Raw genomic sequence first — 56,239 nt, 5'->3', positions numbered from 1 at the left:
CAGCGGCGACGGAGACGCGGTATCCAGGCGGATATACAACAAAACACTGAAAACACTTGCAGCTCGTGATCAAGCTAAGCGAAATAGGCCCGACTCGCTGCCGGCCGCTTGAAGATGCTCAGTTCAGGGCCCATACGCCCTTCATGTCCTGAAGCAGTTCTTCCGGTACACCATTGGCGCTCCAGACTTGGCTTAGCGTCCGCGGGGCATAAGTAAGTCGCTCAAATATAGCGACGCTCTCCGGCTGGCTCACCAACAAGTACGTTCCAAGACTCGCCGGCGTGCTGCCGGGACCATACTCGCGATAGGCACTTTCGAGATCGGAACGCATCTCGGCCGCAAAGGCTGCGAGTCGACTTGAGTAGCTGGCTCGATCGGACTCGCGCACAGCCTGGAGCAGAACACCAGAAACCTTGCGAGTCAGCTCCACGTCGTAGTCGGCTGCGCAGAACGCGTAGAAGATGCGCTCTAGCTGCGACACCAGCAGATTCAGGTCTCGGTCCCGATCCTGCTCCATGGCGATCACCGCCCGCTCTACCTCGCTGTCGTACAACTCGACCAGCGCAAGTAGACGATACAGTGACCGCCTGACAACTTTCGGTAGCTTGGCAGAAGGCTTATATAGGTATAAATGAGACATTCGAGACCAGAGGTGGGAAGCCTCCGTCCTGATTTGCACTTCGAAGGTGGGTTTGCCCTCCGCTCCAGCAGACACATCTAGCGCGGGAGGTACTCCGACCTGAAGATGAAGCCGCGGATACCGCAACTGGTTCTCGGGAACATCAGACTGACGGTCATCCAGGACATGTACCGGCTCGCCGAACAACTCGCAGACCAGCTCACGAGCTACATCTAGGTCGAGCGTATGCCGGACAACTACCCTCAAACCGATCTTGTCATAGATTTCTTCCCAGGGATCGACGACGCTTTTGCTGCTCATAGCCTTCAGTACGTAGCTGCTAACATCCTTCGCTCGCCCTTCAACCGTGCAGTCCAAGTTCTTTTGAATTGCTCCGTGACGAATCTCCGTGACCAAGTTTTGCGCGGTCGCTTCGTAGCTTGATCGGACCTTCGCATAGCGTGACCTGGCAGCCTCAATCCGTGTGTCCATCAGTCTTGCTCTTCGGACGCGCTAGACCGCGACCTCGCACTTCGAGGTTTCGCCTCTTTAGCCTCCCCAATCAATGTTATCTGCGTTTGCCGATCATCGATTTCCTCGATATCTACGCTGCCATCCTCCAGCGCTGAAATCGGAAAATAGACGACCGCACCGCTAGTGAAGTTGAACTGCATTCGCTCTAAGCGACCAGCTATGAGACCTTTATCCTTAACAAAGATCTTCGGAACATCACGCGTCTCCAAAAAGCTCGCATAGCTATCAGCGTCGCCATCGGAATCCATATTGACCTCTGCGAAGCGATCCGTCGACATCTGGGCATTTTGGTTTTGCAGTTCCGCCATGACGGCAATAGCGTAGCGCCCCCGCGAGCTGGGATTTACGACACTCTGATTGATCCAATCGAAACTTGCATCGAAATACCGTTTGGTGATCTCGTCTGGCTCCTCGAGATGCCGGCATCCAAGGTAGTCTTCCAAAAAGAACGCAGCCACTTTCCCACTTGCGCCCTGCTTATCGGCAACCCAACCTCCAAGTACGCCATTACTGATGCCAGATCGAGAAAACAGTCCCACCTTGAAAACGCGAGATCGACTCGTCAGAAAGAGGTCGCGCAAATACTCCATATCGAATACGTTTTGGCCGTTATCCGTGGTCGGCTGAGCACGCATGCCGCGCTCCTGCTCAAACTTGACAATCAGCAGCGCGGGAGCTCCAGAAAGTTTGCAATCCGCGACGAGAAGCATGCCGCCGGAGTTGAGCCCCGTTTGGACCTCTCGCAAGGCGGTCGCGAGCTGTCTCGAGGTCGCAACGAAGTCCGCGCCGGCGGTCGTCAGAAAATTTCTGATAATTCCAGGGACCTTGGACTCGGTTGAAGAGTCCTCGCTTACTTGCCGCCCAGCCGACGAGAGCTGAAGACGCATTCGCGCCTGCAGCTCCTCCCGGACACCAGCTTGGAGCTTGCAAGCAGCGTCACTTAGCTGCAGCGGTTCTGCCGCGGCGTCGCCCTTCCTCGCCTTCGGGACGATATGCATAATCACTTGCAGGACTTCGAGCCGACGGAAGTTGGCGCTCATTCGGTAGCCTCACCAAACAAAAGAAGGCGACAATCGGGTCGCGGTGCTGTCCGAGCCGAGGATAAGAGGGTCCAATACAAGGCCGACGACGGTTCCAAAGTGTCGAGAATCTGACAGAATTGGGTCCCTACCTTCCGGCATTGTTCCAGGGTCACGTCCGACCAGGGAACATCGATGATCCATCGGTATCAAACGTTGCCGCTAGTAAGCCCCACGTCAAGCAAGCCCGGAACTCAGGCGTTCCGCCAGCACATGATGCATGTTCGGGCAGCGGACTATCAGCCGTGTCGATACTCGCAGCAATCCATCGAACTCGCTAGATTCAGCACAGGTGGGGGCCTAGGGGTTGATCCGGCCGCGCGTGAGCCATGGAAGACCCTCTAGCCGTCGGACACGCTACAAAGGAGTCGCGGCCATGCTGGACCTTATTCCGAACGTCGGTGCCGGCACGATCCTGGAGCGGGAACTCCTCGCCGACGAACGAGCCGTCAGGATCGGCGCGATTCAAACGCTTGACTACAACCGCGCGGTCGTGATCACCCACGACCGCTGGAAGTCTGAGACAGGCGGGATTCCTCAGTTCTCCTACTTAATTGCCACGGCTCGCGAGATAGGAAGCGGTGGCGGAGACGACGACGAAGTTCTTCTTCTCCGTGTTGAGGGAACGGCGCCTCTATCCCTGGAGCGCGACTTGCTGGAAGTCCGCGAAGAGGCGTTGCGGGACGCCCTTTCTCGGAACGACAACCCATCTCCTGGCGGAGTGCTCGACGTACACCTTGACCCATTCACGCGGAACAGAGTTGCCTTCACTGGCCTCAATTGCCGAATCCTGGGGACTTTTTACGAAGACGTCCGGAACGGTTCAGTGATTCTCGAGTTCGGCCACGACGTCGACAACTTCTACTCCAACTCGACATATCGCGTTTTCAAGCCAGTGGGCGCCGGACTGAGTTTTATCGCCTCCTATCTAAAGCCGACGTCTGATCCCGTCGAGAAGGTTCGAATCGGTGCCGTGCGCTATTCCTCTACTCGACGTCGAGCGATCGCATCCAAGCAAAATGGCGCCGCTGTCGAAGTCAACATCAATGATTTCATCGGTAGCAAGACCGGGATGTTCGGCATGACCCGCATGGGGAAGTCCAACACCATGAAGACCGTAGCGTCCCGTGTGTTCGTGGCTTCTGAGATGCGGAGGGCAGCCGGAAAATCGCCTGTAGGTCAGCTCGTCTTCGACCCTCAGGGCGAGTACGCGAACCCGAACACTCAAGACGGCACCGAGCTTGCTGCGATTGGCGAGCAGCACGTTGTGATCTACAAGTTCGGCGCGACCGAAGATCGCCCTAATGTTAAAGCGCTTGGATTCAACTTTTTTGATCCTGCTCAGGTCGAACCCGTAAAAGGCGTCATCGCATCCGCCCTGGCTGATGCCAACGCCGATTACGTGAGGGCCTTCGTGCAAGCAGACTTCCTCGGCAGCGCTATACCAGGCGAGAACGCACAAGAGTCCGCGCGCAGGAAGGCGCACGCCAGTCGAGGTCGCTTGCTTCTATACGGCGCGCTCGCCCAAGCCGATTTCCCGATTCCTCAGGTGCATTACACCCCGGACGGGAGGCAATGGCCGTGGAGGGCTTGGATGACGATGCGCAAAGAACTGGCAGAGGAGCTTGAACGGCAGCTCGGACCTAACCACATCGTGATTCCACAGAAATCTAATGGTCAGGTCGGAGTTGTCCGCGAGCATCTACGCGACGTCATCGACTGGCTTATTGAGCGCATAGAAGCCGACGACCTCAAAGGTCGAGCCAAAGAAGGCTTGGACTCGATCGCAGAAGGTGACGCGTGGAAGTCCGCGCTGCCGATCTACACCCAGGAAAATCAAGGAAGACCGGTTTCAGGATACACCAAACTTAAACCACTGCGCCCGTTTCACACGGCTTCGTCTCGCAACGAGTACCGGTCCGAGATTTACCGCAAGCTCGTCGAAGGCATGATTGTCATCGTCGACCTCCACCTTGGGCCAGATGTTGTAGTCCGCAGCTTGTCGGAAAATCTAGCCGCTTTTCTAATCGAGCGTCAGACAGAAATCTTTACGAGTGGAACTACTCCACCGGATGTTCAGGTAGTAATCGAAGAGGCGCACAATCTTTTCGCCTCCGACAAGTACAAAGACGATCTAGACGTATGGGTGAGGTTGGCGAAGGAAGGCAGCAAGCTAAAGATTGGTATGATCTACGCCACGCAGGAGGTAACGGGAGTTGCGCACCAAGTTTTGGCTAACACCAAGAATTGGGTCGTCGCCCACCTAAATAACACTCGGGAAGTCAATGAGCTCGCTCGGTTCTACGACTTCAAAGCCTTCGGTGACGCGATCATCAGCCACGAGGATCCGGGTTATGTGCGGCTCAAGACGCTCTCTTCCCCCTACATCATCCCCGTGCAGATCGACCGCTATGGCCTCGACCTCGTCAACGAGGCGCGAACTGCCGCCGGCGATCTACCTCTCGCACCGAAAGCGTAGGTGTTTTCGTTGCCGTACGACACTATTTCAGGAAATTTCGAGAGAGCGTCAAGGACCGGACACACAAACGCGATCGTTAAGGCGCTAGCCGATCGGTCGGATTTCTATGTACCCGCAGAGAAGATCGGCGACATTTCATGGCTCACAGCGAAGATTCGTTCGCGTTCGGTGGCAGGTACGCTGCCTGCCTCTGAGCGGCTCTCAAGCGTCATCGGCGTCGATGGATCACTAATGGTGGTCCCTGTGCGCGACGGACTGCCGTCGGTACGGTACGGCTACGCGCAGGCGGCGGCAATTTGGCTTGACCTCCTAGCGCTAGATTCTCAGCGGGATGAGCGATTCGTGGATCCAGTTGCGCTTAACCGAGCAGTCAACTCCGCACTGGTCTCGTACGACCTCCCGGCGGCCGGCGCCTATTTGCGTCAAGGCGTGTCGATTGCGGATTCCTGGCGTGAGGCGATATTCCAAATCTTTCGGAGCAAGAAGATCGAGGTTAATCGGCTCAATCAGAGCCTCCTGCAACTATTATTTCTCATACACGGGACTCCGGGAGCCGCTGCGCAAACGCTCGAAGTTCTCTGCCCGAATCGCGCCTGCAGCAACCGAGCCTTGACTGTTGGACCGGCTGCCATGGACTGTCCGGGATGCGGGACGGAGATATTCCCAACGGATGTTCTTCGGATCCATGAAGAGGTTCTCGAAGAGAGTTCGAACGAATCGCCACTCAGCCGGCTGATGCAGGTGGTGGAGCTGCTCGTTCTTGTCGGCTTGACTACGTTGTTGTGGGAGCAGTCAAGAGAAGACCTACTCCGTCAGACGTTGTTTATCATGGACGGTCCGATGGCTGTTTACGGTCCGCCAGCTAAGCTTAGGGCGAAAGCTCTCGAGTACTTCCAGTCGATGATTCAGACGACACCGGGTGATGGGCCGTTTCTGTGCGGAATCGAGAAGTCCGGGACTGTGCTTGACTATGCGCGCGCGCTGGTAAGGCACGATGCCCTTGGTCCAGGTGATCTCATGATGGTAGACGCCGACGTGATATCGAGGATTACAAACGTAAAGAACCCGTCTGCGTATGGTTCAGAAACGTATTGGGGCCGGAAGTTCGTTTACCAGTCTCTCGATAAGCGAGTCGTCGTCTTCACCGCGTTGCCCCGCGTCGGCGCCCCGTACGATGACCACGGTGGACAGCCTGACCCTGAGGCGTACCCGTCGTTGCCAGCGATCCTCGACGTAATCGATCGAACCGGGTCTTCAATGTATCGAGACGGTCTCATACCGGTAGCGCTGGCCCACTCGAAGGCTGCGTATCCTATAGGCGTTGGAACTGACGTTCTTCGGCTGGCGGCCCGCGTGAAGCTGGGACTGGAGAGCACCTCGGCTCAAGGGAATTGGTAACAACTCACGCTCATGAGTGACGTCCGTGCAGCTCAAGGTGGTAGATCGGCACGTTTGGTCGGCGCGACTGCCGCTCCGCCATGCATCGCCGAAACGCCGCAGCGTTTCGGCGAATTGGGCCCGCTCCCTGGCAAGCCAGGTCGCGACATGCGCTACCAGTCACCTCTTCGCTACCCTGGGGCAAAGTCAGGCTTAGTGCCACTCATAGCCGAAACTGTCACTGCTGCGTCGCAGTCACTTGGCCGCTTACGACTGCTGGTCGAGCCGTTCGCCGGCGGAGCATCTACGTCGCTCCGGGTGGCTTCCGCTGGCATCGTAGAACGTGTCCTACTTGCTGACGCCGATCCTCTTGTAGCGCGCTTCTGGCAAGTAGCTGCATCCGAAACCGACTGGCTGATTGGTCGCATGTGGGACGAGCCCGTCACCCTCGATCGATGGGATTACTGGCGGGCATGGATTCCGAAGAGGGATAATGATCGCGAGACGGCCGTTAAGTGCCTCTTCTTGAATCGCACAACGTTTTCGGGAATCCTTCATGGTCGCGCCGGGCCAATTGGAGGACGAGCACAATCCAGCGAGTATAAGATCGACTGCCGCTTTAATAAGTCTGCCCTCGAACAGAGGCTTCGGCTAATCGGCGATCTCTACACCGCAGGTCGAATTGCTGACGTCTGGTGCAAGGATTGGCAAGCAACACTCGCAGACGTCGCGGAGTGGTATCCTCAGCTTTTGCCCAACAAGGTTGTCGCTTACCTCGACCCGCCGTATCTAGAAAAGTCGGCCAAGCTTTATGGACGTTCCTTTGATCCCCATGGCGGCTACGGCAAGAATGCGGCGGCGTCCAGCATGAGCGCTTGGGGACGAGGACGCGAGCATTACCGCCTTGCGGAGTACCTGCGCAGGAAGGTTCAGTATCGCTGGATACTGTCGTATGACAATCACCCGTCCCTTCTTTGTGATCCTGCATTGTACGCATCTAGGCGAATGACACCGTCGCGCGACGACAAGGCCTCATTTGGCGTTAAGGAGTGGTCGATCAACCGCCGGCTGGTCAACTTGAATTATTCTGTTAGCGGCTCCGGCAAGTATCACAAAGCAGAAGAGCTGCTCATAACGACACTCCCTGCGAGCAGAATCCCTCAAGGACCACGAATGCGGCCGGTCTAGTTCGATTCCCACCGCTGGCGGTGGAGGCGGACCAGTTCGGCAGCGGGGTGGGTGTCCGGGCTGATCAGGATGGTAATCAGCCGGTAGTTGCCGGTGCGAGTGCCAGCCGCGGTGGTGAGGTGGATCTGCGAGCGCAAGGCGTTCATTTGACTCAAACGGAACTTGCTCGGACATCCTGGACGCGTAGAAATGACAGGACGTCTCCGCAGACATGGTCGCATCTCTCTGTTCGGGAACGCATCCTTTTCACGGCTGGTATCTAGGTTGCGGAAGCACTGGGACACCGGCTGCCTAAAGGCCTCGGCCGCGCGCTTGCCTAGTTCAGCGTGCGGTCGAGCTGCCACCTCCCGGATTGCCCATGGAGGAGCGTCTGTTCAGCCTGGCGCGAGTGTCACGGTTGTCCTGAGTCGTGTCATGCGCGGTGGCGTTTTTGTATCTTTTGCCTAGAAACGTCGAAGCCACACGGAGGCGAGTCACATGTCGCGGCATTTGATGGGTGCGACTGAGATAGGTCGGCGGCTCGGCGTATGTCGGCAACGCGTACATCAACTCACGCAACGCCTTGACTGGCCAGCGCCATACGAGCACTTGGCTCAAGGGCGTATATGGCGGTGTGAGGATGTCGAGACTTGGATCAATGAGCATCGGCCGTCGGCGGCCCGCACGCCCTCGGTCCCGGGGTCCTGACGTGTTTGGTGGCGCTCTTTCAGACCATCGTCTGCGCTCGTGAACGGCGTGGCGCCAGCCGCAGTGCAAACGACTCACCCGTCGAATGGGCTGCCCATCGCCCAGATCCGCTCGAAGGAGTCGAGGTAGGTGCGGGTCATGCACCCGTCGCCCCGTCGTCGCAGGTGGAAGACCGGCGCGTGCGCGGCGGGATGTCCGTAGACGTGGGCGTTGACCAGAAGGTCGTCGTCGGCGCGGTAGATCGAGTTGTAGAGCACGGTGTCGTGGAGGCGGACCTCGCCGCCTGCATCGGCGATCGAGGCGAACTGGACCAGGGCGGCGCGAATACGCGCCCTGTGCGCCTCGTCGATCCGCTCTTCGGCGCCCCGGTTCGCGATGTGCACGCCGTTCGGATCTCCAAGCGCGATCCGAACCCGTACGCCGGCTCTCGCCTTGTCGCAGATGATGGCTGTGCTGACGATGTCCTCCGCAAGGAACAAGGCGCTGTGGGCGAGGACGTCGATTTGATCGTGTGCGCCGGCGAACAGCCGTGTCCAGGTGTCGGCCTGTACGGCTGAGCGATGGGGATAGACGATCCGGATCTCGTCCGCCAGGGTGATCGGGTCCGCGATGCGAGGTAGCTCAGGCCACAGCGCGTGCTCGGGCCAACCGGTCAGTTTGGCCAAGGCTTCGCGATGCCTGGGGTACGGCTGGCGACCGGTCAGCCACCGGTCGACGGTCTTCGGGTCGACTCCAAGCCGCGCCGCGACGTCGATTGCGTTCATCCCGGCGCCCCGTAGGGCTCGTGCGAGAGGGTGGTTCACGCGACGACTCCGATCGTGGCGAGACCCCATCCTAGCCAAGAAGTCCCAAGACGTCCCGCGCCGTAGTTCAAAGTCCCTTACACAGCGCGAAGACTCAAGACGGAAGCGCACGGCGAGATCGAGTGGACGGGTGGCCCATGGCCAATGACGAGCACGCCGCGGAACCCTCTGCGCGGGAGGCGACAGATCGCCTGGCGCTCGCGCTCGAGGACGCCGGTTTCGACGTCGGGCGGGACTTTCCGGCCTTGAACGACGCGGTTGATCGTGACGGCTCTGCCGTCGTGCACTTGGGAGATGTCCGACCCGCCATCGCGGGCCGGCTCGCCGCGCTCATTCACGCAACAGCCCTGACCGCCGACCCGGTGGAGGAGGACCGCGACAAGTAGCGCGCTTGATCGCAACCGAGGGACGTTCGTAGGCTGCCCATGTGGAGCAGATCGAACGAGCCCGCGATCTCGCGCGTCTCCTGTTGGCCGGGTCGATCCCTCGTCGGTGGGCGCACAGTCAGGGCGTTGGACGTAAAGCCGAGTCGGTCGCGCACCTCGTTGCCGATGACGGACCGACGCTGGTGTCTGCTGCTTGGCTCCATGACATCGGCTACGCGCCAGACCTGGTCGTGACGGGCATGCATCAGCTCGACGGTGCGCGTTACCTACGCGACGTCGCACAGGCGGACGACCTCACCTGCCGACTCGTGGCGAACCATTCGTGCGCGCACATCGAGGGGCGGAACCGCGGATTGGGCGACGAACTCACCACAGAGTTCCCGCCGGTCGCCGGCTTGTTGTCGGACGCGATCACCTACGCGGACATGACCACTACCCCGGACGGCGAGCCCGTAGAAGTGGAAATGCGCCTCGCCGAAATCCTGGACCGGTACGGAGAGGGAGACCTCGTCGCCGATTCGATCCGCGAGGCGAGTCCCCTGATCATCCGTTCGGTGCAGACCATCAAGGCAGCGCTCGCCGACTGTTAAGACTCATTCCGCTCGGGACAGCGTGCCCTGCTCATCGCGGCTCCAGCGCCGCCCTGCGCTGTCGAGGAACTCGATCTGGATCGGTTCCGGCTCGACGTAGGACCGCAGCCAAGCGGCTGGAGCCGGCCGCCGGATCGTCTGGCCCGGTGGCACGAGGCCGACGAACTCTGTTGCGGGCACCTCATCGCCGCGAGCGGGCAATGGCAACTCGACCTCATAGATCGGCATGCCGCTCGCATTGTGAATGTGAAACGCCAGTTCACGGCCGCCTTCCGGCCTCAGAGTCAGTTCGACCCAGGCGCTGATTCGCTCAGCTTGCGCCCGGCGCTCGTCCTCAGCGCGGTCAGCCTCGCGAAGTTGTTCACGACGTAGGAGCAGAAACCCGAGTAGGAATGCGCCGACCGTGCCGATCGCCGAGAAGATGTCGGCGAACGCGCTGAGCCAGTCGCTATCCAAGGTGAACGTTCTGCGGCGCGGTGAGGTACTGGTCAACTCGCATCCGCATCGACCGGTCCATCGGGAGCGCGTCGATCTCGGTCGGCAGTACCCAGCGGACCTCGGTCGACTCTTCGCTGGGCGTCGGTGCCCCGCCGATCGGGCGGGCGGTGAACACCACCGAGAACTCCTGCCGCGCCTCGTTGTTGCTGGTGTAGAGGATGACGTGCCGCGGGTCGGTGTAGATGCCGACCAGGCCGGTGATCTCGACGTCGATCCCGGTCTCCTCGGCGGTCTCCCGCACACCCGTGTCCGGGAGCGACTCCCCCAGATCCATGCGCCACCAGGTAAGGCCCAGTTGTCGTTATCCGAGCGACGGATCAGCAGGATCGCGCCGTCTTCGTTGACCACGACGACGTTGGCCGAAGGGACGACGCTGTTCGCCTTCGGTGCGGCGGGATCGTCATAGAAGTCGATTCGTCGTCCCACATCTGCCTCATTCCAATGGTGTTGCTTCGCTCCATACGCGTTCGAAGCTGTCCACGTAGGTCGACACCATGCCGCCGCCCGCGACGCGTCGTAGATGGAACACCGGCGCCTGGGATGCGGGAGTGCCGTAGATGTGCGTGTTGACCAGGACCTGTTCATCGGCCCGGTAGATCGAGTTGTAGAGCACCGTGCGGTGCAACCTGAACTCGATGCCGTCGAGGCCGAACAGCGGCCGGTACATGACGATGGCGTTCTTGATCTTCCCCGCGAGGCTTTCGATGCCTTCGTCGGCGTTGCGTTGCTCGACCACCTCGGCGTTGGGGTCGCCGAGAAGGATGCGCACGCGGGCACCGGCATCCGCTTTCTCACGGAAGATCCGGTGGACGCCGGCGTCTTCGGAAAGGAAGAGCCCGCTGAACACCAGGACGCCGATCTCGTTTTCCGCGCTGGCAAAGAAGTTGCGCCAGAGTTCGGACGGGACGGCCCACCGGTGGGGGTAGATGTTGATGATCTCGCTCTCGCTGGCGCTGGCGACCTGGTCAGCGCCGATCGCGTCGGGCCAGAGATAGACCTCGTCTACTCCGAGGTGAGCGGCGACCGCGTATCGATGGCGCCGGTACGGCGTCCGTCCGCTGATCCAGCGCTCAACGCTCTTCGGGTCAACCTTGAGCGCTTCCGCGAGGCCGGCCGGGGTGATCCCGCGTTCCAGCATGGCGGTGCGTAGTCGCTCGTTCGGCATCGTCTTCCCGTCAGGACGTCCCGGCAGCCCGATAACCCTATGGGAGACGTCTCGGACACGTCCAGCCATGACCTGATCACGTCCCGTCCTCAGATCGCAATCTCAGTGGCGTCGATGCGATTCCCGCATCGCCAAACCGAGAGGAGATCGGCAATGGACATCCAGCACTTCACCTACGAGGCCCCGACTTGCCCGTGCGGCGCGCAGCTCGGGACGGGGCACCCGACCCTGTGCCGCAAGTGCGTGGCCTGGATGCGGTGGAACCGCCGGCACCAGGCGCGCGGCGGGCACGGCGGGCGCGGACCGGGCCATCCGTACCCGTCGGACGCGGCGCAACGGCAACCGCGACGGTGGTGACGCATGACGATCGCCGTCTCCGCCGTCATCCTGCTCGGCGTCTTCGTCTTCCTGCTCTGGCGCTACGCCCGGTTGCCGCTCTGGCAGGCCGCCATCTGCGCGGCGTTCGGCTACTACCTCGCCTCGTCGTCCGTCGGCCCGAATATCGGTGACGGACTGCGGGCTCTGGCTCGGTTCATCGCCCGGCTGGATCTCTGAGGTGGGCGAACAACCGAGGCGTCGTGACTGGTGGGTCATGGCCGGCATGACCACAGCGGCGATCTCCGCCGCGCTGGCCAGCTTCGCCGGCCTCCGCGGTCTGGCCGTCGTGGCCGGCTGGCCAGATCGGCTTGCCTGGCTCCTGCCGATCACCATCGACGCGTACGCGATGACGTCCGCTCGGGTCTGGCTCGCCGGAACCGTTGGTGGGCTTCGAGCGCGGAAGTTCGCCCGTGCCAACGCAATCGGCGCCATCGCGACAAGCATCATCGGCAACGCCGGCTATCACCTGATCGCCACCGGACTGATCAACATCTCCTGGCCGATTGTCGTCTTCGTCGGAGCCGTGCCGGCCGCCGTCCTCGGCCTGACCGCACACCTGCACGCGCTCCAAACGATCACGGCGTCGGAAGACCGTCCTCAAGCCCGGACCGCAGTCCGGACCCACCCGACGAAGCACCGTCGCACCGAGGAAGCGCTCCTGGCAGCTGCCCGCGAGGCCGACGCCAGACACCGCGCCGCGAACAACGGCCGCCCGATCAGCCGTGACGGATTGCGCTCAACGCTCCGGATCGCCGGACCCACGGCGACCGAACTGCGACGACGTCTCGCCGCAGAGAACACCGACCGAAAGGAGGCTTCGACTCACTCATGACCAACCAACCGCGCACACCGCGCCCGACCCTCGACACGGAGGCAGTTCTCTCCCACCTGCATGCCGCCCAGCAACGACCCACGCCGACGGCCGTTTGGACCGCTGTCGCCGACATTCCGGCCCTGCTCGCCGAAATCGACCGCCTCGCGCTGCTGCTCAGCCGCACGCGATGGGACCTCGCCGACCTGCTTGCCGCCGCCCGTGCCACCCTCGCCGCCGACCACGACGGCGAATCGGAACCTCTGGCCTACCTTCGCGACGCGGTCGCCGAGCACCGAGCATGGACCACGCCCAGCGACGACCAACTCGCCGAATGAGGGCCTACGGACGCCGGCATCGCCGATGGAGCCGACGCCACCCGCAACCGCTCCTGCTCGTGCCCGACGAACCGCTCCTCATCACCGCGTTGGCCGCGATCGGACGCGCACTCTTTCGGTACCGGTCGGAACTCGCCCCGATCAACGCCGGACTCACGCTCGCCGTCGCCGGGCTCCTGCTGCACCACACCCACCCGCACGCCTGGCCGATGGTCGCGGCCGCAACGGTCATCACGGCGCTGGTCGCCGGCCTGCGCGGGTGGCCTTGGGGCCTCAGCCGCTCCGGGGAGCGGATCTATGCCGCCACGACGACAGCCGTCGCAGGAGGCTGGCTCACTTCTGCCACCGCGTTCGGACCCGGACGCAGTCTGCTCCCAACCGTCCTGCTCGCGTCCGTCATTGCGCTCGGCGTGCCTTGGTGGCCGCACCGGCGCCGCCGAGCCCGCGTCCGGGTCGACCGCGTAATCCATGCGTGGCCCGATCTCGCGGACACCATCGGACTCGACGGGTCGCGGGTCATGTCGGCCGTCGTGGACACGTGGGGATGGCGCGCCCTGATGAAGCTGCGACCGGGCCAGAGCGTCGCCGACGTCGTGGCCAGGGTGCCGGCCATCGAGTCGGCCTTGGGCACGCGACCCGGCGCCGTCCGAGTCGAGCAGGACCCGGCGCACTCCGGCCGCTGCACGATGCGGGTTCTCGCCGTCGACCCGCACGCCGGCGCGATCCTGTGGCCCGGCCCGACCGCACGCTCGCTGGCCGACCCCATCGAACTCGGCGTATTCGAAGACGCGACGCGCGTCCGCGTGTCGTTCCTTCGACGGCATGGCCTGATCGGCGGCACCACGGACTCCGGCAAGAGCGACGTTCTGAACGTCGTCCTTGGCAACCTCGCCGCTTGCAACGACGTCGTCCTATGGGGCATCGACCTCAAGGGCGGGATGGAACTGCGACCGTGGGCACCGTGCCTTGCAAGGCTCGCTACCACGCCGGAAGAGGCAACCCGGCTGCTCGCCGACGCCGTCGCGGTGCTAGACGCGAGGGCAAATGCAGCCGGCCACGAAAACACCCGAGTCTGGGAACCTACGCCCGCGGCACCGGCCTTGGTCATCGTGATCGACGAGTACGCGGAACTCGCGGACACGGCGCCGGCCGCAGTTCCGTCCGCCGAATCCATCGCGCGTCGTGGGCGTGCGCTCGCCGTTGACCTGCTGGCCGCGACGCAACGGCCGACACAGAAGGCGATGGGTGGCGGGGCGCTGCGCTCGCAGATGAGCGTCCGCGTCTGCCTGAGAGTAAGGGAACGACGCGACGTCGACCTCATCCTCGACAAGGGCATGCTCGCCGACGGCTGGCACGCTCACACTCTCGACGCTCCCGGCAAGTTCTACGTCTTCGCCGATGGGCACAACCACCCGCGCCGAGCCCGCGCCTATCTCGTCGATGACGATCAGGTGCGGGAGACGGTCGCCCGATATGCCGACCACCGGCCCGGCCTGGATCCGTTGTCTCAAGCAGCAATCGACCATCATCCACGCGCTATCGAGCCGCCACCGAAGGCCGCCGACGAGGTGCTCTTGACCGCGTTGAACGAAGCGCCGAGCGACGGACTGACCATCCCGGAACTCATTAATGCGACCGGCATGCGACGCACTTGGATCTACGACCGGCTCCAAGCGCTCGCCACCGGCGGCAAAGCCCGGCAGGTCGCCCGCGGACGCTGGCGCGCCTGACCCAATCGTCCGCGCGGACGTCCGTCCGCTCGCGCGCGTCTGCGCATATCAGCGCGCGGACGGACAACGGACGGACGGCCACGCGGACTCTACCCACCGATCGAAAGGAGGCTCAACGATCACCGCTGAAGAGTCAGCCGACGAGAGGAGAAATCGCAGCATACGAACCCGCAAGACGCGGAAAGTCAAGAATGACCAGCTCAAGACGTCCCAAGACGTCCCGACGGCCAATCAGGCGAGAGGTCGCACGGTGGCGTGCCGCAAGACTCGCTCGCGACAATCGATGATTCGGCGTGAGCTGCACGTCGACGAAGATCTTCTCGCCCGCGCCCTGGCCATCATCGCGGCCGACCTGGTCGGAGATCGAGAGCAGAAGGAGCGACCAGATGCCTGAGCCGAAGGCCACCACTCGCCATCACGACCGGCCGGTCAAGCGCCGGAAGCGCGCCTTCATCTACCTCCGAGTCTCGTCGGCCGGCCAGGTCAACACCGACTACGACCCAGAGGGCATCTCGCTCCCCGCGCAACGTGCCGCTATCCTCCGCCGCGCGCTGGAACTGGACGCTGAGATCGCCGCCGAGTTCGTCGAACCGGGCCGCTCCGCAACCACGGTCGACGGCCGACCCGTGTTCCAAGAGATGATGGCTCGCCTCAAAGCGGAGCCCGACATTGACTACGTGATCGTCTACGCCCGTTCTCGGCTCCACCGCAACAGCATCGACGCCGCGATCACCAAACGCGATCTCCGCAGGGCCGGCGTCACGCTCATCTCGATCATGGATTACACCGAAGACAACGCGATCGGCGACCTGGTCGCGACGGTCCTCGACGGCGTCAACGAATACCAGTCACGCGCCGCCGGTGCCGACATCGCCTACAAGATGGGCCAGAAGATCGTTCGGGGCGGATCGGTCGGCCGGGCGCCCATCGGCTACCTCAACATCCGCGAGAAGTTCGAGGGCAGAGAGGTTCGTACGGTCGCTGTCGACCCTGTACGCGGTCCGTTGGTCCGGATGGCCTTCGAGCTGTACGCAAGCGGCTCGTACGGCTTCCACGCGCTCATCCAGGCGCTCACCGACGCCGGCCTCCGGACGAAACCGACCCGCCGCTACCCCACCGGCATGCCGATCTCCATCAACTCGCTCGGCAACCTCCTCCGCGACCGCTACTACCTCGGGCTAGTCGAATACCGAGGCATCGAGTACCAAGGCAGGCACGAGCCGCTGATCACGCCGGAGGTCTTCGACCGTGTGCAACAAATGCTGGAGTCGCGGCGCGCGGGCGGAGTCCGCGAGCGAACACACAACCACTACCTCAAGGGCACGGTTTGGTGCGCCCGATGCCAGCGCCGCCTCATGGTGATGCGAGGAAAGAGCAAGACCGGCGACTTGCATTTCTACTACTTCTGCCGGGGCAGGCAGCTCCACTCATGCGACCTCCCCTACCTGCCCATCGCCAAGGTCGAAACGGCCGTACTCGACAACTACGCCACGGTGGCGCTGCCCGCAGATCTCCGCGAGCGGATCGCCGCCACGGTCAAGGAGATGTTGATCGGGTCAGCCGAGACTCAGAAGGAGATCCGGGCCAGGGTTTCGGCACACCTCAAGGAGCTGAACGCGAAGGAAGATCGCTTCCTCGATCTGGTCGGCGAGCCGGATTGGCCACAAGACAAGATCGCTGCCCGGCTGAGGGACATCCGAGACGAGCGGGGCAGGCTGGCCCGTCAGCTCGACGAGGACGAGACGGAGAGGCTCGACGCAGCCCGAGAGACCCTCACGTACCTCCTGGAACTCCTGACCGACCCGCAGGAGTTGTACCGCCAGGCGAGCAAGCGCGGACGCCGCGCCCTGGATCAGACGTGCTTCGCGAAGCAGTACCTCGACGACGACGGAAACGGACCGTACGTCGCGGCGGACGAGCTTGCCGACCTGGTATCTCCCCTGGTCAACCACGCGAGAAACGAGAGCGGCGCCGCCCCGATGGGCGGCGCCGCTCTGGGTTCAAGTAAGAACCCCCTCGTGGAGGTGCCGGGAATCGAACCCGGGTCCTTCGTTGTTTCGTCAGGGCTTCTCCGAGCGCAGCTCACTATGCCTCTACTCGCCCCTACCGATCACATGAGCAAGTCGGTATGACGGGGCCAGTCGCGTTTAATCTCGCCGCATGGTCCTCGCAACTGGGACCGATTGGCCAGCCTCCTAGCTGATGCCGGTGATCCGGGACGGAGGCGCTCCCGGTCCGACAGACCCGCTACTCGCCTCAGGCGGCGAGAGCGAAGTCGCGCTGATTGTTATCGGCGCTTATAAGTTTCCGACGACCGATTCTCGAGACGACGTCGGCTTCCTCGGCTCGCTTCCCCTGTCTCCACGTACGAAGTCGAAACCAGTCACCCCCCTGTTGGTGCAACCTTGGAATCTTAGCTCACGCCGCACTTGCCGCCCACGACGGAGCAGCCGCTCGGTCGTCCGTTGCCGCGGCCGCTCTTGCTCACCTGGTAGCCGAAGGTGATGGAGGCGCCGGGGGCCAGCGGTCCGCCGGTGAAGGTCAGGTTGTCGCCGGACTGGCTGCCTCGCGCGTTCCAGGTGCCGGTGAGCCGGAGGTTGTCCTGGTTGCTGTGGGAAACGGTCACCGACCACGACTGCGAGCTGCCGCTGACATTCTTGATGCGCACCGCGGCCACGTACCCCTGCTCCCAGCTGGCGGGCACGCTCAGCGCGGCGGAGAAGACATCGCTGCGGGGCCGGGTCGTGGTGGGTGCCGCCGCCGGCGGCTTGGTGGTCGTTTTTTCCGGTACGGGGGTGTGCGACGACGGTCGCGCCGAGGTGCGGCTCGGGGTCGGTGACGACGACCGGGAGCGCGAGCGGGACGGCGACGGCGAGACGACCGAGTGGGTCGGCGTGGGCGTGGCGGACGTGGCGGGGGCCAGCGGCACCTGCGGCATGGACGGCAGAGCCACCGACGGCTGGCGGGCTGCCTCGGCCGGCCCGACCGCCCGGACGGCGACCCAGACAACCAGCATGACCAGGACCGCGGCGGCCGCGCTGAGGACGATTCGGGCGGGTCCGAGAGGGCGCGCGGAGTGCTTGGCGGGCAACGGGCCGTCCCTTCGTGGATCTAGGAGCGCCCGGCACTGTACCTCGTTATGACATGCCTTTGTTGCGCCGACCCATCGCCCGGGAAATTTCTCGTTGCGCGTCTTTGGACGCCAGGTCCTGGCGCTTGTCGTAGCTCTTCTTGCCCCGTGCCAGGGCGAGTTCGACCTTGGCGTACCCGTTCTGGAAGTAGACCTGGAGCGGCACCAGCGTGATGCCCTCGTCGCGCAGTTTGCCCTGGATCTTCCGAATCTCATCCTTGTGCAGCAGCAGCTTGCGGATGCGCCGCGGCTCGTGGTTGGTCCAGGTGCCCTGCGTGTACTCCGGGATGTGCAGGCCGTGCAGGAAGATCTCGCCGGAGCTCTCGTGACCGAACGCGTCGACCAGTGATGCCCGGCCGGCCCGCAGCGACTTGACCTCGGTGCCGGTCAGCGCCATGCCCGCCTCGTAGGTGTCGAGGATGGCGTAGTCGTGGTGGGCCTTGCGGTTGGAGGAGACGACCTTGCGCCCCTGTTCGCGTGGCATGAACTCCCCAAAAAGACCAATGCTACTAGGGGATTCAGCAGAGACAGGACGGCAGGTAGCTGAGCGGATTCTTCGGTACGCCGTTGAAGCGCGTCTCGAAGTGCAGGTGGTAACCGGTCGACGCGCCGGTGGTGCCGACCCGCCCGATCACCTCGCCCCGCCGGACGTATTCGCCCTCGTGCACGAGGATGCGCGACTGGTGCCCATAACAGGTCTGGAAGCCGGCGCCGTCCAACCGTCCGTGGTTGATGCAGGTGTAGTTGCCGTAGCCGTTGGACCAGCCGGCCCGGATCACCCGCCCCGCCGCGGCCGCGTGGATCGGTGTCCCGCCGGGTGCCGCGATGTCGGTGCCGGCGTGCAACTGCCAGACCCGATAGTACGGGTCGTACCGGTTGCCGAAGTCGCTGCTCTTCCACCCGCGGACCGGCATGAGCAGCCGTCCGCCCTGGTAGCGCCCGTCGTTGCCGGACTTGATCGCCCAGCCGCGCAGCGCCGTCCGGATGCGCTGCTCCGAAGCGACCGCCTCCCGGTACTGGGCGAGCACGCTGGCCCGCTGGGCGTTCGCGACGCGCAGCGCGGCCTGCCGGGTGGCGGCCAGCCGGATCAGGGCTTTCTGCGCGGTGACGGCCGCGACCTGGGCGTCCTTGGCCGCGGTGAGCTTGCCCCGGGCCAGCGCCTCGGCCTCCTCGGCCTCGCGTTTGGCCAGTCCGGCCCGGTCCTGGGCGGTGCGCGCCGCGGCTCGGGTGTGGATCAGCCGCTCGACGTCCTGCTGCTGGGTGCGCATGAGCTGGTCGACGAGGCTGAGCCGGTCCATCATGTCGGCCGGCCCGGTGGCATCGACCAGCACGTTGATCCGGGAGAACGAGCTGCCCATGTAGGTCGCCTGGGCGATCTGATCGACGCGCTCGCGGGCGTCGGCGAACTCCCCCTGCGCCTTTTCGTAGTGCCCGGCGATTTTCGCGTACGCGGCCCGGGCCGCGTTGGCGCGGCGGCCGGCGCTGTTGGCGGCGGCGATCGCGGCGGCGACGGCACCGCGGGACATGGCGACTCGCCGCTGCGCGGCCGGCATCGCCCGGGTGGCGGCCTCGAGGCGAAGTGCGGCGGTGCGCGCTTGTGAGGTGGCGCTTTCCAGTACGGCCTCGGCCCGGTCGACCTCGCTCGAAGCACGTCCGGAGCCGGTGTCGGCCAGCGCCGGTGCCGAGGTCGCCAGGCTGACAAGGCACGCGGTTATTGCCAGAAGGGGCGATACCCGGCTATGTCGACATTTTGACCACACAGCGACCCACCGTACTCCGCCTAACCCCCAGCAAAGGTCCAAATCGCCCAACGGCCGCGTTCCTGTCGGAACGCGGCCGTAGTGGTGATCCGTAAAAGTCAGACCTTGAGGTAGAAGCGCAGCGTGACCCAGGCGGTGACCGCGCTGACCACCCCGCCGACTCCGGCCAGCAGCGGCAGCATGAGCCACACATTGCCGTTGTGCACCGGGGTCAGGATCGTGGTCAGCGCTTGCAACTTGTGGTCGAGCAGCACGATCTTGCCGACGAACAGCACGATGAAGCCGATCACCGAGCCGATGACGCCGGCGACCACCGCCTCGAGCACGAACGGCGCCTGGATGAACCAGTTCGACGCGCCGACCAGTTTCATCACCGCGACTTCTCGCCGTTTGCTGTACGCCGCCACCTGGATCGTGTTACCGACCAGGAGCAGCGCGGCAATGGCCATGAAGCCCGCCACCCCCAGCGACCCGACTTGAAGGCCGTTGAAGATGTTGAACACCTTGTCGAGCAGCGTCCGCTGGTCGATCACGTCCTGGATGCCGGGCATGCCGGCGATCTGGTCGGCGAAGGCCTTGTACTTCTCCGGGTCCTTCAGCTTGACCCGGAACGACTCGGGCAGGCTGTCCGGGCCGACCGATTTCACGAAGTCCGGTGAGTCCGCCCAGAGCTGCTGGAAGCGGGTGAACGCCTCCGCGCGGGTCTCGTACGTCTTGTCGCTCACCAGCGGGTTGCTGGAGATCGCCTGATCGATGGCGGACCGCTGCGCATCGGTCACATCCGTGCGCAGGAAGATCGACACCTCGATCGCGCCGTAGTAGTAGTTCTTCATCTGGTCGACCTGCATGTACAGCAGCACACTGGCGCCCAGCATGAAGAGCGAGACCGACATGGTGATGATCATGGCGACCGTCATCGTGACGTTTCGCCACAGGCCCACCAGGACCTCGTTGAGGACGTACTTCAACCGCATCGGGGGGTTCCTTCCGGGACTCCGCGTCGTGCTTGTTCAGGGGATCGGGGACTGGGCGGAGCCGGGCTCAGCCGTAGACGCCGCGGGCCTGGTCACGAACGATGCGGCCGCTTTCGATCTCGATGACCCGGCGGCGCATCTGGTTGACGATGTTGGAGTCGTGGGTGACCATCACGACCGTCGTGCCGGTCCGGTTGATCCGATCGAGCAGGCGCATGATTTCGATCGAGGTGTCCGGGTCGAGGTTACCGGTGGGCTCGTCGGCCAGCAGGATCAGCGGCCGGTTGACGAACGCCCGGGCCACCGCGACGCGCTGCTGCTCACCACCGGAGAGCTCGTGCGGGTAACGGTGCTCCTTGCCGCCCAGACCGACCAGCTCGAGCACCTCGGGCACGACCCGCCGGGCCACCGCCTTGGTCTTGCCGATCACTTCAAGGGCAAAGGCCACATTTTCGTACGCCGTGCGGTTGGGCAGCAGGCGGAAGTCCTGGAACACGCAGCCGATCGAACGGCGGAAGTGCGGAACCTTCCACGACCGCAGCGTGGTCACGTCCTTGGTGTTCACCACCACCTTGCCGCGGGTCGGGGCGACCTCGTGCAGGAGGAGCTTGATGATCGTCGACTTGCCGGAACCGGAGGGGCCGATGAAGAAGACGAACTCACCCTTCTCAATGCCCACGCTCACGTCGTCCAGCGACGGGCGAGACGCCTTGGGGTACGTCTTCGTCACGTTCTCGAGCTGAATCACGGAAACGGAGTCTACGCGGTGTAACGAAAACGCCAACCCCGGCGGGTGCGTCAATCTGCGCCCGGCCCGCCGGAACAGGCATTCCGGCGGCCGAGGGCTGACCGAACGTTCAGGCCCCGTCGCCGTACGTGGTGGATCTTACGAGCCTTCCGTCTGGCCGGTCTTGCGCCAACGGATCCCTGCCTCGATGAACTCGTCCAGGTCGCCGTCGAAGACCGAGCTCGGGTTGCCGGTCTCGTACTCGGTACGCAGATCCTTCACCATTTGATAAGGGTGCAGGACGTACGACCGCATCTGGTCGCCCCACGAGCCCGTGGTGTCCTGCTTGAGGCCGGCCATCTTGGCCTCTTCCTCCTGGCGCTTGCGCTCGAGGAGGCGGGCCTGAAGAACTCGCATCGCCGACGCTTTGTTCTGCAACTGGGACTTCTCGTTCTGACACGTCACCACGATGCCGGTCGGGATGTGGGTGAGCCGGACAGCACTGTCCGTAGTGTTGACGCTCTGTCCACCGGGCCCGGACGAGCGGTAGACGTCGACCCGGATCTCGTTCTCCGGAATGTCGATGTGGTCGGTCTGCGCGACCACCGGCATCACCTCGACACCGGCGAAGCTGGTCTGCCGGCGGCCCTGGTTGTCGAACGGGCTGATCCGGACCAGGCGGTGGGTGCCCGACTCGACGCTGAGAGTTCCGTACGCGTACGGCACCTTGACCGCGAAGGTCGCCGACTTGAGGCCGGCCTCCTCGGCGTACGACGTGTCGTAGACCTCGGTGGGGTAGTTGTGGCGCTCGGCCCATCGCAGGTACATCCGCATGAGCATCTCGGCGAAGTCGGCCGCGTCCACGCCGCCGGCGCCGGCCCGGATGGCCACCACCGCTTCCCGCGAGTCGTACTCACCGGACAGGAGGGTGCGGACCTCCATCTCCTCGATGGCCTTGGCCAGCGCCACGAGCTCGGCGCCGACCTCGGCGATCGAACCCTCGTCGCCCTCGGCCTCGGCCATCTCGAGCAGCAGGCCGGCATCGTCGAGGCGGGAGCGCAGGCGCTCCATCCTGGAGATCTCGCCGGAGACGTAGGACAGCCGGCTGTTGACCTCCTGCGCCCGGGCCTGGTCGTCCCACAGGTCAGGGGCGGAGGCCTGCTCCTCGAGCTCAGCTTTGTCCCGGCGCAGCTTGTCGACGTCCAGGACGTTCTCGATGTTGCGCAGGGTGGCGTCTAACGCCTTGAGTTGCTCAGGAAAGTCGGCAGCGGTCACGACACTCAAGACTACGCCGCCCGGCCGATGTTGCGGCCGGGCGGTCCGATCGGACTGTCAACTCGCCGGTGCGGTCTTCAGCCAGCTCAGCGCGGCCTTGTGATAGGCGACGGCGAACTCGAGTGCGGCCGACCCGTACGCGTCGCCGTTCTTCTTCGCCTCCTTCGCCTGTTCCTTGGCCATGGCCATCGCCTCGGCGTGGTATTCGCTGGCGCCGGTGTAGAGCTCCTTCAACTGACTTCCGCTGTGCTGCTCGCCGAAGGCGACGCGCAGGGCGACCGGGTTGCGCAGGGCATCCCGGCCGGGAGCCTCGGCGAGCCAGCGACTGAAGGCACGCTTGCCGGAGGCGGTGATGGCGTAGGGCTGGCTGGAACGGGGGCCGGGCTTGCCGAGCCGGACGAATCCCATATCGGCAAGGACCGGCAATTCGCGGTAGACCTGGCTCCGCGTCATCGACCAGTAGGGCCCGAGGCGGCGTTCGGCAGCCGCCATGAGCTGTCCGCCGGTCATCGGCCCCTCGTGTAGCAGGCCGAGCAGCGCGGCAGCCGTGGGATTGATTTGAGTGTCGGGCATGCCTCCTACGCTGCCACTTTGCCGAGCCCACGTCCAGGATTTCGCCCGATCCGTCCAGTTTGCGTCTCCACAAACGACTGTCCCGCACAGACAGTCCGACCACGAGGGTCGAGACGGCGCGTTTAACCGGCGAGCAGCAGTCTGACCAGCTAAAATGGCCCTAGCAAACCGGTCAGACGGCGATGCCGGGCAGCAACCGGACGAAAGCACCCGGATTGCCGCCGGCAAAGCCTACAAATCGGGATGCTTAACCCATATGGGGATAGCGCCACGAGACCGGAGGCTCGAAGGTCTCCTTGATCGTGCGCGGCGAGACCCAGCGCATCAGGTTCAGCACCGAGCCGGCCTTGTCGTTGGTGCCACTACCGCGCGCCCCGCCGAAGGGTTGCTGACCCACCACGGCACCGGTCGGCTTGTCGTTGATATAGAAATTGCCCGCAGTGAACCGCAGCGCCCGGCCGGCCCGGTCGATCACCGTGCGGTCGGTCGCGAAGATCGACCCGGTGAGCGCGTAATCGGACACTCCGTCCATCTGCGTCAGCATCTCGTCGAACCGCTCGTCCGGATAGACGTGCACGGCCAGGATCGGACCGAAGTACTCGGTGCGGAACACCTCGTGCGCCGGATCGGTGCACTCGACCAGGGTGGGCGACACGAACCAGCCGTCGACGTCGTCTGCCGTCCCACCGGCGAGGACGGTGCACGACTCGCTGTTCTTGATCCGGTCCAGGGCGCCGGCCAGCTTCGCGAACGCCCGGCCGTCGATCACGGCACCGCCGAACACCGCGAGATTACTGACATCGCCGTACGCAATGGAGGAAACCGCGGCCGCGAGCCGGTCGCGCAGGCCGCCCTCCACCCAGAGGCTCCGCGGGACGTAGGCCCGCGAGGCCGCACTGCACTTCTGCCCCTGATATTCGAAGGCGCCGCGCAGCAGCGCCGTGTGCAGCGCCTCGACGTCGGCGCTGGGGTGGGCCACCACGAAGTCCTTGCCGCCGGTCTCCCCCACCAGCCGCGGGTAGGTGCGGTAGCGGTCGATGTTGGCCCCGACCGAACGCCACAGGTGCCGGAACGTGCCGGTCGAGCCGGTGAAGTGGATGCCGGCCAGGTCGGGGTCGGCGAGCAGCACATCGGAGACCGCCTGACCGTCCCCCGTCACCATGTTGATCACGCCGGGCGGCAGGCCGGCCGCCTCGAACAGGCGCATCGTGAAATGCGCCGCGAACTGCTGCGTCGGCGACGGCTTCCAGATCACCGTGTTGCCCATGAGAGCCGGCGCGGAAGGGAGGTTGCCGGCGATCGCGGTGAAGTTGAACGGGGTGATCGCGTAGACGAAGCCCTCCAGCGGGCGGTGGTCGAAGCGGTTCCACACGCCCGGCGACGAGTCCGGCTGCTCGGCCAGGAGCCGCTCGCCGAACGCCACGTTGAAGCGCAGGAAGTCGATCAGCTCGCAGGCCGCGTCGATCTCGGCCTGGTAGCAGGACTTGGACTGACCCAGGATGGTGGCCGCGTTCAAGGTGTCCCGCCAGCTGCCGGCCAGCAGCTCGGCGGCGCGCAGGAAGACCGCGGCCCGCTCGGCGTAGGGCAGCTCCCGCCAACCCCGGGCGGCCCGCTTGGCGGCCTCGGCCGCGGCGGCCGCGTCGGTCTGCGTGGCGTTGCCGGTCACCCCCAGCACCGAGTGCCGCCGGTGCGGCTGGACCACCTCGATCGGGCCGCCACCGGCCATCGACTGCCGGCCCCCGATCGTCATGGTCAGGTCGGGGCGGGCGTCGCGCAGATCGGCGATCCGGGCCTCGAGCGAGGCCCGCTCGGGGCTGCCCGGGCGGTAGTCACGGACCGTCTCGTTGCGCGGAATGGGCACGGCAAGCTGGGCGTCCATCAGGTACTCCTCGACATGGTGGTCTGCTGAGTAGATCCGGGCGCCGGGGTCGCCGGGCCGGATTCCCTCATCCTCGCACCAGTTCCGGTCACTCCAGGTTCGCCCGTTACCCTGAGCCTCATGAGTGCCCAGGACCCGACACCGGACGCCGAGCGACCCTCGTCGAACGGTCTGTTCCTCGCGCTCGCCGCGCTGATCTGGATGGCCGCGATGCTGTGGTCGGCCCGCGCCTCGATCACCGGCCGGGCGGACGCCGAGATGGAGGTGACCTCCACGGCTTACGCCCTGCCCGGTGCGGTCTCCGCGAGCCTGGTCGCCGGCGCCGCGGCCGGTCTCGCCGTCCTCGCCCTGTTCACCCGGCGCCGCGACCTCGGCTCGACCGTCCGGTTCGCGATCGCCACCGGCACCGGCCTGGTCCTCGGCCTGGCCGGCGCGCTGACGATCATCACGATCAACACCGAGGGCTGGATCTACGCGGTGGTCGGCGGCACGATCGCCGCGGCCGCCACCATCGGCGGCGCGCTCGCCGGGTTCCGGCAGTCCAGGGTGCTCGGCGCGGTCTGCTGGGCGGCGATCGGGGTGTTCCTGGTCGGCTTCGTCCTCAACCTGTTCCAGGACCAGGTGCTCAAGGTGCTCGGCTCGGGCAGCACCCAGTCGTCGCAGGCCGACGCGGCCCAGCTGTTCACCTTCCTGCAGTCGCTGCTGTCCGGCCTGGTCGCGGGCCTGATCGCCTACAAACTTCTGCGCCGTGACCGGCCCGGTGTCGCCTGGCCCTTCTACGCTCTGGCCGGCGGCGGTCCCGGGCTGCTGCTGGTGGTCGGCGAAGGACTGACCCGCACGGCCGGTTCCCGGGTGCTCGACCTGGCCGGCAAGGTCAGCGAGTTGGAACAGACCGTGCAGCAGATGCTCAGCGGGGCCCGGTTCAACAGCGCCCTGATCGTCCTGTTCGTGGGCGCGATCAGCGCGACCATCGCGGTCGGCCGCACGATCCGCCCCGCCGCCGACTCCGACTCCGGCGAAACCGTGACAGAGCCCGCCAAGTCCTAGGCGAGGTCGTCGAGCTCGGTCACCGAATACCACTCCAGCTCGTGGTCCTCGGCGCCGTCGACGGTGAACTGGGCGTCCGGGTCGCCGGCGGCCGCCTCCTCGACCACGTCGGCCGCCGCGCCCACCTGCTCGGCCGCGTCGGTGCCGTCCACGTGGATCGACGCCACCTCCTTGAGGGACACCGGGTGCGGCAGGCGCACCGTGCTCGAGCCCAACTCGATGTCCTCCCGAACCAGCGCGGTCGCCGCCACGTCGGCCGAGACCACCACCCGCCGGCGCGGTGCCGCCGGGTCGTGCCGCAGGAGCTGCAGCGCGGCCTGGGCGGCCCGGGTGAACGCGACGTACTCCAACTCCTCCTCGTCACCCTCCGCATACCACTCGCGGAGGGCCGGAGTGACCGCGTGCGCCTCGGTCGGCCCGTCTCCCAACTGCCCGGAGGCGCGCAGGGCCGCGAGCATCGGCACGGTGGCCGGCACGTAGACCCGGACCAGATCGGTGATCGGCACGTCTCCTCCTGCAGCGATATGGACCGTCCCCGTAGTACACCGCCGCAGCGGTGCGCGGAAGGCCCATTCCACCAGTCGTGTCCGGATCGTGGCGCGCCGGGTGGCCGCCATCAGCAGCCGCAGGCGACCGCGGCGGGCACGGCACGCGGCCGGCCGGGTGCCCGCCTTCAGCAGCCGCAGGCGACCGCGGCGGGCACGGCGATCGGAACGGCGGTGGCCGCGACGAGCGGGCGGGCGACGGGCGCGGTGAGCGGGTCGGCGGCGGCGGCAATGTCGCCCCGAGACGTACGCAGGGTGAGTCCCTCACGGACCCAGTACTCGACGCCCCCGATCATCTCCTTGACGGTGTACCCGGCCAGGGCGAACGCGAGCGCGGCCCGGGTGGCGCCGTCGCAGCCCGGACCCCAGCAGTAGGTGACCACCGGCACGGCCGGGTCGAGCAGCTCACCGGCCCGGGTGGCGATCTCGGCGGTGGGCAGGTGCACGGCCCCCGGGATGTGCCCGTGCTCCCATGCGACCGTGCTGCGCGAGTCGACCAGCACGAAGCCGGGCTCGCCGCTCCGCAAGGCGGTGGCCACGTCGGCGACGTCGGTCTGGAACTGGAGTTTTGCCGCGAAGAAGGCGGCGGCGATAGAGGTCGTCATGCCCCAGAACGCTACGGACGGTTTCCGGCTCAGCACAGTGATCTTCCCCGGCGCTCACCGACGACCACCGAGGATTGCCCGGTAGATTGCCTGCATGCCCGTGGACTTCACACCCGACGCCACCGACTGGCGCCTGCTCAGCGAATTGCAGCGAGACGGCCGCACCACCTATGCCGAGCTCGCTCGCGCGGTGTCCATGTCCCCGAGCGCCGTGACCGAGCGGGTCCGCCGCCTGGAGGAGGCCGGTGTGATCGCCGGTTACCGGGCGACGGTGGACCCCGAGCGGGTTGGGTTGACCGTGATGGCCTTCGTCCGCCTCCGCTACCCCACCGGTAACTACCGTCCGTTCCACGCCCTGCTGGACTCCACTCCCGAGATCATCGAGGCCCACCACGTGACCGGCGAGGACTGCTTCGTCCTGAAGGTCATGGCCCGCTCGATGCGCCACCTGGAGGAGGTGAACGGCCGCATCTCCGGCCTGGGCGCGGTGACCACCAGCATCGTCTATTCGAGCCCGCTCTCCGGCCGTGCCATTGCCGAGCCCGGGACGCCCACCGCCACCACCGACCGATAGGCGCCCCGGGGGTCTAGATGAGCCGCAGCGTCGTCGCGGCCCAGGACTGCTGGTGCAGCTCCATCCGCAGGGCCATCGCCCACGTGCGCTCGCCGGTCACCAGGGCCGCGGCCGCCTCCACCGCGCCGGGGCGGGGCTCGCACATGCGCAGCCGGACGACCGCGACCGGTGCGGCGCGACGGGATGGCCGCCGACCGGACGCCCGGCGCAGGTCGGCGACGCGACGCGCACCCGCGAGGCCCTGCGCGACGACCCCGGCCGCTTCCTCGGGCCGGGACAGCGGGCGCAGATGAGCCGGCGGCCGATGACCGTTGAGCACCTCGACACACATCCGCATGAAGCGGTGGACGGCCAGCTTGGCGTCCTGCGAGGCGCCGACCACCGCTGACCGGTGCACGGGCGGTGGCGGCGGTGCGGGTGGCGGCGGTGGTGGCGCCGGTGGCCAGTCGAAGGCCAGTTGGTGGGCGGTCGCCCAGACCGCGGGCTCGACCTCGTCGTCGAAGGGCGGCTCGCAGGGTGGGACCCGGCGGAGGCTGATCGAGGGGCGCGGCCCCTGCGGAGCGATCTCGACCGTCCGTCTCATTTGCACCGCCAATCATTGCTTTTGCCTTCGTTTGCTTGCGACAACGATTGTTCCGCTGCGGTGGCGGGAGGGTCAACGCGCCTCTACCGATGCGGGAAGAGGGGCAAAGCGGCCTACTCGGTCAGGGGGTTGCCGCGCACCCACTCGGCGGTCTCGGTGTACTTCTGCTGGATGTATTCCTCCAGCTTGGCCCGCTCCACCCGCCACTGACCGCGCCCGCCGACCTTGATCGCGGGCAGCTCGCCGCTGCGCACCATGTGGTAGACCTGCGAATCCGAGACGTTCAGCTCGGTGGCCACGTCGGACAACAGCAGGAACCGGGGCTCCACCACAGATCCACCTCCTTGCTCGCGATCGGCTCAGTTTGCCACCGTTTGCCAGCACACAAAACGGCCCGCCGGCAGATGCCGGCGGGCCGTTTCGAGGAAGGGTTACGCGCCCCCGGGAGCTCCGTGGCAGCGCTTGTACTTCTTGCCCGAACCGCAGTAGCAGGGCGCGTTCCGCGAGGGCCCGCCCGACTCGGCCTGCCCGGACGCCCGGGTGCGACCGGCCGGCGAGTGCGCGGGCGACGCCGGCACCGGTCCGCCGCCCCCGAGGCCGAGTGCCGGGGCCTGCTGCTGCTGGATGACGGGAGCACCGTCACCGGCCTCGCCGTCGATCGCGGGCGCGGTGTACTGAAGGTTTTGCGGGCGGCGACCGCCACCGAGGCCCTTGGCGCGCACCTCGACCCGGTCGGAGTCGGTCACGTTGTCGTCCCCGGTCGGCAGCAGGACCGCCTTGCTGGGGTCGACCACGACGGACGGCGCCTCCTCGACCTGGACCTCCAGGTTGAACAGGAACCCGACCGCCTCCTCCTTGATGCCCTCCATCATCTGGTTGAACATGTCGAAGCCCTCGCGCTGGTACTCCACGACGGGGTCGCGCTGCGCGTAGGCCCGGAGGTTGATGCCCTCCTGGAGGTAGTCCATCTCGTACAGGTGCTCGCGCCACTTGCGGTCGATCACCGCGAGCAGGACCTGCCGCTCGAGTTCCCGGATCGCCTCGGCGCCGAGCTCCTCCTCGCGGGCCTCGTAGGCGGCGGCCGCGTCGTCCTTGAGCTTCTGGGTCAGGAACTCCTGGTCGACCGCGTTCACCTCGCCGCCGGACTCCTCGACGATGTCGTCGATGGTGAGGGTGACCGGGTAGAGCCGCTTGAGGTTGGTCCACAGCTGCTCGAGGTCCCAGTCCTCGGCGTAGCCCTCCGAGGTGGCCGCCAGCACGATGTCGCCGATCACGTCGGTCACCATGTGCTGGGCCTGCTCGTGCATGTCCTCGCCGTCGAGCACCCGCTTGCGCTCGGCGTAGATGACCTGGCGCTGCTTGTTGAGCACCTCGTCGTACTTGAGGACGTTCTTGCGGATCTCGGCGTTCTGGCCCTCGATCTGGGTCTGCGCGCTGCGGATCTGCCGGGTCACCATCTTGGACTCGATCGGCACGTCCTCGGGGATGTTGAAGCGCTCCATGACCGCCTCGACCGCACCGGCCCGGAACCGCTTCATCAGGTCGTCCTGCAGCGACAGGTAGAACCGGGACTCGCCCGGGTCACCCTGCCGGCCGGACCGGCCGCGCAGCTGGTTGTCGATGCGCCGGGAGTCGTGCCGCTCGGTGCCCAGGACGTAGAGACCTCCCGCGGCGGTCACCTCGGCGGCCTCGGACTCGCAGGCGTCCTTCCAGGCGGGGAGGACCTCCTCGAGCGCCTTCGCGTACTCCTCCGGGGTCTCGACCGGGTCGAGGCCGCGCTGGTGCAGCTCGGCCGAGGCGAGGAACTCGGGGTTGCCGCCGAGCAGGATGTCGGTGCCGCGGCCGGCCATGTTGGTGGCGACCGTGACGCCGCCCTTGCGGCCGGCCTGCGCGATGATCGTGGCTTCCTGGGCGTGGAACTTCGCGTTCAGCACGCTGTGCGGGATGCCGCGGCGGCGCAGCAGGGTGGAGAGGATCTCGGAGTTTTCCACGCTGACCGTGCCGACCAGCACCGGCTGGCCGGTGGCATGCCGCTCGGCGATGTCCTCGATGACCGCGTTGAACTTGGCCTTCTCGGTCTTGTAGATGACGTCCGGGTGGTCGATGCGGATCATCGGCCGGTGCGTCGGGATGCTCACGACGCCGACGTTGTAGACCTTGTTGAACTCGCCGGCCTCGGTTTGCGCCGTACCGGTCATGCCGCCGAGCTTCTCGTAGAGCCGGAAGTAGTTCTGCAGCGTGATGGTCGCCAGGGTCTGATTTTCCTGCTTGACCTCGACGCCCTCCTTCGCCTCGATGGCCTGGTGCATGCCCTCGTTGTAGCGGCGGCCGTGCAGGATGCGGCCGGTGAACTCGTCGACGATGAGGACCTCGCCACCCTCGTTGACGATGTAGTCCTTGTCCCGCTTGTAGAGCTCCTTGGCCTTGATGGCGTTGTTCAGGTAGCCGACCAGCGGGGTGTTCACCGACTCGTAGAGGTTGTCGATGCCGAGGCGGTCCTCGACCCGGCCGACACCGCGCTCGGTGATCGCGACGGTGCGCTTGGCCTCGTCGACCTCGTAGTCGCCCTCGCCGTCCTTGCCCTTCTGCAGGCGGTTGACGATCGCGGCGAACTCTCCGTACCACCGAGCCGAGTGCTCGGCCGGGCCGGAGATGATCAGCGGGGTGCGGGCCTCGTCGATGAGGATCGAGTCGACCTCGTCGACGATCGCAAAGTTGTGCCCACGCTGCACCAACTCGTCCTTCGACCACGCCATGTTGTCGCGCAGGTAGTCGAAGCCGAACTCGTTGTTGGTGCCGTAGGTGATGTCGCAGTGATAAGCCGCGCGATGCTCGACGGACGGCCGGTTCGGCAGGATGACGCCGACCGTGAGGCCGAGGAACACGTGCACCCGGCCGACCCACTCGGCGTCACGCTGGGCGAGGTAGTCGTTCACCGTGATGATGTGCACGCCCTTGCCGCTCAACGCATTGAGGTAGGCGGGGAACACACCGGTCAGGGTCTTGCCCTCACCGGTCTTCATCTCCGGGATGTTGCCGAAGTGCAGCGCGGCGCCGCCCATCAGCTGGACGTCGTAGGCGCGCTGGCCGAGCACCCGCTTGGCACCCTCACGCGCCACGGCGAACGCCTCGGGCAGCAAGGAGTCGAGGGACTCGCCGTCCGCGTACCGCTCCTTGAACGACTCAGTGCACTCACGCAACTCGTCGTCGGTGAGGTCGACGTAGTCTTCCTCGATCGAGTTGACCGCGTCCGCGATCGCCTTGAGCCGGCGCACCATGCGGCCTTCGCCGGCACGTAGGACCTTTTCCAATATCGACACGGGTCAGCGCTCCCCTAGACAGTCTGCCGGACCATCGTAGGCACCCTCCCGCGGAACCTGTGACCCGAGCCTCCGGTAAACCGCACAAAAGGTGCGAAACGTGGCATGGAGTTCGCTGAGAGCGCAGGACTTCCGGCAGGATTACCCCCGAAAACGGCACCAAATGGAGGCGATTTGAGCACCACTGGGGAGATCGACGGAACTGGGGTGCGTCTACGGGCATTTCGCCCGGACGATGTCGAAGCGGTCACGGCCGGCTACGACGATCCGCTCTGCCACCGCTTCCTGCCACCGCTGCCCTCGCCGTTCACCCTCGCACACGCCGAACGCTTCCTCGCCGAGGGCGTGACCTCGGTGTTTGCCGACGGCGGAGCGGCCTACGCGATCGCCGACCCGGACACCGACGAGCTGCTCGGCGGCATCGGTTTCGACAAGGTGGTGCCCGCTCGCGGGCAGGCCGAGATCGGGTACTGGGTCGGGTCCTGGGCGCGCGGCCGCGGCGTCGCCACCGCGGCGGTACGCACCCTGAGCACGCACGCACTCGGCACCGGGCTCGCCCGCCTCGAACTACTCACCCATTGGGAAAATCCGGCCAGCCAGCGTGTCGCGCTCGCGGCGGGCTATCAGCGCGAGGGCGTACGCCGGGCGGCGCTGCCCGACCGCGACGGCGGCCGGGACGACCTGATCGCGTTCGCCCGGGTGGCCGGCGACCCCGGTGACCCGATCCCCCGGCTGCTGCCCGACCTGCCCGGCGGGGAGCTCACCGACGGCGTCGTGACGCTGCGCCCGCTCGGGCCGGACGACATCGCCTTCGCCACCGCCGTGCGCAACCTGCCCGAGGTGTGGCAGACCAGCGTGCCGCCGGAGCCGCCACCGGCCGAGGTGGTGCGGCACCGGTGCGAGCGGGCGGCGGCGCACTGGCTGGCCGGCACCCGCGCCGACCTGGTGATCGTCGACGCGGGAACCGGCACGCCGGCCGGTGAGATCGGGTTGTTCTATCAGGAGCCGGTGACCGGACAGGCCATGATCGGGTACAGCATGCTGCCGGCCTTCCGCGGTCGCGGCTTTGCGACACGGGCGGCCCAGCTGGTCGCGCTGTGGGCGTTCGCGGAGACGGACATCGCCCGCCTCATCGCGGGGACGCTTCCGACGAACGTGGGATCGCAACGGGTACTCGAGAAGGCCGGGTTCCGCCGTGAGGCGTACCTCAGATCGCGCCTGCCCGGCCCCGACGGCGGGCGGGTGGACGACGTGGAATTCGTCCTCCTGGCCGAGGACCTCCTGACCGAAGGCCCCCGGCTTGATGGCTGAGACCGGCTAGGCGGTGGTCTCCAGGGAAAGAATCCCGTAGTCGTAGCCGCGTCGCCGATAGACGACGCTGGGGCGGCCGCTCTCCTTGTCGAGGAAGAGGTAGAAGTCGTGGCCGACGAGCTCCATCTGGAAGAGAGCGTCATCGACGGTCATCGGGTCGGCGGGGTGTTCCTTCTCCCGCACGATGCGCCACGGCTGATCTCCGTCGTGCTCCAGGAGGGCGGTGGCGATGGATGAGGACGACTCCTCGGTGGCCGGCTGGGCCAGACTGAGGTCGGTGGGCAGGCCCGCGGTGGCGGCCGCTACCGAAACGGGCGCGTGCCGCCCGCGGTGCACTCGGCGACGGTCGGCGGAACGCCGCAGTCTGCCGTCGAGTTTGGTGATGGCGCAGTCCAGGGCTGCGTAGAAGTCCTTCGCGCAGGCCTCGGCGCGGACGACGGGCCCTCTGGTCATGACCGTGATCTCGACTCGCTGGCACGTGTCGGACTGGCGCGGATTGCGTTCGTGGAACAGCTCCACGTCGGCTCGGATCAGTTTCTGGTCGTACCGTTCGACCTTGCTCAGCTTCTCGGCGACATGTTCCCGGTAGTGGGCGGGAACCTCTACGTTGCGGCCCTTGACGACAATGTCCACTCGTGACCTCCCCCAACGTTTCTGTTCTGCGGGCGCCCTGATCGACGGGTGCCGGGGGCGCCGAAATGCGACGCGCTTGGCTTCTGCGGTGACGCCGGTCTCGGCTCGGATGAGGGAGTTAACGCGGCGTGACCGATCGCGAAAGAGACGACTCCTTTCCGGTGGCTATGAAGCGGATGACCCGCGCTCTCCCGGTGGTTGGGTAGGCGATGACGCTTACCCTCGTCACCAAGACGCTAACGTGCCGATGCTCCCGCGTCACCCCTCGTTTCGGATAGCTAATCCCTGACCTTTGGCCCTTTCGGTACCCACAGGTGCTTATCCGCCGAAACTTCCTCGAGTTGTTCTTCGCAGCCGGGTGGCGGCGAGCACCGCGGCGCCCGTGACCTGCATGTCCGCCTCCTTCAGGCGACGCGTCACGGCGGCCAGCGTGGCCCCGGTCGTGACGATGTCGTCCACCACCACCAGCGTGCCTCCGAACGGCGTCGCGCGTCGGCGAAACCCGATCAGAGCGGACCGGATTCGCAGCGAACTTTCAGCTGCCGCACGGCGTTCGGCCGCCGACAGTGACGCTGAGTCAGGCCGCGGTAACGCTCGGAGCGGCCGGATGACGCCAGCCTCCCAACCCGCCCCGCGCAGCCGCCGCACCGCCTGTCCGGCGAGACGTGCCATGTGGTCGCCGCCGCGTTCCCGGACGGCCGCGGCGGTGGACGGCACGGTGATCAGCGTGACCGGGCGGCCGCGCGGCGCCAGCTCCACCACCGCCGTCGCGAGCAGCATTCCCAGCGGCCGGGCGAGCCGGTGCCGGCCGCGCTCCTTGTACGCGAGCAGAGCACCCCGCAACGGCCCCTGATAGGCGCCCACGGCCACGCAACGGGGCAGACCCACCGGCGGTGGGTCCGGAGCGGTGCGGAACGGCCGCAGCGCCTCCAGGACCGTCACACACGTGCCGCACATGCCGTACCGCAGCGGGATCCGCTCGGCGCCGCAGCCCGCGCACGGCGACGGAAGCACCAGATCGGCGAGATCACCGAGCAGCGCGAGCACTTCAGTCGAGGAAGAACGGCGCGGACGGCACCGCACCGGCCTGCGGGCTCACGGTCGGGCCGGCCAGGTCGGCCACGGTGATCCGGACCGGCTCGCCGAGTACGTCCCAGGCGTCGCCGTCGGTCTCGTACGACTCGGAGTCGGAGCTCTCCTCGGGCGACAGCGGGTTGGCCGGGTAGGCGGTGAGGACGGTGACCGTCTCCTTGCCGATGTCGGTCAGCCGGGGATAGGTCAGCGCACCGTCGACCGTCACGTCGATCACCGCGGACCGCCCGTCCGAGCGGGTGCCGGCCACCGCGAGGTAGGTCTCGCTGCTCCAGGCCACCGCGGCGACCGAGCTGAAGTTCGGCGGCAACAGCTGCTCGGGAGCGCTCATGGTGAGCGTGTCACCACCGGTGTCCAGCACCGTGCGGTACAGCCGGCCGCCGGCCACCAGCGCGACCCGGTAGCCGTCCGGCGCCACCGAGATCGCCGTGATCGCGCCCGGGTCACCCTGCCACTCGACCGCCGACGCCTTCGACCCGCCCGAGCCGAAGCTGTACAGCTTCCCGCCCAGCGTGATCAGCCCGATCGCGCCGCCGGGGTTGTTGTCCGGGGTGACCGCCCAGACCGGGCGGCCGAGGTCACCGGAGATGCCGCCGATGTCCAGCAGATCGCTCTGCTCGCCGGTCCGGGCCACGGCCACCCGCAGCTTGCGGTTCTTGCCGGTGCCGGTCACCACGGCGAGGAACGTGTGCGTGGCGGACGCGCTCATCGCGGCGGCCGAGAAGCCCTTGTTGTCGGGCGCCTTGATCACCGGGACTGGCTCGGTCGGCTGCGCCGAGTCGGTCAGCCGCCGGATGGTCCCGTTGTAGATCACGAACCGTTCCGGGCGGTCGGCCAGCCGGGAGGCGACGTTGCTGTCCTGGTAGTCGATGCTGGAGTAGCGAACCGGGTCCTGGTTGCCGATCTTGAGTTCGAGGTCGCGCGGGATGAGGTCGCGCAACGACCACTGCAACTGCCGGCGCAGCCGGTCCAGCGCCTTCTCGTCGCCGGCCGGTACGGCCTGCGCGCTCAGCGTCACCTGCAGCGTCTCGTTCGCGGCGGCCGGCACGTTGTCCGGGGCGGCGGTGCCGGACGGCAGCGGGTGCACGGTGTCGCCCAGCCACGAGGCCGGCCCGTTGACCAGCCAGCTCAGGATCGTGGTGGGCTGCTGCACGCTGGGCAGGCTGCGCGGCATGTAGCGCAGGTCGGGGACCAGCCCGGTGTTGTCGTTGTTCCAGAAATAGATCGTGTGGCGCAGGTAGTAGTCGTTCAGCGCGGTGTCGGTCAGCAGCAGGACGCGCGGCGCCGCGAGGATGAACAGGCCGCCCTTGCCGGGCACCGGGCCGACCTGGAACTTGTAGTCGGTCACCGCGGGCGACGGATCGGGCGACGGCTCCAGCACGCCGTTGCTCTTGAGCGTGCCGACCTGCTGGGCGCTGACCACGACCTCCGGGTCGCCCGGGGTGAAGAGCACCTTGTCGGCCAGGCGGATCACCCGGACGTCCGGGCCGGCTTGGAAACCGGCCTTGGCGTCGTCGGCGATGAACGCCTTGACCCGGTTGGTTGCACCCTCCGGGTCGCCGGCCGCGGCCATCAGGTAGTTGGTCACCAACTGCACGGCGTCACTGGCCGAATCACGGGCGGGTGGCTCGGAGGGGGTGCTGTCGTCCCCGCCGCCGAAGCCCGCCGACGGCCCGTCCCCGATCACCGTCACGTCGGTGTCGTCGGGGATGCCGCAACCGCCGGCCAGCAGGACACCGACCAGCGCGACGACCAGGTAACGCCGCATCAGACCACCTCGGCCGTCTCGTCGCTCTCGATCGCCGGCACCCGGTCGCGCGGGATCAGCGGCAGCGGCGCGGCGAGCAACCGGTCGCCGGAGCGCACCGGCAGGGTGAGCCGGAACTGGGCGCCCTCGCCGGGAGCGCCCCAGGCCTCCAGCCAGCCGCCGTGCAGCCGGGCGTCCTCGGCGCTGATCGACAGGCCGAGGCCGGTGCCGCCGGTCTGCCGGGCCCGGGACGGGTCGGCGCGCCAGAACCGGTTGAAGACCAGGCGTTCCTCGCCGGCCTTGAGGCCGATGCCGTGGTCGCGAACGGTAACCGCGACCGCCGCATCGTCGCAGGCCAGGGTGATCTGCACCGGGCGGCCCTCGCCGTGCTCGACCGCGTTGCCGACCAGGTTGCGCAGCACCCGCTCGATCCGGCGCGGGTCGACCTCGGCGATCACCGGCGCCTCCGGCACCCGCAGCTCGATGCTGACCCCGACCCGGTCGGCCAGGCCGGTCAGCCGTTCGGCGACCCGGTGCACGATCGGCACCAGGTCGGTGTGCTCGGCGTCCAGAGCGGCGAAGCCGGCGTCGAACCGGCTGATCTCCAGCAGGTCGGTGAGCAGGCTCTCGAAGCGGTCCAGCTCGGCCTGCAGCAACTCGGCGCTGCGGGCGACGGCCGGATCGAACTCCTCCCGCTCGGAGAAGATCAGGTCGGCGGCCATCCGTACGGTCGTCAGCGGCGTGCGCAACTCGTGCGACACGTCCGAGGTGAAACGGCGCTGGAGCCGGGACATCTCCTCGAGCCGCACGATCTGCCGCTGGAGGTTGGCCGCCATCTGGTTGAACGAGGCCGCGAGCAGGGCCAGGTCGTCCTCGCCGTCCACCTTCATCCGCTGGTCGAGCAGACCGGCCGAGAGCCGCTGAGCGGTGCGGGCGGCATCGCGCACCGGCAGCACGACCAGGCGGGTGACCAGGCCGGCCACCACGCCGAGCAGGATGACCAGGGCCAGGCCGGTGGCCAGCACGGTGGTGCGGATCTGGTTGGCCGCGCTGTCCTCGGTGGTCAGCGGCACGAGGTAGTAGAGCTCGACGTGACCGAAGCTGGTCGGCACGGGTGACCCGTACACCAGGAATTTGGTCTGTCGTCCTTCCACCTCGGCGGTGCGAACCTGTTCGGCGACCTTGCCGTCGCGGGAGACGGACCGGATCAGGTCGGCGGTGATCAGCTCGGAGGTGTCCATCTTCGCCGAGGTGGCGGCGTCGATCTCGGTGGTGAACTGGTCGGCGCGCAGTGACACCACCGAGCCGCCCGACTCGGCCGGGTCGTCGTCGGCCAGCACGTCCACGGTGGTGTTGACGGTGGCCTGCAGCCGCGGGTCGCGGGCCTGGCGGTGCACGCTCAGCTGGGACGCGGCGTATTTCACCTTGCTGTCCATGGACGCCTGGACCTCGTCCTGCGCCCGGTTCAGCAGGATCTTGGCGCTGCGCTGGGCCACGAAGAAGCCGAACGCGCCGACCAGCAGGCTCGACGCGATCAGGGTGAGCGCCACCACCCGCAGTTGCAGGGAGCGGCGCCACTCGCGGCGGGCCGGGGCCAGCACCCGCTCCAGCCGGCGTACGGCCACGCGGAAGTATCGCCGGAGCACCCGCAGGGTGCGCCGGATGGGCATCGGAAGCCAGGCCGGGGCGCGCATCTCGCGGGCAAGGTTAGCCCCTCGGGGCTATCACCCGGTCCCCGCCTTGTAGCCGACCCCACGAACGGTAAGGATGATCTCCGGCCGTTCCGGATCCGGTTCGATCTTTGCCCGCAGCCGCTGGACGTGCACGTTCACCAGCCGGGTGTCGGCCGCGTGGCGGTAACCCCAGACCTGCTCGAGCAGCACCTCGCGGGTGAACACCTGCCGCGGTTTGCGGGCCAGCGCGACCAGCAGGTCGAACTCGAGCGGGGTCAGTTTCACCTCGTCGTCGTCGCGGGACACGGTGTGGGCCGGGACGTCGATGGTGATCTGGTTGCCGGGCGGCCCGATGGTGAGTGTCTCGGGCGCGGCGTCCTCGCCCCGGCGCAGGCGGGCACGCATCCGCGCCACCAGCTCCTTGGGCTTGAACGGCTTGACCACGTAGTCGTCGGCGCCGGACTCGAGCCCGAGCACGACGTCGACCGTGTCGCTCTTGGCGGTGAGCATGACGATCGGGATGCCGGACTCGGCGCGGATCGCCCGCGCCACGTCGATGCCGCTCATGCCGGGCAGCATGAGGTCGAGCAGGACGATGTCCGGCCGGCTTTCCCGGAAAGCGGCCAGGGCGCGTTCGCCGTCGGCGACGAAGGAGGGCAGGAAACCCTCACTACGCAGAACGATGCCGAGCATCTCGGCCAACGCTGGGTCGTCATCGACGACGAGTACCCGGGCTCTCATGCGGTCCAATATTGCACTGTCCTCCCCGACGCCGCGTACCCCGGTGCCGATCTTGCCTGCGGAAGCCTACGCGAAAAGGGCACGGCCCCAGAAGTCGTCCGGGCCGGAGACCCCTGGCGGGCAGGCGAACAGGCCGCTGGAGACGTGCCGGAGGTACTCGTTCATGGCGTCGTGCCGGGCGAGATTCAGCTGAATGGGTACGAAATGCGTGCGCGGGTCCCGCTGGTAGGCGATGAAGAACAACCCCGCGTTGAGCCGGCCGAGCCCGTCCGAGCCGTCCACGAAGTTGTAGCCGCGACGCAGCAGGTGCGCACCGGAGTTCGAGGTCGGGTGGGCCAGCCGGACGTGCGCGTCGGGCCGGATCGAGGTCGACGTCAGGTCCGGCTCGTCGAACTCCTTACCCTGCCCGATCGGTGCGCCCTCGCCCTTGGTCCGCCCGACGATGTCCTCCTGCTCGCCCAGCGAGGTGCGGTCCCAGGTCTCGATCATCATCCGGATCTTCCGGGTGACCAGGTACGACCCACCGGCCATCCAGTCCGACCCGTCGTCCGCCGCCGCCCACAGGTGCTGCCGGAGCAGGTCGGTCTCCTCGGCCTTCAGGTTGGCGGTGCCGTCCTTGAAGCCGAACAGGTTGCGCGGGGTGGCCTGGGCGGTCGAGGTCGACGACGTACGCCCGAAACCCAGTTGCGACCAGCGCACGCTGACCACGCCCATGCCGATCCGGGCCAGGTTGCGGATCGCGTGCACCGCGACCTGCGGATCGTTCGCGCAGGCCTGCACGCAGATGTCGCCGCCCGAGATGGTGGCGTCGATGGTGTCGCCCGGGAAGTGCGGCAGGTCGGCCAGCGCGGCCGGCTTGCGGGCGGCCAGCCCGAAGCGGTCCTTGCCGGTGGCGTCCCGGAACAGGGTGGGTCCGAAGCCGATGGTGAGGGTGAGCCCGGCGGCGGGCAGGCCGATGGCCTCACCGGTGTCGTCCGGCGGCGCCTCGAGGATCCCGGCGGTGGCCCCGATCTCGCCGGCGTCCCGGCCCGCGGTCATCCGGGCGGCGGCCGCGGTCCAGTCCTCGAGCAACTGGATCAGCCGATCACGCGAGGTGGTGATCACGTCGAACGCGACGAAGTGCAGCCGGTCCTGGGCCGGCGTGACGATGCCGGCCTGCACCGGACCGTAGAACGGCACCTGATCGGTGGTGCTTTCCGGGGTGGTGGCCGAGGACCGCAGGACGGCGCCGCCGACGGCGGCCGCCCCGGCTACTCCGGCCACGCCGGCGCCGGCGAGCGCGATCACTCGCCGGCGCGGGAACGATTTATCCGACATGAGAACCTACTTCTTGGCGATGACCCCGGCGATCTTGCTGATCGGTTCGGCGAGTGCGTTGATCACGTCCGACAGGCCCTTCAGCTCGGCCTGGGTGAGCTGGTTCTGCAGCTTCCAGCCGTCACCGTCGCGGTACTTCGCCAGCTCGTTGTCGACGTTGGTGAACGCGGTGTCGATCTGCTTGACCAGCTCGGGATCGCGCTGCTCGAGCGCCGGGCGCAGGGCCGCGACCGCCGCCTGGGAACCGTCCACGTTCGCGGCGAAGTCCCACAGGTCGGTGTGCGAGTAGCGGTCCTCCTCGCCGGTGATCTTGCTGTTGGCGACCTCGTCGAGCAGCTCCTTGGCGCCGTTGGCCAGCTGCAGCGGGGACAGCTTCTCGGCCTTCGCCTTGGCGACGACCTCCTTGACGTCGGTCAGCAGCTGGTCGGCGACCGGGCCGTCCTTGCTGATGTCCTTCGCCACCCACAGGTCCTTCTCGAGCTTGTGGAAGCCGGAGAAGGGCAGCTCGGCGGTGGCGTCGTCCTCGCGGCCGTCGATCTTCGGGTCCAGGTCGCCGAAGATCTCGGCCACCGGCTCGATGCGCTCGTAGTAGGTGCGGGCGATCGGGAAGAGCTGCTTCGACTTCTCGATGTCGCCGCCCTTGACCGCGGTCACGAAGTCGGTGGTCTTCTCGACCAGCGCCTCGCTCTGCGAGGTGATGTACCGGGTGTAGCTCTCGGTGGCCTGCTGGAGGGCGGCGTCCTCGGTCAGCGCCGCGGCCGAGCCGGACACGGTCAGGTCGGCCCGGATGCCGGTGCCGATCATGCCGGGCTTGCAGGCGGTCTGGTACGTGCCGGCGGGCAGCTCGACGCGCAGCTCGCGGGAGAGACCCGGGGTGATGTTCTCCACCTCGCCCATCACCCGGTCGCCGGCCGCGTAGACGTAGAACTCGGTGACCTTGTTGCCTGAGTTGGCGATCTGGAAGACGTGCGTGCCGGCCGGCAGCGTGTTCTGGCCGACCTCACAGGCGGTGTCGGAGGCCTTGACCGCGATCGGGCCACCGGACGCCGTCGACGAGTCCGGCTTGTCCGAGCTGCAGGCGGCGGTTACCGAACCGACCGCGACCAGCGCGATTATCCAAGGGGCGTGGCGCAACGTAGATCTCCTATGCGGCGGGGGTGGGTGCCGGCGCGGTGCGACGCGCCGGCCAGAGGAAGAGAACGAGGGCGGGCACGAGGTAGACCGCCCAGGCGACGATCTCGAGCACGCTGGGCTGTGGTGTGACGTTGAACATCCCGGCGAGCAGGGTCGCGTACCAGGTGGACGGGTCGAGCCAGCTCGCCGCGTCGTACGCCAGGTTGCCGATGCCGGGCAGGAACTCGGCCTCCTGCAGGGAGTGCACGCCGTACTTGAAGATGCCGGCGGCGACCAGGATGAGCAGCACGCCGGTCCACCGGAAGAAGACCGTCAGGTTGATCCGCACGGCGGTCGCGTACATCAGGTAGCCGATCGCGATCGCGGTGGCGATGCCGCCGAGCAGCGCGGCCAGCGGGCCGCCGTTGAGGTCGGCGCCCTGCACCGCGGCGTAGAAGATCAGCGACGTCTCGAGACCCTCGCGGACCACCGCGAGGAAGGCCATGAACCCCACCGCGAACGAGCCCACCGCCAGGGCGTCCTGCAGTCGGTTGCGTAGCTCACCGGCGATGCCGCGGGCGGCCCGCCGCATCCAGAAGATCATCCAGGTGACGAAGCAGACCGCGGCGATCGAGGTGATCGCCTCGAACGCCTCCTGCTGCTTGAAGTCCTTGAGCAGGGTGGTCTCGGTGTAGCTGAGCATCCAGCCGAAGAGGACCGAGAGCACCACCGCCGCGGCCACGCCGGCCCACACCAGCTTCAGCTTGTCCTTGCGATCCGACTTGACCAGGAACGCGATGAGAATGCTGACCACCAGGGTGGCCTCCAGCCCTTCGCGTAGGCCGATGAGGTAGGTGGCGAACATTTCACTCCGCGACGATAGCTAAGGCAACCCTAAGTTAGGTTGGGCATACCTTAACCGGGGCACGGGACGGCACGTCAAGGGGGGTCCTACGTTTTGTAGGGAACAGAAAAGGGCGGCCCCCCGAACAGGGCCGCCCTCGACGGGATGATCAGGCGCGGTCGAACTCCCCGGCCCGGACACCCGAGATGAAGCCGCTCCACTGTGCCGCGGCGAATGTGAGCACGGGCCCGGCAGCGTCCTTCGAGTCGCGCACCAGCACGGCCGAGGGAACATTCGCGACCTCGACGCAGTGCCCCGCGGCACCGCTCCGAGTGCTCTTACGCCAGGTGAGATTGGCGTCCTGCATGGCAGTCCCCTTCCAGGAATTAGGCACTACCATTTCAGCTCAAGACTCGGCCGAACCGCGGAGCGCTTCCTCCCTTTCAGCGATGGCCGTTCGGCTGTCTTCTGGCGACAGGGCACGTTTCCGCAGGTCATCGAGGGCGTCCCGGTAGACCTCGATCTCGTCGGGTTTCACCCGGAAGAGACCACCGGTAAGCCCTTCGATGTGCACGACCGGCGCCCGGGTGCCGGGCGCGAAGTCCAGCACCATGAACGACTCGATCTGCCCGGCGTGCGCGCCGGCCGAGAACGGCAGGATCGACAACTCCAGCCCGGGGCGATGCGCGGCCTCGGACAACCGGGCCAGCTGTCGTAGCAGGACCTCGCGGCCGCCGACCTCCCGGTGGAGCACCGCCTCGTCCAGCACCATCCGCAGCGCCGGTGGTGGATCACGGGTCAGCACCGCCTGGCGGGCCATCCGCAGCGCGAGCCGGCGCTGGATCACCCGCGGATCGCCGACGTCCGCGCCGCGCTCGATCACCGCCCGGGCGTACTCGTCGGTCTGCAGCAGGCCCGGCACCACCTGGGCCTCCCACTCGCTGATCAGGGCGGCCTCGCCCTCCAGCGCGACGTACTCGTCGTAGGGGTCCGGGACGGACGAGCGGTACTGCGTCCACCAGGCTCGGTCGCTGCCGCGGCGGGCCAGGTCGCGCAGGCGGTCGCGGTCCTCCACCCGGACGCCGTAGGCGGTCAGCAGGCGGTCGAGGTCACCCTCGCTGATCGAGGTGTGCGCCGTCTCGATCCGGCTCAGTTTCGACTCGGACCAGCCGAGCGCGGTGGCGACGGCCGCGCCGCGCCGCTCACCGCGGAGCCGGCGCAGCTCGATGCCGAGCTCGCGCCGTGCGGTAGAAGTCGCCCGGGCCACGTCGCCACCATAGACATGTGCCGGTGTCTCTCTGCAACTTGCATTGCACACTATGCACTTGCATGCAGGTCAGGCGGCGTGACGTAATGAACATGAACGACGGGATCGCGGTAGCGGCAACTGCCGTGCCCCCGGAGAGATCGAGCCCCCGTCCTGCGGGCGGACGGGGGCTCGATCCTGCTCAGTACCGGTAATGATCGGGCTTGTACGGGCCCTCGACCGGCACCCCGAGGTAACCGGCCTGCTCCTTGGTCAGCTCGGTCAGCCGCACGCCCAGCGCGCCGAGATGCAGCCGGGCGACCTTCTCGTCCAGGTGCTTGGGCAGCACGTACACGCCGACCGGGTAATCCTCGGTCTTGGTGAACAGCTCGATCTGCGCGATCGTCTGGTTCGAGAAGCTGTTGCTCATCACGAACGACGGGTGGCCGGTCGCGTTGCCCAGGTTCAGCAGGCGACCCTCGGACAGCACGATGATCGAGTGCCCGTCGGCGAAGCTCCACTCGTCGACCTGCGGCTTGATGATGGTCCGCCGCACATCGGCCCGCCGCTGCAGACCCGCCATATCGATCTCATTGTCGAAATGACCGATGTTTCCGACGATCGCCTGGTGCTTCATCCGCGCCATGTGCTCGTGCGTGATCACGTTGAAGCACCCGGTCGCCGTTACGAAGATGTCGGCGTAGGAGACGACGTCGTCGATCGTCGCGACCTGGTACCCGTCCATCGCCGCCTGCAACGCGCAGATCGGGTCCACCTCGGTGACGATCACCCGGGCGCCCTGGCCGCGCAGCGATTCGGCACACCCCTTGCCCACGTCGCCGTAGCCGAACACGACCGCCACCTTGCCGCCGATCAGCACGTCGGTGGCCCGATTGAGGCCGTCGATCAGTGAATGGCGGCAGCCGTACTTGTTGTCGAACTTCGACTTGGTCACCGAATCGTTGACGTTGATCGCGGGGAACAGCAGGGTGCCGTTCTGCTGCATTTCGTAGAGCCGGTGCACGCCGGTCGTCGTCTCCTCGGTCACGCCCTTGACCCCGGCCGCCACCCGCATCCACCGCCGGTCGTCCTCGGCCAGACTGCGGGAAAGCACGCCGAGAATGACCGCGTACTCCTCGGAATCGGCCGGATCGGCCGACGGAACCGCGCCGAGTTTCTCGAACTCGGCCCCCTTGTGCACCAGCAGCGTCGCGTCGCCACCGTCGTCGAGAATCATGTTGGGCCCGTCGCCGTCCGGCCACAGCAGGACCTGCTCGGTGCACCACCAGTACTCCTCGAGCGACTCGCCCTTCCACGCGTACACCGGCACACCCTGCGGTTTCTCCGGGGTGCCGGCCGGCCCGACCGCGATCGCGGCGGCCGCGTGATCCTGCGTCGAGAAGATGTTGCAGGAGGCCCACCGCACCTCCGCACCGAGCGCGGTGAGCGTTTCGATCAGCACCGCGGTCTGAATGGTCATGTGCAGCGAGCCGGTAATTCGCGCGCCGCGCAGGGGCTGAGTCGGCCCGAACTCCCGGCGCAACGACATCAGTCCGGGCATCTCGTGCTCCGCGAGCTGGATCTCCTTGCGCCCGAAAGCAGCGAGCGACAGATCCGCGACCTTGAAGTCGCCGTCGGTTACCGTCCGCGGACGAATGGTGCTGGTCATTTGATGAACTCCTCGAAAGGGATCGGCGGGCCGGCCGAACAACGCTCTCGGCGACGCCCTGCGCTCGGTTTCCCGGACCGCCGGCCGTTGCCTCGCGGTCTTTTTCGCGTACGCGGCGAGTCGGTTCACAACCGCAATACCGCCCGGCCCGCCTCTCGGCGCGATCGACTGCAACACCGGCGCGTGCCGCGCCTCTCGCGTGAGGCGCGCCCACACCGGCACCGGTCGACCGCGCCGACGAGCAGCGCCATCCCCGACCGCGCGAGCCCGCCCCGAAATAGCGAACGGGGCGGCAGGCCTAGACCCGCCGCCCCGTTCATCCCCCCGGTTTGGTACCGCGCGCGTCCGTGGGACCCCCCGATCACCAATGACGCTGCGTGGTTATAGATTTACACTCTGCATTCGCCACGTCAAGCAAATCCGGAAATTTCATGGTTTTGTGGTCAAGTTTTGTCACTCTCGGCACACGTGCAACATCACTTGGAGGCCGGTGGGGAGTCACCACGCGAGAGGCGCGGCACGCGCCGGTGTGGCCGCCCGGCCGCGTGGAGCGGGCGGTCGGGCGGTATTGCGGTTGGCTACGGACTACCGCGTACTGATCAGAAACGGCCAGATTATGCCGGGACCGTGGCGATGAACGCCTGGCCGGTGCCGGCGATTTTGAGCTTTCCCGCGTCGGCGGGAGCGTAGGCGGCGTCACCGCGAGTGAGTTCGATCGGGGTGCCGTCGATGGACTCGCCGAGGAAGAGGTCACCCTCGGTGGCCAGGACGAGGCGCGGGCCCTCGGCCGGGATCTCCAGCGGCGGGCGGGTGCCGTCCACCTCGATGCGGTAGAGGACGAAGTCCGGGACCGGAACCGACCAGGTCAGGATGCCGGAAGCCACCTCGGTCGCACGCAGGATCGGGTCGTCGAGCACCTCGAAACGCAGGACCTGGAGCAACTCGGGGACGTCCACCCGCTTGGGGGTGAGGCCGCCGCGGAGGACGTTGTCGCTGGCCGCCATGAGCTCCACACCGGCGCCACGCAGGTAGGCGTGCAGGTTGCCGGCCGGCATCCAGATGGCCTCGCCCGGCTGCAGGTGCACGTGGTTGAGCAGGAGCGCGACCAGCACGCCCGGGTCACCGGGGTAGAACGTGGCCAGTTCGGTGGCGAGCGGGCTGGTGCCGGCCGCCACGACCGCCTCGATCAGCCCGGCACGGTCCTCGTCGGGCCAGCTCAGCAGGGCCTTCACCGCGGTGGCCAGATCGCCGGCCCGCAGCGCCGCGACCACCGGGGCCAGCGCCGGGATGCCGAACGCCTCGAGGTCGTCGGCGGCCGCGGCCGGGTTGCGGAAACCGCACAGCGCCTCGAACGGGGTGATCGCCACCAGCATCTCGGGCTTGTGGTTGGCGTCCGTGTAGTTCTTCGGGAGGCTCGGATCGGCCTCCTGGCGGGCCCAGGCCTCGCGGGCGTAGTCGAGCGACGGGTGCGCCTGCAGCGACAGCGGCGCGTCGGCCGCGAGGACCTTGAGCAGGAAGGGCAGGCGGGGGCCGAACTCGGCCACCACCTGCTCCCCCAGATGTGCCTTCGGGTTGTCGGCGATCAGCGTGGGCAGGCTGACGCCGTCGACCGTGGACGGGTCGCCGGGATGCGCACCCAGCCACAGCTCCGCCTCGGGAGCCTCGGTGGGGCTGGGCCGCCCCTGCAGATCGGCGATCACGGTGCGCGATCCCCAGGCATAGGGACGGATGACACCGGTCAACGGGTACACGGTCATGGCCGCAGAATATCCGGTTCTACGCCGTCGCTGGGGCACCCTCGGCTACCGCCGACGCCTTCCGCTCGCTGAAGATGTCCGGCTCGATGTAGATGACCCGGGCGATCGGAACAGCTTCGCGGATGCGCTTCTCGGTCTCGTCGATGTGGGTCGCCAGGTCGTCGGCCCGCTCGGCGCGCGGCACCGCGATCTTCACCGCGACCAGCAGCTCCTCCGGACCGAGGTAGAGCGTCTTCATGTGAATGATCCGCTCGATGCCCTCGCCGGCCAGGATCGCCGTCTCGATCTTGTGGACATCTTCCGGAGTCGCACCCTCGCCGAGCAGCAGACTCTTCGTCTCGACCGCGAGGATGCCGGCGATCGAGACCAGCAGGATGCCGATCGCGCCGGTGCCGATACCGTCCCACACGCCGTCGCCGGTGATCAGCGTGAGCACCACGCCGAACAGGGCCAGCACCAGGCCGACCAGGGCGCCGGCGTCCTCGAGCAGCACCACCGGCAGCTCGGGAGCCTTGGCCCGGCGGACGAAGTTGACCCAGCTCGTGCGGCCCCGGGTGTGGTTGGACTCCTTGATCGCGGTCATGAACGAGTACGTCTCTAGGCCGATCGCGACGACCAGCACCGTGACCGGCACCCACTGCCAGGCGTCGATCGCCTCGGGGTGCCGGATCTTGTGGTAGCCCTCGTAGAGCGCGAACAGGCCACCGACACTGAACAGCACGATCGACACGATGAACGCGTAGATGTAGCGCTCGCGGCCGTAGCCGAACGGGTGCTCGGGGGTCGCCTTGCGCTTCGCCCGCTTGCCGCCGATCAGCAGCAGGAGCTGGTTGCCCGAGTCGGCGACCGAGTGGATCGCCTCGGCCAGCATCGACGACGAGCCGGTCAGCAGCCACGCGACGAACTTGGTGACCGCGATGCCTAGATTCGCGGTCAGCGCCGCGATGATCGCTCTGGTGCCGCCCTCTGCACTCATACCAATGCTCCGCTTCGCTCCGCATTGCCATGAGCAAATTCCGCACCGAGCCTGATGGTGATTCCGCTTCGCTCCATCACTGGATTCCCTCGGGCATCGGGTTGGACAGCTCCTTCATCTCACTGATGGCGGGGACGGCCATCGGGTCGAGTCCATGTGCCAGAGCAAGATACAGCGAGGCGAAGTCGGGCACCGCGGTGAGTGAGGCCAGCCGTTCCAGCGCCGAGCCGCCCTCGGCGGTCAGCACGTCGACGCGCACTCCGCGCCGCTCGGCCAGGGTCTGCACCGCGTCGGCGCGACGCTCCTCGACGGCGATCGGCTCGTCGGCGTCTTCCTCCGGGTTGAGCCCGCCGTCACGGAAGACCACGAGCCGCAGCCGGGTGCCGGTCGCTTCCTCTTCCTCGTCGGGGTCGGCGAAGATGTCGCGGGACGACTCGGCGAGACCGCCGAAGACCCCGTCGAGCAGGCCCACCCGGCCACGGCCGGCCTCGCCGAGCGCGCCGGCCATCACCGGGTAGCGAGCGTTCGCGGCCAGGGTGTCGGCGAAGCGCCGGGCGGCCACGGTGGCCAGCGGGGACGAGCCCCAGACGATCGGGATCGAGCCGGCCAGGCCGAGCGCGAGCGACTTGGCCGGGTTGACGAACGAGTCGGCACCGGCCCGGCACCGCTCGGCGTCGGCGTCCAGCCGGGTCGCGGTCTCGGCCAGGTCGGCCTCGTTGACCTTGACCAGGCCGATCGCCCGGGCCGCGAGCAGCACCGGCACGGTCAGGCCCCAGAGGCTGGCCCGGGCCGGCGCGCGGCGCGGCACCGGGATGAACGGCGACCTGGCCCGCTCGGCCATCGCCTGCAGCTCGGTGTCGGGGTTACCGATAGCGATCAGCCGGGCACCCCGGCGGACCGCGGCCTCGGCAGCGGCCAGCGCCTCCGGGCTGCGACCGGAGGCGGAAACGGCGATGACCACGTCGGCCGCACCCACCCAGCCGGGGATGCCGGCGCTGCGGTGCCCGATGATCGGCACCGGACAGCGGTGACCGGCCACGGTGGCCAGGATGTTGCCGGTCAGGCCGGCGGTGCCGATGCCGGCCACGACGACCGCCCGGGGGCGGCCCTCGTCGGCCATCATGCTCAGGTCGGCCTCGGCGGCCAGGGCCGCGGACTCGCGGACCTGGGCGCCGGCCGAAGCGGTGGCGCGGAGCATGCCGCCGGGGTCGTTGGCGAGCATCGACTTCTCGTCGTCGAGCAGCGACTCGTCGGCGACGCGATGCCCGTTGACCCCGGACGAGCCCTCCAGCGGGGTGGCCATCAGGCCTCCTTCGCGGAGGGCTGCCGCGCCTCGTCGAGCAGCAGGACGGGGATGTCGTCGCGGATCTCGAAGATCCGCCCGCACTCCGTACAGGTGAGGGTTTGCGCATCGGCGTCGTGCGTCAACGGCGAGTGGTGCGTGTCCGGGCAGGCCAGGATGTCCAGCAACTGCGGATCGAGGGCCACCGAACGGCTCCTTTACGAGTGGCAGAGAGCGAGCCCCCTGATCCTAGTGCGGTGTCCACGAACGTTCACCGGCTTGGGTCCGGTGGGTGTGTTGTGGATCCCCGCCCATTGACATGGACGAGCGACTTCTCACCGTCAGTGGGGCGGGCCTCCCCGCGCGGCAACGACCGGCATCGCGGATGGGCCGGGCCCGCCCGCAGCGGGCGCGCGGAGGGTGAGGTGCACCTGCCGGGACCGCGTGCCACGGGAGTGAATCCGCGCGTACGGCAAAGGTCTTCCGCGGGAAAGCGTCCCGCCCTCCGTTCGAGGCAGGCTGGGCCGGGGTTCCGTACTTTCTGGAATTGGTGAGACCCCGACCCGAAAATATCTAGGCATACGACAAGTACGCCTAGATGCTAGGCGTTGGACAGCCCTCTTCGATCGCGGCGTCGGGTCAGCGGCGCACGATCGTCAGCACTTCGTCCCTCAGCGATGCCATCCGATCCGGCTTCGGGGCCTCCACGTTGAGCCGCAGCAACGGCTCGGTGTTGGAGGCTCGCAGGTTGAACCAGGCGCCGTCGGCGAGCGTCACGGTCAGGCCGTCCAGCTCGTCGAACGTGGCGTCCGGGAAGGCCGCCCGGACGTCGGCGACCCGGGCCGGGGCGTCCGCCACGGTGGAGTTGATCTCGCCGGAGGCGGAGTAGCGCTCGAACTCGGCGGCGAACTCGGACAGCGGCCGGTCCTGCCCGCCCAGCGCGGCCAGCACGTGCATGGCGGCCAGCATGCCGGTGTCGGCGAACCAGAAGTCGCGGAAGTAGTAGTGCGCCGAGTGCTCGCCGCCGAAGACCGCGTTGGTGCGGGCCATCTCGGCCTTGATGAACGAGTGGCCGACCCGGCTGCGGACCGGCTTGCCGCCGTTCTCGGTGATGATCTCGGGCACCGCGGATGAGGTGATCAGGTTGTGGATGATCGTGCTGCCCGGGAACTTGGCCAACTCCCGCTTGGCGACCAACGCGGTGACCGCCGAGGGCGAGACCGGGTCGCCGTGCTCGTCGATGATGAAGCAACGGTCGGCGTCGCCGTCGAACGCGACGCCGATGTCGGCGCCCTGCGCCCGGATGGCTTCCTGCAGGTCGACCAGGTTGGCCGGGTCGAGCGGGTTGGCCTCGTGGTTCGGGAACGAGCCGTCCAGCTCGAAATACATCGGCACGATGGTCAGCGGCAGGGCCGCGAGCACCTGGTCGCCGAGCACGGCCGGAACGGTGTGGCCGCCCATGCCGTTGCCCGCGTCCACGATGACCTTGAGCGGCCGGATGCCGGAGAGGTCGACCAGCGAGCGCAGGTGCTCCGCGTAGTCGCGGAGCAGGTCGCGGGTCTCGATCCGGTCGGGACCGTCGGCATCGGCGTTCAGGTCGCGCAGCAGCTGCTCGGCGCGGCGGCGGACGACGGCGAGGCCGCTGTCCTGACCGACCGGCTTGGCGCCGGCGCGGCACAGCTTGATGCCGTTGTACTGCGCCGGGTTGTGGCTGGCGGTGAACATGGCACCGGGCAGGCCGAGCGCGCCGGAGGCGTAGTAGAGCTGGTCGGTGGAACCGAGACCGGTGTTGATCACGGCCGCGCCGGCCGCGTTGGCGCCCCGAGCGAAGGCGGCGGCCAGGCCGGGGCCGGACTCGCGCATGTCGTGCGCGATCACGATCTGGTCCGCGTCGTCCCCCGACTCACGCAGCATCTCGACGAAAGCGGTGCCGAGCGCCCGGGCGACAGCCTCGTTGAACTGGTCGGGCACCGTTCCACGGACGTCGTACGCTTTGACGATCTTGGACAGATCAGACAATTCTCCCCCTCACCCCGTTGATTCCCGCTGAGAGTAGCGGAGGCAGGAGAACGAGAAGGTGGCAACGGGACGCCGCCACTGTTACGGGTGGCTTGTCGTCCGGGGTGATGCGGGTCACGATGGGTGGGACTGGAGGTGGCCCGTGGCCAATCCCTGGCTCGCCCTCGATCTCGGCACCGATCCGGCCGAACGGATTCGGCAGGTCGGGCGTGCCCACGAACGCTTCCTGTCGGGGGACCAGCGGTCCCCGCAGATCCGCTCGGTGGTCGCCGACTCGTGGAAACGGTCCGCCTCCGCGCTGCCCGGGGCCGACAACACCCCGCCGATCGATCTGAGCGACGGCGAACTGGAGGAATACCGGGCGGCCCACCCGCTGGCGCGGGTACTGCCGATCTTCCGCGACCTGCTGGGCGGCCTGGCCGAGGACGGCGACCATCTGATGGCGGTCTGCGACGCGTACGGGCGGCTGCTCTGGGTCGAGGGGGCCGGCTCGGTGCTGCACGGGGCCGAGCAGATGAACTTCGTACCGGGCGCCCGCTGGGACGAGGCGCACGCCGGCACCAACGCCCCCGGCACCGCCTTGGCCATCGACCACTCGCTGCAGATCTTCGCGACCGAACATTTCAGCCGTTCGGTGCAGCGCTGGACCTGCGCGGCCGCACCGATCCACGACCCCGGCACCGGCCGGCTGCTCGGCGCGATCGACGTGACCGGCGGCGACCACCTGGCCAACCCGCACAGCCTGGCCCTGGTCCGGGCCACCGCCCTGGCCGCCGAGGCCTACCTGGGCAGTCAGCTCACCCCGCACACCGCCGCCGGCCGGGTCGCCGCCCTGGGCCGCAACGAGGCCACGCTGACCTTCGGCGGGGCACGGCAACGGCTCGGTCGCCGGCACTCGGAACTGGTCGTCCTGCTCCTGGCGCACCCGGAAGGGCGTACCGGAGAGGAACTTGGTTTTGATCTCTATGGCGACGATGTGAGCCCGGTGACCGTGCGCGCCGAGTTGTCCCGACTGCGCCGCACCCTCGGCCCGGAGCTGGTCGAATCGCGGCCCTACCGGCTGCGCGCCGAGCTGGACTCCGACTTCCGCACGGTGACCCGGCTGCTGGAACGCGGGCGGGTGGCGGAGGCCCTGGAGGAGTACGCGGGGCCGCTGCTCCCCGGCTCCGACGCACCCGGCATCACCCGCCTGCGCAACCTGGTCGACGGGCAGATGCGCGCGGCCGTGCTGGCCAGCCACGACCGTTCACTGATGCGCACCTGGCTGCACCACCCGTGGGGCGCCGACGACCTGGAGATGTGGGAGGCCTACACGAAACAGCTCCCGCACGGCTCCCCGGCCCGCCCACTCGCGGTAAACCGGATCCGCCAGCTCGCCGCCGAATACGGTCTTGCAACGTCGTTGCAACGTGCCGGTAACTAGCTTGGCCCGTACCTACCCCGCAGGTACGGAGGCCAGCATGACCACATACTCCCCGCCCGGTTCCGACGGATCGATCGTCAGCTACCAGTCCCGCTACGACCACTACATCGGTGGCGAGTACGTCGCACCGGCCAGGGGGCAGTACTTCGAGAACCCCAGCCCGGTCACCGGCGAGAACTTCACCGAGATCGCCCGGGGCACCGCCGACGACGTGGAGCGAGCTCTCGACGCCGCGCACGGGGCCGCCGACGCGTGGGGCCGCACCTCGGTCGCCGAACGGGCCAACATCCTCAACAAGATCGCCGACCGGATGGAGGCGAACCTCGAGAAGCTCGCCGTCGCCGAGGCCTGGGAGAACGGCAAGCCGGTCCGCGAGACCCTGGCCGCCGACATCCCGCTCGCGATCGACCACTTCCGGTACTTCGCCGGCGCGATCCGGGCCCAGGAGGGCACCGCCGGCGAGATCGACGACGACACCATCGCCTACCACTTCCACGAGCCGCTCGGCGTGGTCGGCCAGATCATCCCGTGGAACTTCCCGATCCTGATGGCGGTCTGGAAGCTGGCCCCGGCCCTCGCCGCCGGCAACTGTGTCGTGCTCAAGCCGGCCGAGCAGACCCCGGCCTCGATCCACTACCTTATCTCGCTGATCGGCGACCTGCTCCCGGCGGGCGTCCTCAACATCGTCAACGGCTTCGGCGTGGAGGCCGGCAAGCCGCTTGCCAGCTCGAAGCGGATCGCGAAGATCGCGTTCACCGGCGAGACCACGACCGGCCGCCTGATCATGCAGTACGCCTCGGAGAACCTGATCCCGGTCACCCTCGAGCTGGGCGGCAAGAGCCCGAACATCTTCTTCGAGGACGTCAGCCGGGCCGACGACGACTTCTACGACAAGTCGCTCGAGGGCTTCTCGATGTTCGCGCTCAACCAAGGCGAGGTCTGCACCTGCCCGTCCCGCGCGCTCATCCAGCAGAGCATCTACTCCGACTTCCTGGCCGCCGGCGTGAAGCGGGTGGAGAACCTCAAGCAGGGCAACCCGCTCGACACCGACACCCAGGTCGGCGCGCAGGCGTCCAACGACCAGCTCGAGAAGATCCTGTCGTACCTCGACATCGGCCGGCAGGAGGGCGCTCGCGTGCTCACCGGCGGTGGCCGGGCCGACCTCGGCGGCAACCTCTCCGGCGGCTACTACGTGCAGCCGACGATCTTCGAGGGCTCGAACAGCATGCGGATCTTCCAGGAGGAGATCTTCGGGCCGGTCGTCTCGGTGACCTCGTTCGCCGATTACGCCGACGCCATCAAGATCGCCAACGACACGCTCTACGGCCTCGGCGCCGGCGTGTGGACCCGGGACATCAACACCGCGTACCGGGCCGGGCGGGCGATCAAGGCCGGCCGGGTGTGGACCAACTCCTACCACCTGTACCCGGCGCACGCCGCGTTCGGTGGCTACAAGCAGTCCGGCATCGGCCGGGAGAACCACAAGATGATGCTGGACCACTACCAGCAGACCAAGAACCTGCTGGTGTCGTACAGCCCCAAGGCGATGGGCTTCTTCTAGGCCATGCCAGCCACGAGAGTTGACGTGACCCCCGCGGCCGCCGCCATGATGCGGCAGCTGCGGGGCCAGCACGGCCCACTGATGTTCCACCAGTCCGGCGGGTGCTGCGACGGCAGCTCGCCGATGTGTTACCTGGAGGGTGAGTTCCGCACCGGCCAGTCCGACGTGCTGCTCGAGTCCCTGAAGATCGACGGGGTGGACGAGCCGATCACGTTCTGGATGTCCGGCTCCCAGTTCGAGCTGTGGAAGCACACCCACCTGACGGTGGACGTGGTCCCGGGGCGCGGCGCCGGCTTCTCGCTGGAGGCTCCCGAGGGCGTACGGTTCCTGATCCGCTCGCGCCTGCTCACCGCCGACGAGCTGGCCGAATTGTCCTAATCGGTGATTTCCGGGTACGGGTCGTCGCGCAGCCGGCTGAACAGCACGCCGTCGCGCCACCGCCCGGCCCGGAACTCCACCGACCGCAGCACCCCTTCCTGCTGAAACCCGGCCTTGAGCAGCGCCTTCCGCTCGGCCACGTTTTCCGGCTGGGTGCCGGCCTCCACCCGTTGCACCGGGAAGTGCTCGAAGACGTACGCCGTGAGCAGCGCCTGCGCCCGCCAGCCGATCCCCCGGCCGCGGAACGGCGGCAGTAGCGCGCACCCGATCTCGTAGCAATCGCCCCGGATGCCGTAGCGCTTGCGAACCAGCGAGACCAAGCCGGCCGCCTCGCCGTCCACGTCCACCATGAGCCGGCTCACGTCCTCGCCCAGGAAGCCGTTCTCCTCGTGCAGCCGGGCCAGGTGAGCGACCGAGTGGAAGCCGGTCCAGGTATTGGCCGAGTAATCCGGGTCCTGGGCGTGCGCATGCAGAATCTCGAGCTCGTCACCGCGGATCGGGCGCAACCGGATGTTCATCCGTCCAGGATGGGCCGTTTGATCGTTGCGCGCCGCCCCTACGTTCTCTGAGATGAGCAGTCGGGGTCGACGAGTGAATTAGATCCCGGAAGTGTGCCGTACGGGGATCGAGAGTGGCGATCAGTCGCCTTCATCGGGCACTGTCGTCATTCGAGATACCTGGGGAGGATTTTGATGCGGTTGTCGCGTTCCAAGAAGTTGGTGTTGCTCGGGGTGGCCCTCGTGATGGTGGGTCTGGCCGGGCGGGCTTCGGCGAACGAGACCCCGGCCGCCCCCCTGGCGTCGCCCGCGCCGACGAGGTCCGTTCCGGCACCCGCCCCGGTCAAGAAGGCGAAACCGAAGCCCAAGCCGGCCACCGTGAAGCCGGCCGCGCACAAGCCCTCCGGCCCGGCCGGCAGCCGGATGACCACCGGCACCAAGGCGGTGGCGCTCACCTTCGACGACGGGCCCGACCCGGCCCAGACGCCGAGGATCCTCAAGCTGCTCGCGCAGAACCACACCAAAGCTACGTTCTGCCTGGTTGGCAAGAACGTGCAGAAGCACCCCGAGCTGGTCCGCAAGATCGTGGCCGGTGGCCACACCCTGTGCAACCACACCTGGAGCCACGATCTGAAGCTCGGCAAGAAATCGCCCGCGAAGATCAAGGCCGACCTGGCGCGTACGAACGCGGCGATCCGCAAGGCCGCCCCGAACGCGAAGATCAGGTATTTCCGGGCTCCCGGCGGCAACTTCACGCCCGGCGTCGTCGCGGTCGCCAAGCAGCTGGGCATGACGTCGCTCTACTGGCGGGTCGACCCGCGGGACTGGGACCACCCGAAGAACGAGACGCACGCGCAGCACCGGGCCCGGGTCATCGCCCGCGTCGAGCGGAACACCCACGCGGGCGCGATCGTGCTCTCCCACGATTACGCCCAGCCGGACACCATCTCGGCCTACCGGAAACTGCTGCCCTGGCTGCGGAAACGCTATAAACTGGTCGCCCTCTAGACACCTTTGAGGTCGAGGTCGCGAGAATCAAACCCGCTTTCCGGTACGGGAGACATCGTCACCAACCGCAACATCACCCGACCGCCGCCACCCCGCAAGCGGCGTGCCACACCGGCACGTGCCGCGACTCTCGCGCAACGACACACGCACCCAGCCTCCGCGCAGCAGCGCTTTTGCGCTGCCCGGAGGGCGTTTATAGGTATTCGGCCCGTCAGCGACGGGTCGATGCCACGTCTTGGCGCCCGGCAGCGCAGATCTTGTGGAGTTGCTGCTCTGTCCTTGGGCTCAACCAGTGGTT

The 56,239-nt window shown here is 67.2% G+C and carries 55 protein-coding genes, 1 other RNA gene and 1 pseudogene (1 of these 57 cut by a window edge); 18 read left to right on the top strand and 39 right to left on the bottom strand.

Going from position 1 to position 56,239, the window contains the following annotated elements:
• A protein-coding gene (locus tag Ato02nite_RS37235) for an SLATT domain-containing protein (RefSeq protein WP_213011388.1) crosses the window boundary here: on the top strand, positions 1-112 show its final stretch. 473 nt of this gene lie to the left of the window's left edge; the window shows 112 of its 585 coding nt (coding positions 474-585); the start codon falls outside the window, past its left edge; it ends in the stop codon at positions 110-112.
• Positions 113-118: 6 nt separating this feature from the next.
• Here Ato02nite_RS37235 and Ato02nite_RS37230 read toward each other — a convergent pair whose 3' ends face one another.
• Positions 119-1,111 carry a RelA/SpoT-related domain-containing protein gene (locus Ato02nite_RS37230; RefSeq protein WP_213011387.1) on the bottom strand — a complete coding sequence of 331 codons (993 nt, stop codon included), beginning with the start codon at positions 1,109-1,111 and terminating at the stop codon, positions 119-121.
• Positions 1,111-2,193: a nucleoid-associated protein gene (locus Ato02nite_RS37225; protein WP_213011386.1), complete on the bottom strand. Its 1,083-nt coding sequence runs from the start codon at positions 2,191-2,193 to the stop codon at positions 1,111-1,113. The genes Ato02nite_RS37230 and Ato02nite_RS37225 overlap by 1 nt, the downstream gene beginning before the upstream one ends.
• Before the next feature lie 415 nt (positions 2,194-2,608).
• Here Ato02nite_RS37225 and Ato02nite_RS37220 point away from each other — a divergent pair, with 415 nt between their 5' ends.
• From Ato02nite_RS37220 to Ato02nite_RS37210, 3 genes are read left to right on the top strand one after another with little or no spacing between them, the layout of a single operon-like run.
• Entirely contained in the window at positions 2,609-4,711 is a 2,103-nt protein-coding gene (locus Ato02nite_RS37220) for a helicase HerA domain-containing protein (protein ID WP_213011385.1), read from the top strand.
• A 9-nt stretch (positions 4,712-4,720) separates the two neighbouring features.
• Positions 4,721-6,109: a hypothetical protein gene (locus Ato02nite_RS37215; RefSeq protein ID WP_213011384.1), complete on the top strand. Its 1,389-nt coding sequence runs from the start codon at positions 4,721-4,723 to the stop codon at positions 6,107-6,109.
• Between the two features lie 12 nt (positions 6,110-6,121).
• Positions 6,122-7,276: a DNA adenine methylase gene (locus Ato02nite_RS37210; protein WP_307854181.1), complete on the top strand. Its 1,155-nt coding sequence runs from the start codon at positions 6,122-6,124 to the stop codon at positions 7,274-7,276.
• Here Ato02nite_RS37210 and Ato02nite_RS37205 read toward each other — a convergent pair.
• The gene (locus Ato02nite_RS37205; RefSeq protein ID WP_213011382.1) at positions 7,273-7,422 is read right to left on the bottom strand and encodes a hypothetical protein; all 150 of its coding nucleotides are present in this window, start codon (positions 7,420-7,422) and stop codon (positions 7,273-7,275) included. The two genes, Ato02nite_RS37210 and Ato02nite_RS37205, sit on opposite strands and share 4 nt — an antisense overlap.
• 615 nt (positions 7,423-8,037) lie before the next feature.
• On the bottom strand, positions 8,038-8,727 hold the full coding sequence (locus Ato02nite_RS37200) for an XRE family transcriptional regulator (RefSeq protein ID WP_213011381.1): 690 nt from the start codon (positions 8,725-8,727) through the stop codon (positions 8,038-8,040).
• Between the two features lie 176 nt (positions 8,728-8,903).
• Between Ato02nite_RS37200 and Ato02nite_RS37195 the strand changes: the two genes are divergently transcribed.
• Positions 8,904-9,152, top strand: coding sequence for a hypothetical protein (locus Ato02nite_RS37195; protein WP_213011380.1), 249 nt, complete (start codon positions 8,904-8,906; stop codon positions 9,150-9,152).
• A 41-nt stretch (positions 9,153-9,193) separates the two neighbouring features.
• Positions 9,194-9,742 carry an HD domain-containing protein gene (locus Ato02nite_RS37190; protein ID WP_213011379.1) on the top strand — a complete coding sequence of 183 codons (549 nt, stop codon included), beginning with the start codon at positions 9,194-9,196 and terminating at the stop codon, positions 9,740-9,742.
• A 3-nt stretch (positions 9,743-9,745) separates the two neighbouring features.
• Here Ato02nite_RS37190 and Ato02nite_RS37185 read toward each other — a convergent pair whose 3' ends face one another.
• From Ato02nite_RS37185 to Ato02nite_RS37175, 3 genes are all read right to left on the bottom strand, one after another.
• Complete coding sequence (locus Ato02nite_RS37185; protein ID WP_213011378.1) at positions 9,746-10,198, bottom strand: hypothetical protein; 453 nt, start codon at positions 10,196-10,198, stop codon at positions 9,746-9,748.
• On the bottom strand, positions 10,191-10,514 hold the full coding sequence (locus Ato02nite_RS37180) for an NUDIX hydrolase (RefSeq protein WP_307854180.1): 324 nt from the start codon (positions 10,512-10,514) through the stop codon (positions 10,191-10,193). The genes Ato02nite_RS37185 and Ato02nite_RS37180 overlap by 8 nt, the downstream gene beginning before the upstream one ends.
• A gap of 159 nt (positions 10,515-10,673) precedes the next feature.
• Entirely contained in the window at positions 10,674-11,405 is a 732-nt protein-coding gene (locus tag Ato02nite_RS37175) for a helix-turn-helix domain-containing protein (protein ID WP_213011377.1), read from the bottom strand.
• Positions 11,406-11,765: 360 nt separating this feature from the next.
• Between Ato02nite_RS37175 and Ato02nite_RS37170 the strand changes: the two genes are divergently transcribed.
• The 5 genes and pseudogenes from Ato02nite_RS37170 to Ato02nite_RS53100 all read left to right on the top strand — a co-directional run.
• Entirely contained in the window at positions 11,766-11,960 is a 195-nt protein-coding gene (locus tag Ato02nite_RS37170) for a hypothetical protein (RefSeq protein WP_213011376.1), read from the top strand.
• Positions 11,961-11,997: 37 nt separating this feature from the next.
• Positions 11,998-12,615 carry a DUF2637 domain-containing protein gene (locus tag Ato02nite_RS37165; RefSeq protein WP_213011375.1) on the top strand — a complete coding sequence of 206 codons (618 nt, stop codon included), beginning with the start codon at positions 11,998-12,000 and terminating at the stop codon, positions 12,613-12,615.
• Positions 12,612-12,932, top strand: coding sequence for a hypothetical protein (locus Ato02nite_RS37160; protein WP_213011374.1), 321 nt, complete (start codon positions 12,612-12,614; stop codon positions 12,930-12,932). Before Ato02nite_RS37165 ends, Ato02nite_RS37160 begins: the two co-directional genes overlap by 4 nt.
• A 59-nt stretch (positions 12,933-12,991) precedes the next feature.
• Positions 12,992-14,662: an FtsK/SpoIIIE domain-containing protein gene (locus tag Ato02nite_RS37155; RefSeq protein WP_246607909.1), complete on the top strand. Its 1,671-nt coding sequence runs from the start codon at positions 12,992-12,994 to the stop codon at positions 14,660-14,662.
• Positions 14,663-15,048: 386 nt separating this feature from the next.
• Positions 15,049-16,134: pseudogene (locus Ato02nite_RS53100) on the top strand (recombinase family protein); the annotation flags it as partial.
• An 84-nt stretch (positions 16,135-16,218) separates the two neighbouring features.
• On the opposite strand, the gene Ato02nite_RS37140 reads toward Ato02nite_RS53100, so the two are convergent.
• The 10 genes from Ato02nite_RS37140 to pruA form a co-directional block, all read right to left on the bottom strand.
• Entirely contained in the window at positions 16,219-16,614 is a 396-nt protein-coding gene (locus Ato02nite_RS37140; RefSeq protein WP_213011372.1) for a hypothetical protein, read from the bottom strand.
• 64 nt (positions 16,615-16,678) lie between these two features.
• Positions 16,679-17,053: a transfer-messenger RNA gene (gene ssrA / locus Ato02nite_RS37135) on the bottom strand.
• A gap of 22 nt (positions 17,054-17,075) precedes the next feature.
• A complete protein-coding gene (locus Ato02nite_RS37130) occupies positions 17,076-17,678 on the bottom strand; it encodes a cellulose binding domain-containing protein (protein WP_213011371.1) in 603 nt (200 codons plus the stop codon).
• A gap of 121 nt (positions 17,679-17,799) precedes the next feature.
• Positions 17,800-18,276, bottom strand: coding sequence for an SsrA-binding protein SmpB (gene smpB, locus Ato02nite_RS37125; protein WP_213011370.1), 477 nt, complete (start codon positions 18,274-18,276; stop codon positions 17,800-17,802).
• Between the two features lie 34 nt (positions 18,277-18,310).
• Positions 18,311-19,318: a M23 family metallopeptidase gene (locus Ato02nite_RS37120; protein ID WP_246607908.1), complete on the bottom strand. Its 1,008-nt coding sequence runs from the start codon at positions 19,316-19,318 to the stop codon at positions 18,311-18,313.
• A gap of 332 nt (positions 19,319-19,650) precedes the next feature.
• The gene (ftsX, locus tag Ato02nite_RS37115) at positions 19,651-20,526 is read right to left on the bottom strand and encodes a permease-like cell division protein FtsX (protein WP_213011369.1); all 876 of its coding nucleotides are present in this window, start codon (positions 20,524-20,526) and stop codon (positions 19,651-19,653) included.
• A gap of 67 nt (positions 20,527-20,593) precedes the next feature.
• The gene (ftsE, locus tag Ato02nite_RS37110; protein WP_203728313.1) at positions 20,594-21,274 is read right to left on the bottom strand and encodes a cell division ATP-binding protein FtsE; all 681 of its coding nucleotides are present in this window, start codon (positions 21,272-21,274) and stop codon (positions 20,594-20,596) included.
• A 138-nt stretch (positions 21,275-21,412) separates the two neighbouring features.
• Positions 21,413-22,528, bottom strand: coding sequence for a peptide chain release factor 2 (gene prfB, locus Ato02nite_RS37105; RefSeq protein ID WP_213011368.1), 1,116 nt, complete (start codon positions 22,526-22,528; stop codon positions 21,413-21,415).
• A 57-nt stretch (positions 22,529-22,585) separates the two neighbouring features.
• Positions 22,586-23,101: a PadR family transcriptional regulator gene (locus tag Ato02nite_RS37100; protein WP_213011367.1), complete on the bottom strand. Its 516-nt coding sequence runs from the start codon at positions 23,099-23,101 to the stop codon at positions 22,586-22,588.
• Positions 23,102-23,348: 247 nt separating this feature from the next.
• Positions 23,349-24,980 carry an L-glutamate gamma-semialdehyde dehydrogenase gene (gene pruA, locus Ato02nite_RS37095; RefSeq protein ID WP_213011366.1) on the bottom strand — a complete coding sequence of 544 codons (1,632 nt, stop codon included), beginning with the start codon at positions 24,978-24,980 and terminating at the stop codon, positions 23,349-23,351.
• 120 nt (positions 24,981-25,100) lie between these two features.
• On the opposite strand from pruA, the gene Ato02nite_RS37090 reads away from it, so the two are divergent.
• A complete protein-coding gene (locus Ato02nite_RS37090; RefSeq protein ID WP_213011365.1) occupies positions 25,101-26,027 on the top strand; it encodes a hypothetical protein in 927 nt (308 codons plus the stop codon).
• Here Ato02nite_RS37090 and Ato02nite_RS37085 read toward each other — a convergent pair.
• Both Ato02nite_RS37085 and Ato02nite_RS37080 read right to left on the bottom strand, forming a co-directional pair.
• Complete coding sequence (locus Ato02nite_RS37085; RefSeq protein ID WP_213011392.1) at positions 26,024-26,485, bottom strand: DUF6912 family protein; 462 nt, start codon at positions 26,483-26,485, stop codon at positions 26,024-26,026. The two genes, Ato02nite_RS37090 and Ato02nite_RS37085, sit on opposite strands and share 4 nt — an antisense overlap.
• A 215-nt stretch (positions 26,486-26,700) precedes the next feature.
• Positions 26,701-27,177: a rhodanese-like domain-containing protein gene (locus tag Ato02nite_RS37080; RefSeq protein ID WP_213011364.1), complete on the bottom strand. Its 477-nt coding sequence runs from the start codon at positions 27,175-27,177 to the stop codon at positions 26,701-26,703.
• Between the two features lie 94 nt (positions 27,178-27,271).
• On the opposite strand from Ato02nite_RS37080, the gene Ato02nite_RS37075 reads away from it, so the two are divergent.
• Positions 27,272-27,751, top strand: a complete 480-nt coding sequence (locus Ato02nite_RS37075) for an Lrp/AsnC family transcriptional regulator (protein WP_213011363.1) — start codon at positions 27,272-27,274, stop codon at positions 27,749-27,751.
• Between the two features lie 13 nt (positions 27,752-27,764).
• Here Ato02nite_RS37075 and Ato02nite_RS37070 read toward each other — a convergent pair whose 3' ends face one another.
• The 3 genes from Ato02nite_RS37070 to secA form a co-directional block, all read right to left on the bottom strand.
• Positions 27,765-28,334 (bottom strand): Rv3235 family protein, encoded by a 570-nt coding sequence (locus Ato02nite_RS37070; RefSeq protein WP_213011362.1) that lies wholly within the window; start codon positions 28,332-28,334, stop codon positions 27,765-27,767.
• 113 nt (positions 28,335-28,447) lie between these two features.
• Positions 28,448-28,666: a helix-turn-helix domain-containing protein gene (locus Ato02nite_RS37065; protein ID WP_213011361.1), complete on the bottom strand. Its 219-nt coding sequence runs from the start codon at positions 28,664-28,666 to the stop codon at positions 28,448-28,450.
• 99 nt (positions 28,667-28,765) lie between these two features.
• Positions 28,766-31,654 (bottom strand): preprotein translocase subunit SecA, encoded by a 2,889-nt coding sequence (gene secA / locus Ato02nite_RS37060; RefSeq protein WP_213011360.1) that lies wholly within the window; start codon positions 31,652-31,654, stop codon positions 28,766-28,768.
• Positions 31,655-31,828: 174 nt separating this feature from the next.
• Here secA and Ato02nite_RS37055 point away from each other — a divergent pair, with 174 nt between their 5' ends.
• Complete coding sequence (locus Ato02nite_RS37055) at positions 31,829-32,965, top strand: GNAT family N-acetyltransferase (protein ID WP_246607907.1); 1,137 nt, start codon at positions 31,829-31,831, stop codon at positions 32,963-32,965.
• Positions 32,966-32,971: 6 nt separating this feature from the next.
• On the opposite strand, the gene hpf is transcribed toward Ato02nite_RS37055, so the two are convergent.
• The 16 genes from hpf to Ato02nite_RS36975 form a co-directional block, all read right to left on the bottom strand.
• Positions 32,972-33,598 carry a ribosome hibernation-promoting factor, HPF/YfiA family gene (gene hpf, locus Ato02nite_RS37050; RefSeq protein ID WP_213011358.1) on the bottom strand — a complete coding sequence of 209 codons (627 nt, stop codon included), beginning with the start codon at positions 33,596-33,598 and terminating at the stop codon, positions 32,972-32,974.
• 318 nt (positions 33,599-33,916) lie between these two features.
• Positions 33,917-34,645, bottom strand: a complete 729-nt coding sequence (locus tag Ato02nite_RS37045) for a ComF family protein (protein WP_246607906.1) — start codon at positions 34,643-34,645, stop codon at positions 33,917-33,919.
• A 1-nt stretch (position 34,646) separates the two neighbouring features.
• Positions 34,647-36,458, bottom strand: a complete 1,812-nt coding sequence (locus tag Ato02nite_RS37040; protein ID WP_213011357.1) for an LpqB family beta-propeller domain-containing protein — start codon at positions 36,456-36,458, stop codon at positions 34,647-34,649.
• Positions 36,458-38,131, bottom strand: coding sequence for an MtrAB system histidine kinase MtrB (gene mtrB / locus Ato02nite_RS37035; protein ID WP_438873098.1), 1,674 nt, complete (start codon positions 38,129-38,131; stop codon positions 36,458-36,460). Before mtrB ends, Ato02nite_RS37040 begins: the two co-directional genes overlap by 1 nt.
• 30 nt (positions 38,132-38,161) lie before the next feature.
• Positions 38,162-38,851: an MtrAB system response regulator MtrA gene (gene mtrA, locus Ato02nite_RS37030; protein ID WP_213011356.1), complete on the bottom strand. Its 690-nt coding sequence runs from the start codon at positions 38,849-38,851 to the stop codon at positions 38,162-38,164.
• A gap of 66 nt (positions 38,852-38,917) precedes the next feature.
• Positions 38,918-40,168, bottom strand: a complete 1,251-nt coding sequence (gene efeB, locus Ato02nite_RS37025; protein ID WP_213011355.1) for an iron uptake transporter deferrochelatase/peroxidase subunit — start codon at positions 40,166-40,168, stop codon at positions 38,918-38,920.
• 6 nt (positions 40,169-40,174) lie between these two features.
• Positions 40,175-41,302, bottom strand: a complete 1,128-nt coding sequence (gene efeO / locus Ato02nite_RS37020; RefSeq protein ID WP_213011354.1) for an iron uptake system protein EfeO — start codon at positions 41,300-41,302, stop codon at positions 40,175-40,177.
• Between the two features lie 10 nt (positions 41,303-41,312).
• Positions 41,313-42,146 carry an iron uptake transporter permease EfeU gene (efeU, locus tag Ato02nite_RS37015; RefSeq protein ID WP_213011353.1) on the bottom strand — a complete coding sequence of 278 codons (834 nt, stop codon included), beginning with the start codon at positions 42,144-42,146 and terminating at the stop codon, positions 41,313-41,315.
• 148 nt (positions 42,147-42,294) lie between these two features.
• The gene (locus Ato02nite_RS37010; RefSeq protein WP_213011352.1) at positions 42,295-42,492 is read right to left on the bottom strand and encodes a DUF397 domain-containing protein; all 198 of its coding nucleotides are present in this window, start codon (positions 42,490-42,492) and stop codon (positions 42,295-42,297) included.
• A gap of 39 nt (positions 42,493-42,531) precedes the next feature.
• A complete protein-coding gene (locus Ato02nite_RS37005) occupies positions 42,532-43,392 on the bottom strand; it encodes a helix-turn-helix domain-containing protein (protein WP_213011351.1) in 861 nt (286 codons plus the stop codon).
• Between the two features lie 181 nt (positions 43,393-43,573).
• Positions 43,574-45,040, bottom strand: coding sequence for an adenosylhomocysteinase (gene ahcY, locus Ato02nite_RS37000; protein ID WP_213011350.1), 1,467 nt, complete (start codon positions 45,038-45,040; stop codon positions 43,574-43,576).
• 614 nt (positions 45,041-45,654) lie between these two features.
• The gene (gene manA / locus Ato02nite_RS36995; protein WP_438873097.1) at positions 45,655-46,797 is read right to left on the bottom strand and encodes a mannose-6-phosphate isomerase, class I; all 1,143 of its coding nucleotides are present in this window, start codon (positions 46,795-46,797) and stop codon (positions 45,655-45,657) included.
• Positions 46,798-46,816: 19 nt separating this feature from the next.
• Positions 46,817-47,773 carry a cation diffusion facilitator family transporter gene (locus Ato02nite_RS36990; protein WP_213011349.1) on the bottom strand — a complete coding sequence of 319 codons (957 nt, stop codon included), beginning with the start codon at positions 47,771-47,773 and terminating at the stop codon, positions 46,817-46,819.
• A 76-nt stretch (positions 47,774-47,849) separates the two neighbouring features.
• Positions 47,850-49,076: an SIS domain-containing protein gene (locus tag Ato02nite_RS36985; RefSeq protein WP_213011348.1), complete on the bottom strand. Its 1,227-nt coding sequence runs from the start codon at positions 49,074-49,076 to the stop codon at positions 47,850-47,852.
• Complete coding sequence (locus Ato02nite_RS36980) at positions 49,076-49,261, bottom strand: Trm112 family protein (protein ID WP_213011347.1); 186 nt, start codon at positions 49,259-49,261, stop codon at positions 49,076-49,078. The genes Ato02nite_RS36985 and Ato02nite_RS36980 overlap by 1 nt, the downstream gene beginning before the upstream one ends.
• 433 nt (positions 49,262-49,694) lie before the next feature.
• Positions 49,695-51,074, bottom strand: coding sequence for a phosphomannomutase/phosphoglucomutase (locus tag Ato02nite_RS36975; RefSeq protein WP_213011346.1), 1,380 nt, complete (start codon positions 51,072-51,074; stop codon positions 49,695-49,697).
• Positions 51,075-51,216: 142 nt separating this feature from the next.
• Between Ato02nite_RS36975 and Ato02nite_RS36970 the strand changes: the two genes are divergently transcribed.
• The 3 genes from Ato02nite_RS36970 to Ato02nite_RS36960 are packed head-to-tail and all read left to right on the top strand — an operon-like array spanning position 51,217 to position 54,436.
• Positions 51,217-52,497 carry a GAF domain-containing protein gene (locus Ato02nite_RS36970; RefSeq protein WP_213011345.1) on the top strand — a complete coding sequence of 427 codons (1,281 nt, stop codon included), beginning with the start codon at positions 51,217-51,219 and terminating at the stop codon, positions 52,495-52,497.
• 37 nt (positions 52,498-52,534) lie between these two features.
• Positions 52,535-54,058: an aldehyde dehydrogenase gene (adh, locus tag Ato02nite_RS36965; RefSeq protein ID WP_213011344.1), complete on the top strand. Its 1,524-nt coding sequence runs from the start codon at positions 52,535-52,537 to the stop codon at positions 54,056-54,058.
• A 3-nt stretch (positions 54,059-54,061) separates the two neighbouring features.
• Complete coding sequence (locus tag Ato02nite_RS36960) at positions 54,062-54,436, top strand: DUF779 domain-containing protein (protein ID WP_213011343.1); 375 nt, start codon at positions 54,062-54,064, stop codon at positions 54,434-54,436.
• Here Ato02nite_RS36960 and Ato02nite_RS36955 read toward each other — a convergent pair.
• Positions 54,433-54,954 (bottom strand): GNAT family N-acetyltransferase, encoded by a 522-nt coding sequence (locus tag Ato02nite_RS36955; RefSeq protein WP_213011342.1) that lies wholly within the window; start codon positions 54,952-54,954, stop codon positions 54,433-54,435. The two genes, Ato02nite_RS36960 and Ato02nite_RS36955, sit on opposite strands and share 4 nt — an antisense overlap.
• 174 nt (positions 54,955-55,128) lie before the next feature.
• Here Ato02nite_RS36955 and Ato02nite_RS36950 point away from each other — a divergent pair, with 174 nt between their 5' ends.
• Positions 55,129-55,941: a polysaccharide deacetylase family protein gene (locus Ato02nite_RS36950; protein ID WP_213011341.1), complete on the top strand. Its 813-nt coding sequence runs from the start codon at positions 55,129-55,131 to the stop codon at positions 55,939-55,941.
• Positions 55,942-56,239: the final 298 nt, after the last annotated feature.

The sequence above is a fragment of the Paractinoplanes toevensis genome (assembly GCF_018332695.1).
Classification (GTDB): Bacteria; Actinomycetota; Actinomycetes; order Mycobacteriales; family Micromonosporaceae; genus Actinoplanes; species Actinoplanes toevensis.
Note: the sequence above shows the minus strand (reverse complement) of the source record. Positions and strands in the feature narration are given on the sequence as shown.

Bases quoted from the DNA above. Each gene is read 5' to 3' on its own strand.
- Ato02nite_RS37170 (WP_213011376.1), top strand. From the start codon at position 11,766: ATGACGATCGCCGTCTCCGCCGTCATCCTGCTCGGCGTCTTCGTCTTC.
- manA (WP_438873097.1), bottom strand. From the start codon at position 46,797: ATGACCGTGTACCCGTTGACCGGTGTCATCCGTCCCTATGCCTGGGGA.
- Ato02nite_RS36960 (WP_213011343.1), top strand. From the start codon at position 54,062: ATGCCAGCCACGAGAGTTGACGTGACCCCCGCGGCCGCCGCCATGATG.
- Ato02nite_RS36955 (WP_213011342.1), bottom strand. From the start codon at position 54,954: ATGAACATCCGGTTGCGCCCGATCCGCGGTGACGAGCTCGAGATTCTG.
- mtrA (WP_213011356.1), bottom strand. From the start codon at position 38,851: ATGAGAGCCCGGGTACTCGTCGTCGATGACGACCCAGCGTTGGCCGAG.
- Ato02nite_RS37175 (WP_213011377.1), bottom strand. From the start codon at position 11,405: ATGCCGAACGAGCGACTACGCACCGCCATGCTGGAACGCGGGATCACC.
- Ato02nite_RS37040 (WP_213011357.1), bottom strand. From the start codon at position 36,458: ATGCGGCGTTACCTGGTCGTCGCGCTGGTCGGTGTCCTGCTGGCCGGC.
- Ato02nite_RS36950 (WP_213011341.1), top strand. From the start codon at position 55,129: ATGCGGTTGTCGCGTTCCAAGAAGTTGGTGTTGCTCGGGGTGGCCCTC.
- Ato02nite_RS37160 (WP_213011374.1), top strand. From the start codon at position 12,612: ATGACCAACCAACCGCGCACACCGCGCCCGACCCTCGACACGGAGGCA.
- pruA (WP_213011366.1), bottom strand. From the start codon at position 24,980: ATGGACGCCCAGCTTGCCGTGCCCATTCCGCGCAACGAGACGGTCCGT.
- Ato02nite_RS37200 (WP_213011381.1), bottom strand. From the start codon at position 8,727: ATGAACGCAATCGACGTCGCGGCGCGGCTTGGAGTCGACCCGAAGACC.
- Ato02nite_RS37220 (WP_213011385.1), top strand. From the start codon at position 2,609: ATGCTGGACCTTATTCCGAACGTCGGTGCCGGCACGATCCTGGAGCGG.
- Ato02nite_RS37180 (WP_307854180.1), bottom strand. From the start codon at position 10,514: ATGGATCTGGGGGAGTCGCTCCCGGACACGGGTGTGCGGGAGACCGCC.
- Ato02nite_RS37100 (WP_213011367.1), bottom strand. From the start codon at position 23,101: ATGCCCGACACTCAAATCAATCCCACGGCTGCCGCGCTGCTCGGCCTG.
- Ato02nite_RS36990 (WP_213011349.1), bottom strand. From the start codon at position 47,773: ATGAGTGCAGAGGGCGGCACCAGAGCGATCATCGCGGCGCTGACCGCG.
- Ato02nite_RS37080 (WP_213011364.1), bottom strand. From the start codon at position 27,177: ATGACGACCTCTATCGCCGCCGCCTTCTTCGCGGCAAAACTCCAGTTC.
- Ato02nite_RS37070 (WP_213011362.1), bottom strand. From the start codon at position 28,334: ATGAGACGGACGGTCGAGATCGCTCCGCAGGGGCCGCGCCCCTCGATC.
- Ato02nite_RS37090 (WP_213011365.1), top strand. From the start codon at position 25,101: ATGAGTGCCCAGGACCCGACACCGGACGCCGAGCGACCCTCGTCGAAC.
- Ato02nite_RS37195 (WP_213011380.1), top strand. From the start codon at position 8,904: ATGGCCAATGACGAGCACGCCGCGGAACCCTCTGCGCGGGAGGCGACA.
- ftsX (WP_213011369.1), bottom strand. From the start codon at position 20,526: ATGCGGTTGAAGTACGTCCTCAACGAGGTCCTGGTGGGCCTGTGGCGA.
- Ato02nite_RS37165 (WP_213011375.1), top strand. From the start codon at position 11,998: ATGGCCGGCATGACCACAGCGGCGATCTCCGCCGCGCTGGCCAGCTTC.
- Ato02nite_RS37085 (WP_213011392.1), bottom strand. From the start codon at position 26,485: ATGCTCGCGGCCCTGCGCGCCTCCGGGCAGTTGGGAGACGGGCCGACC.
- Ato02nite_RS37230 (WP_213011387.1), bottom strand. From the start codon at position 1,111: ATGGACACACGGATTGAGGCTGCCAGGTCACGCTATGCGAAGGTCCGA.
- mtrB (WP_438873098.1), bottom strand. From the start codon at position 38,131: ATGCGCGCCCCGGCCTGGCTTCCGATGCCCATCCGGCGCACCCTGCGG.
- Ato02nite_RS37075 (WP_213011363.1), top strand. From the start codon at position 27,272: ATGCCCGTGGACTTCACACCCGACGCCACCGACTGGCGCCTGCTCAGC.
- Ato02nite_RS37120 (WP_246607908.1), bottom strand. From the start codon at position 19,318: ATGTCCCGCGGTGCCGTCGCCGCCGCGATCGCCGCCGCCAACAGCGCC.
- efeU (WP_213011353.1), bottom strand. From the start codon at position 42,146: ATGTTCGCCACCTACCTCATCGGCCTACGCGAAGGGCTGGAGGCCACC.
- smpB (WP_213011370.1), bottom strand. From the start codon at position 18,276: ATGCCACGCGAACAGGGGCGCAAGGTCGTCTCCTCCAACCGCAAGGCC.
- Ato02nite_RS37210 (WP_307854181.1), top strand. From the start codon at position 6,122: ATGAGTGACGTCCGTGCAGCTCAAGGTGGTAGATCGGCACGTTTGGTC.
- Ato02nite_RS36985 (WP_213011348.1), bottom strand. From the start codon at position 49,076: ATGGCCACCCCGCTGGAGGGCTCGTCCGGGGTCAACGGGCATCGCGTC.
- ahcY (WP_213011350.1), bottom strand. From the start codon at position 45,040: ATGACCAGCACCATTCGTCCGCGGACGGTAACCGACGGCGACTTCAAG.
- Ato02nite_RS37205 (WP_213011382.1), bottom strand. From the start codon at position 7,422: ATGAACGCCTTGCGCTCGCAGATCCACCTCACCACCGCGGCTGGCACT.
- adh (WP_213011344.1), top strand. From the start codon at position 52,535: ATGACCACATACTCCCCGCCCGGTTCCGACGGATCGATCGTCAGCTAC.
- efeB (WP_213011355.1), bottom strand. From the start codon at position 40,168: ATGTCGGATAAATCGTTCCCGCGCCGGCGAGTGATCGCGCTCGCCGGC.
- Ato02nite_RS37010 (WP_213011352.1), bottom strand. From the start codon at position 42,492: ATGCAGGACGCCAATCTCACCTGGCGTAAGAGCACTCGGAGCGGTGCC.
- Ato02nite_RS37225 (WP_213011386.1), bottom strand. From the start codon at position 2,193: ATGAGCGCCAACTTCCGTCGGCTCGAAGTCCTGCAAGTGATTATGCAT.
- Ato02nite_RS37130 (WP_213011371.1), bottom strand. From the start codon at position 17,678: ATGCTGGTTGTCTGGGTCGCCGTCCGGGCGGTCGGGCCGGCCGAGGCA.